This is a genomic window from Gordonia sp. NPDC003585, from assembly GCF_040610755.1.
GTDB lineage: Bacteria > Actinomycetota > Actinomycetes > Mycobacteriales > Mycobacteriaceae > Gordonia.
Map to the genome: position 1 here is coordinate 1 of NZ_JBEXMX010000020.1, position 57,671 is coordinate 57,671.

49 protein-coding genes, 1 tRNA gene and 2 pseudogenes (1 of these 52 running past the window's edge) are annotated in these 57,671 nt (G+C 66.3%); 29 read left to right on the forward strand and 23 right to left on the reverse strand.

Annotated elements, in window-relative coordinates:
• Positions 1-336 (reverse strand): annotated as a pseudogene (locus ABZW74_RS07460) (FUSC family protein); the annotation flags it as partial.
• 40 nt (positions 337-376) lie between these two features.
• On the opposite strand from ABZW74_RS07460, the gene ABZW74_RS07465 reads away from it, so the two are divergent.
• Complete coding sequence (locus ABZW74_RS07465) at positions 377-865, forward strand: MarR family transcriptional regulator (RefSeq protein ID WP_355275317.1); 489 nt, start codon at positions 377-379, stop codon at positions 863-865.
• A 1-nt stretch (position 866) separates the two neighbouring features.
• Here the strand turns inward: ABZW74_RS07465 and ABZW74_RS07470 are convergent, their stop codons facing one another.
• Positions 867-2,828, reverse strand: a complete 1,962-nt coding sequence (locus ABZW74_RS07470; protein ID WP_355275319.1) for a gamma-glutamyltransferase family protein — start codon at positions 2,826-2,828, stop codon at positions 867-869.
• A gap of 132 nt (positions 2,829-2,960) precedes the next feature.
• Here ABZW74_RS07470 and ABZW74_RS07475 point away from each other — a divergent pair, with 132 nt between their 5' ends.
• The gene (locus ABZW74_RS07475) at positions 2,961-3,401 is read left to right on the forward strand and encodes an SRPBCC family protein (protein ID WP_355275321.1); all 441 of its coding nucleotides are present in this window, start codon (positions 2,961-2,963) and stop codon (positions 3,399-3,401) included.
• 771 nt (positions 3,402-4,172) lie between these two features.
• Here ABZW74_RS07475 and ABZW74_RS07480 read toward each other — a convergent pair.
• The 3 genes from ABZW74_RS07480 to ABZW74_RS07490 form a co-directional block, all read right to left on the reverse strand.
• The gene (locus ABZW74_RS07480) at positions 4,173-5,798 is read right to left on the reverse strand and encodes an MFS transporter (RefSeq protein ID WP_355275323.1); all 1,626 of its coding nucleotides are present in this window, start codon (positions 5,796-5,798) and stop codon (positions 4,173-4,175) included.
• A gap of 67 nt (positions 5,799-5,865) precedes the next feature.
• Positions 5,866-7,521 (reverse strand): cellulase family glycosylhydrolase, encoded by a 1,656-nt coding sequence (locus tag ABZW74_RS07485; RefSeq protein WP_355275325.1) that lies wholly within the window; start codon positions 7,519-7,521, stop codon positions 5,866-5,868.
• Between the two features lie 185 nt (positions 7,522-7,706).
• Positions 7,707-8,402 carry a TetR/AcrR family transcriptional regulator gene (locus ABZW74_RS07490; protein ID WP_240857628.1) on the reverse strand — a complete coding sequence of 232 codons (696 nt, stop codon included), beginning with the start codon at positions 8,400-8,402 and terminating at the stop codon, positions 7,707-7,709.
• A gap of 140 nt (positions 8,403-8,542) precedes the next feature.
• On the opposite strand from ABZW74_RS07490, the gene ABZW74_RS07495 reads away from it, so the two are divergent.
• Positions 8,543-9,766 carry an oxygenase MpaB family protein gene (locus ABZW74_RS07495; RefSeq protein ID WP_240857627.1) on the forward strand — a complete coding sequence of 408 codons (1,224 nt, stop codon included), beginning with the start codon at positions 8,543-8,545 and terminating at the stop codon, positions 9,764-9,766.
• Here ABZW74_RS07495 and ABZW74_RS07500 read toward each other — a convergent pair.
• From ABZW74_RS07500 to ABZW74_RS07510, 3 genes and pseudogenes are all read right to left on the reverse strand, one after another.
• Positions 9,763-11,022, reverse strand: a complete 1,260-nt coding sequence (locus tag ABZW74_RS07500) for an acyltransferase (protein WP_240857728.1) — start codon at positions 11,020-11,022, stop codon at positions 9,763-9,765. The two genes, ABZW74_RS07495 and ABZW74_RS07500, sit on opposite strands and share 4 nt — an antisense overlap.
• A 226-nt stretch (positions 11,023-11,248) precedes the next feature.
• Positions 11,249-11,503, reverse strand: a pseudogene (locus ABZW74_RS07505) (hypothetical protein); the annotation flags it as partial.
• Between the two features lie 87 nt (positions 11,504-11,590).
• On the reverse strand, positions 11,591-12,751 hold the full coding sequence (locus ABZW74_RS07510) for a hypothetical protein (protein ID WP_355275327.1): 1,161 nt from the start codon (positions 12,749-12,751) through the stop codon (positions 11,591-11,593).
• Positions 12,752-12,990: 239 nt separating this feature from the next.
• Here ABZW74_RS07510 and ABZW74_RS07515 point away from each other — a divergent pair.
• Positions 12,991-13,063 (forward strand) — tRNA-Arg (locus ABZW74_RS07515).
• Positions 13,064-13,119: 56 nt separating this feature from the next.
• Here ABZW74_RS07515 and ABZW74_RS07520 read toward each other — a convergent pair.
• Positions 13,120-13,572, reverse strand: coding sequence for a flavodoxin family protein (locus ABZW74_RS07520; RefSeq protein WP_355275329.1), 453 nt, complete (start codon positions 13,570-13,572; stop codon positions 13,120-13,122).
• A gap of 128 nt (positions 13,573-13,700) precedes the next feature.
• Here ABZW74_RS07520 and ABZW74_RS07525 point away from each other — a divergent pair, with 128 nt between their 5' ends.
• Positions 13,701-14,510, forward strand: a complete 810-nt coding sequence (locus ABZW74_RS07525) for an SDR family oxidoreductase (RefSeq protein WP_240857624.1) — start codon at positions 13,701-13,703, stop codon at positions 14,508-14,510.
• Between the two features lie 2 nt (positions 14,511-14,512).
• Positions 14,513-15,265 carry a precorrin-6A synthase (deacetylating) gene (gene cobF, locus ABZW74_RS07530; RefSeq protein WP_355275331.1) on the forward strand — a complete coding sequence of 251 codons (753 nt, stop codon included), beginning with the start codon at positions 14,513-14,515 and terminating at the stop codon, positions 15,263-15,265.
• 456 nt (positions 15,266-15,721) lie between these two features.
• Here cobF and ABZW74_RS07535 read toward each other — a convergent pair whose 3' ends face one another.
• The gene (locus tag ABZW74_RS07535; RefSeq protein ID WP_240857622.1) at positions 15,722-16,462 is read right to left on the reverse strand and encodes a 3'(2'),5'-bisphosphate nucleotidase CysQ; all 741 of its coding nucleotides are present in this window, start codon (positions 16,460-16,462) and stop codon (positions 15,722-15,724) included.
• 25 nt (positions 16,463-16,487) lie between these two features.
• Between ABZW74_RS07535 and ABZW74_RS07540 the strand changes: the two genes are divergently transcribed.
• Together ABZW74_RS07540 and ABZW74_RS07545 are read left to right on the forward strand one after the other, a co-directional pair.
• Positions 16,488-17,414: a DNA-formamidopyrimidine glycosylase family protein gene (locus ABZW74_RS07540; protein WP_240857621.1), complete on the forward strand. Its 927-nt coding sequence runs from the start codon at positions 16,488-16,490 to the stop codon at positions 17,412-17,414.
• 2 nt (positions 17,415-17,416) lie between these two features.
• Positions 17,417-18,088, forward strand: coding sequence for a response regulator transcription factor (locus tag ABZW74_RS07545; protein WP_240857620.1), 672 nt, complete (start codon positions 17,417-17,419; stop codon positions 18,086-18,088).
• On the opposite strand, the gene ABZW74_RS07550 is transcribed toward ABZW74_RS07545, so the two are convergent.
• Positions 18,067-19,530: an ATP-binding protein gene (locus ABZW74_RS07550; protein ID WP_240857619.1), complete on the reverse strand. Its 1,464-nt coding sequence runs from the start codon at positions 19,528-19,530 to the stop codon at positions 18,067-18,069. The genes ABZW74_RS07545 and ABZW74_RS07550 overlap by 22 nt on opposite strands.
• A 117-nt stretch (positions 19,531-19,647) precedes the next feature.
• On the opposite strand from ABZW74_RS07550, the gene ABZW74_RS07555 reads away from it, so the two are divergent.
• Genes ABZW74_RS07555 through ABZW74_RS07575 form a run of 5 tightly spaced genes read left to right on the forward strand, consistent with a single transcriptional unit; the run spans position 19,648 to position 24,885 of the window.
• Positions 19,648-21,369 (forward strand): thiamine pyrophosphate-binding protein, encoded by a 1,722-nt coding sequence (locus ABZW74_RS07555; protein ID WP_355275334.1) that lies wholly within the window; start codon positions 19,648-19,650, stop codon positions 21,367-21,369.
• A gap of 2 nt (positions 21,370-21,371) precedes the next feature.
• Complete coding sequence (locus ABZW74_RS07560) at positions 21,372-22,037, forward strand: SRPBCC family protein (protein ID WP_240857617.1); 666 nt, start codon at positions 21,372-21,374, stop codon at positions 22,035-22,037.
• Positions 22,034-23,059, forward strand: coding sequence for a 3-oxoacyl-[acyl-carrier-protein] synthase III C-terminal domain-containing protein (locus tag ABZW74_RS07565; protein ID WP_355275336.1), 1,026 nt, complete (start codon positions 22,034-22,036; stop codon positions 23,057-23,059). Before ABZW74_RS07560 ends, ABZW74_RS07565 begins: the two co-directional genes overlap by 4 nt.
• The gene (locus ABZW74_RS07570) at positions 23,056-24,105 is read left to right on the forward strand and encodes an aminotransferase class I/II-fold pyridoxal phosphate-dependent enzyme (RefSeq protein WP_355275338.1); all 1,050 of its coding nucleotides are present in this window, start codon (positions 23,056-23,058) and stop codon (positions 24,103-24,105) included. Before ABZW74_RS07565 ends, ABZW74_RS07570 begins: the two co-directional genes overlap by 4 nt.
• A 36-nt stretch (positions 24,106-24,141) precedes the next feature.
• Positions 24,142-24,885: an SDR family oxidoreductase gene (locus ABZW74_RS07575; RefSeq protein ID WP_355275340.1), complete on the forward strand. Its 744-nt coding sequence runs from the start codon at positions 24,142-24,144 to the stop codon at positions 24,883-24,885.
• Positions 24,886-25,199: 314 nt separating this feature from the next.
• Here ABZW74_RS07575 and ABZW74_RS07580 read toward each other — a convergent pair whose 3' ends face one another.
• Both ABZW74_RS07580 and ABZW74_RS07585 read right to left on the reverse strand, forming a co-directional pair.
• Positions 25,200-25,976 carry a class I SAM-dependent methyltransferase gene (locus ABZW74_RS07580; RefSeq protein WP_355275342.1) on the reverse strand — a complete coding sequence of 259 codons (777 nt, stop codon included), beginning with the start codon at positions 25,974-25,976 and terminating at the stop codon, positions 25,200-25,202.
• 206 nt (positions 25,977-26,182) lie between these two features.
• The gene (locus tag ABZW74_RS07585) at positions 26,183-26,725 is read right to left on the reverse strand and encodes a hypothetical protein (protein ID WP_355275344.1); all 543 of its coding nucleotides are present in this window, start codon (positions 26,723-26,725) and stop codon (positions 26,183-26,185) included.
• A gap of 139 nt (positions 26,726-26,864) precedes the next feature.
• Between ABZW74_RS07585 and ABZW74_RS07590 the strand changes: the two genes are divergently transcribed.
• Positions 26,865-27,404 carry a hypothetical protein gene (locus ABZW74_RS07590; protein ID WP_355275391.1) on the forward strand — a complete coding sequence of 180 codons (540 nt, stop codon included), beginning with the start codon at positions 26,865-26,867 and terminating at the stop codon, positions 27,402-27,404.
• A 19-nt stretch (positions 27,405-27,423) separates the two neighbouring features.
• Here ABZW74_RS07590 and ABZW74_RS07595 read toward each other — a convergent pair whose 3' ends face one another.
• From ABZW74_RS07595 to ABZW74_RS07605, 3 genes are all read right to left on the reverse strand, one after another.
• Positions 27,424-27,906, reverse strand: a complete 483-nt coding sequence (locus tag ABZW74_RS07595; protein ID WP_355275346.1) for a hypothetical protein — start codon at positions 27,904-27,906, stop codon at positions 27,424-27,426.
• 108 nt (positions 27,907-28,014) lie between these two features.
• Complete coding sequence (pgi, locus tag ABZW74_RS07600; protein ID WP_240856331.1) at positions 28,015-29,730, reverse strand: glucose-6-phosphate isomerase; 1,716 nt, start codon at positions 29,728-29,730, stop codon at positions 28,015-28,017.
• Between the two features lie 78 nt (positions 29,731-29,808).
• Positions 29,809-30,141 (reverse strand): chorismate mutase, encoded by a 333-nt coding sequence (locus ABZW74_RS07605; RefSeq protein WP_240856332.1) that lies wholly within the window; start codon positions 30,139-30,141, stop codon positions 29,809-29,811.
• A 76-nt stretch (positions 30,142-30,217) separates the two neighbouring features.
• On the opposite strand from ABZW74_RS07605, the gene ABZW74_RS07610 reads away from it, so the two are divergent.
• A complete protein-coding gene (locus ABZW74_RS07610; protein ID WP_355275349.1) occupies positions 30,218-32,062 on the forward strand; it encodes a hypothetical protein in 1,845 nt (614 codons plus the stop codon).
• A 21-nt stretch (positions 32,063-32,083) separates the two neighbouring features.
• Here the strand turns inward: ABZW74_RS07610 and ABZW74_RS07615 are convergent, their stop codons facing one another.
• Positions 32,084-33,454 carry a hypothetical protein gene (locus ABZW74_RS07615; protein ID WP_355275351.1) on the reverse strand — a complete coding sequence of 457 codons (1,371 nt, stop codon included), beginning with the start codon at positions 33,452-33,454 and terminating at the stop codon, positions 32,084-32,086.
• A gap of 408 nt (positions 33,455-33,862) precedes the next feature.
• Between ABZW74_RS07615 and ABZW74_RS07620 the strand changes: the two genes are divergently transcribed.
• Positions 33,863-36,406, forward strand: a complete 2,544-nt coding sequence (locus ABZW74_RS07620) for a UvrD-helicase domain-containing protein (RefSeq protein ID WP_355275353.1) — start codon at positions 33,863-33,865, stop codon at positions 36,404-36,406.
• A 212-nt stretch (positions 36,407-36,618) separates the two neighbouring features.
• Here the strand turns inward: ABZW74_RS07620 and ABZW74_RS07625 are convergent, their stop codons facing one another.
• Both ABZW74_RS07625 and ABZW74_RS07630 read right to left on the reverse strand, forming a co-directional pair.
• A complete protein-coding gene (locus ABZW74_RS07625; RefSeq protein WP_355275355.1) occupies positions 36,619-37,140 on the reverse strand; it encodes a hypothetical protein in 522 nt (173 codons plus the stop codon).
• Positions 37,141-37,184: 44 nt separating this feature from the next.
• Positions 37,185-38,291, reverse strand: coding sequence for a M23 family metallopeptidase (locus ABZW74_RS07630; protein ID WP_355275357.1), 1,107 nt, complete (start codon positions 38,289-38,291; stop codon positions 37,185-37,187).
• A 421-nt stretch (positions 38,292-38,712) separates the two neighbouring features.
• Here ABZW74_RS07630 and sucC point away from each other — a divergent pair, with 421 nt between their 5' ends.
• Positions 38,713-39,876: an ADP-forming succinate--CoA ligase subunit beta gene (gene sucC, locus ABZW74_RS07635; protein WP_240856338.1), complete on the forward strand. Its 1,164-nt coding sequence runs from the start codon at positions 38,713-38,715 to the stop codon at positions 39,874-39,876.
• A 13-nt stretch (positions 39,877-39,889) separates the two neighbouring features.
• A complete protein-coding gene (gene sucD, locus ABZW74_RS07640; protein ID WP_355275359.1) occupies positions 39,890-40,792 on the forward strand; it encodes a succinate--CoA ligase subunit alpha in 903 nt (300 codons plus the stop codon).
• 117 nt (positions 40,793-40,909) lie between these two features.
• Here sucD and ABZW74_RS07645 read toward each other — a convergent pair whose 3' ends face one another.
• Positions 40,910-42,127 carry a protein kinase gene (locus tag ABZW74_RS07645; RefSeq protein ID WP_355275361.1) on the reverse strand — a complete coding sequence of 406 codons (1,218 nt, stop codon included), beginning with the start codon at positions 42,125-42,127 and terminating at the stop codon, positions 40,910-40,912.
• Between the two features lie 172 nt (positions 42,128-42,299).
• Between ABZW74_RS07645 and ABZW74_RS07650 the strand changes: the two genes are divergently transcribed.
• The 4 genes from ABZW74_RS07650 to ABZW74_RS07665 are packed head-to-tail and all read left to right on the forward strand — an operon-like array spanning position 42,300 to position 44,085.
• Positions 42,300-42,947: a hypothetical protein gene (locus ABZW74_RS07650; protein WP_355275363.1), complete on the forward strand. Its 648-nt coding sequence runs from the start codon at positions 42,300-42,302 to the stop codon at positions 42,945-42,947.
• On the forward strand, positions 42,940-43,428 hold the full coding sequence (locus ABZW74_RS07655; RefSeq protein ID WP_355275365.1) for an RDD family protein: 489 nt from the start codon (positions 42,940-42,942) through the stop codon (positions 43,426-43,428). The genes ABZW74_RS07650 and ABZW74_RS07655 overlap by 8 nt, the downstream gene beginning before the upstream one ends.
• A gap of 31 nt (positions 43,429-43,459) precedes the next feature.
• Positions 43,460-43,708, forward strand: a complete 249-nt coding sequence (locus ABZW74_RS07660; protein WP_240856342.1) for a type II toxin-antitoxin system prevent-host-death family antitoxin — start codon at positions 43,460-43,462, stop codon at positions 43,706-43,708.
• Entirely contained in the window at positions 43,705-44,085 is a 381-nt protein-coding gene (locus tag ABZW74_RS07665) for a type II toxin-antitoxin system VapC family toxin (protein WP_355275367.1), read from the forward strand. The genes ABZW74_RS07660 and ABZW74_RS07665 overlap by 4 nt, the downstream gene beginning before the upstream one ends.
• A 3-nt stretch (positions 44,086-44,088) precedes the next feature.
• Here ABZW74_RS07665 and ABZW74_RS07670 read toward each other — a convergent pair whose 3' ends face one another.
• Positions 44,089-45,525 (reverse strand): serine/threonine-protein kinase, encoded by a 1,437-nt coding sequence (locus tag ABZW74_RS07670; protein WP_355275368.1) that lies wholly within the window; start codon positions 45,523-45,525, stop codon positions 44,089-44,091.
• A 139-nt stretch (positions 45,526-45,664) separates the two neighbouring features.
• Positions 45,665-46,126, reverse strand: coding sequence for an SRPBCC family protein (locus ABZW74_RS07675; RefSeq protein WP_355275370.1), 462 nt, complete (start codon positions 46,124-46,126; stop codon positions 45,665-45,667).
• A gap of 17 nt (positions 46,127-46,143) precedes the next feature.
• On the opposite strand from ABZW74_RS07675, the gene ABZW74_RS07680 reads away from it, so the two are divergent.
• The 5 genes from ABZW74_RS07680 (at position 46,144) to ABZW74_RS07700 (ending at position 49,614) form a co-directional block, all read left to right on the forward strand.
• Positions 46,144-46,566, forward strand: a complete 423-nt coding sequence (locus ABZW74_RS07680; protein WP_240856346.1) for an NUDIX domain-containing protein — start codon at positions 46,144-46,146, stop codon at positions 46,564-46,566.
• 154 nt (positions 46,567-46,720) lie between these two features.
• A complete protein-coding gene (locus ABZW74_RS07685; protein ID WP_355275373.1) occupies positions 46,721-47,341 on the forward strand; it encodes a nitroreductase family protein in 621 nt (206 codons plus the stop codon).
• A gap of 9 nt (positions 47,342-47,350) precedes the next feature.
• A complete protein-coding gene (locus ABZW74_RS07690; protein WP_355275375.1) occupies positions 47,351-47,986 on the forward strand; it encodes a TetR/AcrR family transcriptional regulator in 636 nt (211 codons plus the stop codon).
• A gap of 91 nt (positions 47,987-48,077) precedes the next feature.
• Positions 48,078-48,806 (forward strand): DUF5336 domain-containing protein, encoded by a 729-nt coding sequence (locus tag ABZW74_RS07695; protein ID WP_355275377.1) that lies wholly within the window; start codon positions 48,078-48,080, stop codon positions 48,804-48,806.
• Between the two features lie 7 nt (positions 48,807-48,813).
• Positions 48,814-49,614 carry an SAM-dependent methyltransferase gene (locus tag ABZW74_RS07700; protein ID WP_355275379.1) on the forward strand — a complete coding sequence of 267 codons (801 nt, stop codon included), beginning with the start codon at positions 48,814-48,816 and terminating at the stop codon, positions 49,612-49,614.
• A gap of 184 nt (positions 49,615-49,798) precedes the next feature.
• On the opposite strand, the gene ABZW74_RS07705 is transcribed toward ABZW74_RS07700, so the two are convergent.
• Complete coding sequence (locus ABZW74_RS07705; protein ID WP_355275380.1) at positions 49,799-53,332, reverse strand: indolepyruvate ferredoxin oxidoreductase family protein; 3,534 nt, start codon at positions 53,330-53,332, stop codon at positions 49,799-49,801.
• A gap of 737 nt (positions 53,333-54,069) precedes the next feature.
• On the opposite strand from ABZW74_RS07705, the gene ABZW74_RS07710 reads away from it, so the two are divergent.
• Together ABZW74_RS07710 and ABZW74_RS07715 are read left to right on the forward strand one after the other, a co-directional pair.
• Positions 54,070-55,647 carry a carboxyl transferase domain-containing protein gene (locus tag ABZW74_RS07710; protein WP_240856352.1) on the forward strand — a complete coding sequence of 526 codons (1,578 nt, stop codon included), beginning with the start codon at positions 54,070-54,072 and terminating at the stop codon, positions 55,645-55,647.
• Between the two features lie 4 nt (positions 55,648-55,651).
• A protein-coding gene (locus ABZW74_RS07715; RefSeq protein ID WP_240856353.1) for an acetyl/propionyl/methylcrotonyl-CoA carboxylase subunit alpha crosses the window boundary here: on the forward strand, positions 55,652-57,671 show its 5' portion. Its footprint extends 32 nt past the window's final position; only the first 2,020 of its 2,052 coding nucleotides appear in the window; its start codon is at positions 55,652-55,654; the stop codon falls past the right edge of the window.

Genomic DNA, 57,671 nt, shown 5'->3' on the forward strand with positions numbered 1-57,671 from the left:
CTCGGTCACCAGCGCACCGCCGCTGAGCCCGACCACCCCGCCGATCACCGTCGCGGCGGTCATGCCCACGCCGAGCGCAAGGAGTCGCACCGATCGCACCCGATACGGATCCGGTCGGCAGAATGCCGAGACCAGCGCGCCAAGGGCGGCGAATCCGGCGATGTCGTGGAGTCCGAGGACGCCGCCGACCACGAGGACCGCGCCGACCGCGACGCCGACGCGGGCCGGGACCGCCCACGACGCCTTGCTCAGGTCCAGCGAGAACGCGTCACGCCACGTTCGTGGCCGGATGGGGTGAGCAAGTGCGTCGACACGGGTACGGATGGTCGTCGGCATGCGGTTACTTTATCACTATTTTACTAGTAAAATAAATGGCATGGCCCCCTCCGACCTCGTCGACCGCATCCAGCAGGAATGGGCGCGCGCCTATCCCGACCTCGACGTCGCACCCATCGGCGTCCTCGGCCGCGTGCAACGCCTCGCCGCAGTCACCACGCATCGGTTCGACCGCAACCTCGACCGCCACGGCATCACGCGCTCCGAGTACGACGTGCTGGGGGCGCTCGCCCGTGCCGATGGTCCGATCCGGGCGAGCGAGGTGGTGTCCACGACCATGCTCAGCGGTGCGTCGATCACCAAGCTGACCGACGGTCTCGCGAAGCGTGAGCTGCTGGTCCGGCGCCGATCGGAACGCGACGGTCGGGTGGTACTGCTGGAACTCACCGACGCCGGCCGTGCACTCGTCGACGTCGAGTTGCCGCGGCGGCTCGACGACGACGAGCAGGTTCTCGCGGCACTGACGCCCGCCGAGCGGGAAACACTCGCCGGCCTGCTGCGTCGGGTGTTGAGTTCGTTGGGGGAGTGAACTACTGCAGCGTGCCGTCGTCGCCCATCACGGCACCCTCGCGACGGGGGTCGGCACCACCGATCCAGCCGCTCTCGTGGCGGCGGAGCGCGCTCAGTCCGCTGGATTGGTCGGCGACCGAGACCTGTTCGCCGCGCTCCCGAAGTCCTTGCACGAGTGGATCGTTCGCGCCGTCGTCGGCGGTGTCCACCAGCGGATGCTCACCACCCACATTCGACACGGGCGTATTGGCCGATCCGAAGTCGATCATCGACACCGCCTGCTGCGGGTCGAGTCCCCAGTCGAGCATCGCGACCAGGGTCTTGATCACGAACTGGATGATCACCGACCCGCCGGGCGAGCCGAGAGCGGCCAGCAGGGTCGCCGGTGCGCCGTTGGTGCCGGGTGTCAGGACCAGAGTCGGCGCCATCGACGAGCGTGGGCGTTTGCCGGGTGAGACGCGGTTGGCCACCAGGTTGCCGTCGTCGTCGCGGGGGTCGGCGGAGAAATCCGTCAGCTGATTGTTCAGCACGAAGCCGTCGACCATGTGGAAGCTGCCGAAGGCCGACTCGACGGTCGTGGTCATACTCGCGACGTTGCCGTACCGGTCGGCGACGGTGATGTGACTGGTGCCGTGCTCCGGCCCGGGATACGTGCCCACCGGCACCGGTCCGAGATTCCCGGCGGGCGCCTCGCCCAGCGAGCGGTCGGGGGAGATCAGCGTGGCTCGCTTCTTGAGATATGCGGGGTCGAGGATGGTCGCCACGCCCCGGCCGGGCAGAGGAACGAAATCCGGATCGGCGACGTATTTGTTGCGATCGGCGTAGGCCAGACGCTCTGCTTCGTTGATGAGGTGCACGGCTGCCGGATCGGGTCGTCCGCCATCGCGGTCGAGGTCGGTCGGCTTCATCGACGGCAGGTCGAAGTTCGACAGGATGCCCAGAGCCGAGGCGACCGCGATGCCGCCCGACGACGGACCGGGCATCCCGACGACCTGATGTCCGCGGTAGTCCATGGTGATCGGGGTGCGTTGGATCGCACGGTAATTCGTGAGATCCTGCGCGGTCATGAGGCTCGGCGTCATGCCGTTCGCCGTGCTCGTCGCCTTTGCCACGATCGCGGCCGCGATCGGTCCGGCATACAGCGCGCCGGCGCCGTCGGTGGCGAGCGCGCCGAGGGTCTTGGCGTACGCGGGGTTCGTCAGCCGGGTGCCCGTCACCTTCGGCGAGCCATCGGGATTCAAGAAATAGGCGCGGGCATCGGGGTCGGCGGACAGATCGCCTGCCGCGGCGGCGATGGCGGCGGCGAGGCGGGGACTGATGTCGAAACCGTTGTCGGCGAGCATGATCGCCGGGTCGAAGAGCGAACGCCAGTCCTGTTGCCCGTACGCGCCGTGCAGCATCTCGAGCATCCGCATCGCGCCGGGAATGCCGATGGATCGGCCCGACGCCCGCGCGCTCGGTTTCGGTTCGGTCCGATCGGTTGCGCTGACGTAACGCAAATAGTCCTCGGTGGCCGCGGCCGGCGCCGTTTCGCGGCCGTCGTACGCGTGCACCGTTCCGCTCTTCGCGTCGTAGTACAGCGCGAACGCGCCGCCCCCGATACCCGACGACTGAGGTTCCACGAGACCCAGGACGAGCTGTGCGACGACGAGCGCGCCGGCGGCCGTCCCGCCGTCGCGGAGCACTTCGCAGGCGGCCTTGGTGGCGAGCGGATTGGCGGTCGCCGCGGCAAAGGTGCGGGTGGTCACCGGTCGCATCCCGGTCCGGTAGCCGGTGGCCACCTCGGGATTGGTCGAGATGTCGGTGGACGCGTTCGAGGTCTGCGACGCCGCAATGTGCTCGCCGTTGGGGATCTCCGTGCAGGTCACCGGCGCTGCCATGTCCGAGTCGTCGCCACAGGCGCTCAGCGCCATGGCCGCGAGGACGATGGCGCCGGCGACGGCGACCAGTCGGAGTCGAAGACGGCCGCGGGGGCGTCTCATAGGGGTCAGAGTAGACGGACCGCTTCTGGGGCGGGGCGGTTTGCGATCGTGTAGCGCCGGTCACTTAGGGTCGAACATCGGGGCCGGTGGAGGGCCGGTCCACATCGTCGTTCGTCCGGAGGGAGCCCCGCTGTGGGAGTGGTACGGCACGAAGCATTGATCGACGGTCCGCGCGACCAGATCTTCACCTACGTCAATGGGTACGAGAACGTCCCCGAGTACATGTTCGGCGTGCAGCGGTTCGAGCCCACGTCGGACATCACCTCGGGCCTCGGTTCGGTGTTCGACGTGACCATCGACGTGGGCCCCAAGAAGCTGAAGTCGACCGTCGAATGCACGGAGTGGGTGGAGAACGAGCTCATCGTTCTCGAGGCGATCGAGGGATTCAAGGCCGACACGACATGGAAGTTCGCCGACAAGGACGGCGGCACACAGGTTTTGGTCGAATTCGGTTACACGCTGCCGGGTGGACTGGCCGGCCGTGCGTTGGGCGCCATCATCGGACCGTTTGCATCGCAGGGTGTGCGATACACCGACTCCAAGATCAAAGCCCATCTCGCTCAGGTAGATTGATCCGGAGGTCGGGGCCGGTGGCCAGGATCGGGCCCCTGACGGTGGTCGTCCGGGTATGTCCCGGAAGCGGACGCTCTCGGGGCCCGATCTCAGTCACCGATTGTCGGCCATCGCGTTCTACCGAACGCGATGCCAGGAAGACGCGCCCACAAAAAGCAGGGGAGGAAACTTCTTCCCCGGCCCTTGGTGTCTTCCTCCAGAAAATTCTCGCGGACGACTACGAACCCCGGGGAAGAACTTCTTCCCCTAGATTTTTCGGGCACGACGGTATCGTGTTTCTGCAGCTCAGGAGGCCGAAGGCAGTACTCTTCGAGTCAGCGTCCCTCCGTCGGCGTTGCCGACGATCTTGGACGTGGGAAGAACGTGGCCGCCCACGCGGCCCGGAGGCTCCGCGCGGCCGGCACCCGCGACAACAGGAGCCGAATTGGAGAACGCGAGTGCTGCAGCACTCGCGTTCTCCAACTCAACTCGAGTTCTCGCAGGACGACGCGAGAGGTGGCCATACCGAAGCCGCGCCCGACCTGGGCGGTGATGTGCCATGGGTGGCCTCAGGCCACACCCTGTGCCGAATCGGGTCAACCGTGTGCTGCAGCACACAGATTCTCCAACAGGACACAGAGTGTCCGGAGCGACTCGGCGATCGTGGAGGCGGGAAGAGGCTCGTCGTCGAGGGCCGGTGTCACGGCGGACACCCCGCGATCGCGATGGGATGGCCGCCGCGAAGCCTCCGCACACCCCCAGTTCAGGAGGACGAAAGCAGTACTCTTCGAGTCAGGTGGATCGAGCCTCGTTGGCTGCCCCGGTCGGGGCGGCGACCCGATCGGGGAGTCGCCTCGACAGGAACAGTGACAGGACGGTGAGCACGAAGACAATGAACAACGCCTGCTTGAGTGCATCGATCTGACTGTCGGCGTACACCCTGCCGACCTCGGCCGAGGCTTCCTGGGACCCGCCAGACTGATCGACCAGTGCGATCGCCTCCGACTCGGAGATGATCGGCACCCCGGCGTCGTTGACCGTGGCGATGATCTGCTGTTTCTGTGACGGGCTGAGGGATTGGGCGTCCTCGATCGACGTGGTGAAACCCGAGCCGAGCAGCAGGATGAACACCGACCCGACCACTGCCGTTCCGAACGACGATCCGAGATTCTGGAAGGTGCCCTGCAGGCCGCCGACCTCCGAGGTGTCGGACTCCTTCACCGCAGACATGTTGGCATTCCCCAACTGCGAGGCGAGCAGACCGAATCCGGCGCCGACCACGAACATGCCGATCGCGAAAAGCCATCCGCGCAAGGCGGGTTCGATCGCGCCGATGGTGAACAGGATGCCCGCCGCCATCACCACCTGGCCAAGTCGCGCGATGAAGCGGGTGGAGCGATGGGCGGTCAACCACGATCCGATCGCGGAGAACACCACCAGACCCGCGGACAGCGGCAGGATCTTGAGCCCGGTTTGCATGGCGTCCTTGCCGAGCATCGTCTGCAGGTAGACCGGTACGACGAAGAACAGTGCCGCGATCGCGAAGTACTGCACCAGGAATCCCGACAGCCCGCCGCGGAGCGCGCCGATGCGCAGCAGGTCGACATTCAGCAGCGGCTGACGGCCCGAATCCGCGAGGGCCCGTTGCCGGATGACGAACAGCCAGAGCACCACGACGCCGAACAGGATCAGGTAGGCGACCGGCGAAACCCCCAGGGGCGCAATGGTTCGGTCGCCGATCTCGGGTGGGTTGAGCGGCTTGAGCCAGCCCCACGTCTTGGACTGCAGCACACCGAAGACGACCAGGGCCATACCGCCCGCCGACAGCAGAACCGACAGCGGATCGATGCGGGTCTCCCGGTTGCGTTCGTCGTCCTTGATCCGACCGGACACGAGCAGCACGCCGATCATCACGACGGTCTCGGCGGCGAACACGTAGCGCCACGAGAGGTAGGTGGTGACCAGGCCACCGATCAACGGCCCGACGGCGGCGGCGAGTCCGGTCACGGCGCCGAGGATCGAGAACGCGGTGACCCGGGCCTTGCCGGTGTAGTTGACAGCGGCCAGGGCGGCGATGGCCGGGATGACCAGCACGGCACCGAGACCTTCCACCAGCGACCAGCCGAACAGAAGCACGGGCAGGTTGGGGCTGAGCGCCGTGAGCAACGAGCCGATGCCGTAGATCACCGAACCGATCTTGAACGCCCGGGCCCGGCCCAGCAGGTCACCGAACTTGCCGCCGGTCAGCATGAAGGCCGCCATCGTCAGCGTGTAGAACGTGATCGCGGCCTGCATGCCGGTGATCGTCGTGTCCAGGTCCTTGGCGACGGTGGAGATGGACACGTTCATCACGGTGCTGTCGAGCACCATGACGAACTGCGAGACCGCGAGGATGACGATCACGAACCATTTGCGCATGGCTGGAAAGCATATGCGCAAGTGGGTCACACCACCGTCATGCGGGTGGGATGACCCGAACCGCGGGTCACTCGGTCGCCGTCGAACTGCCCTCGCCGTCAGAGTCGTGATCGGTGGTGCTGTCGGTTGTGTCGTTCTCGGTTGTGGTGTCGGTTGTGGTGTCACCGTGGTCAGCGGTGGCGTCGGACGTTTCATCCGCGGGCGGATCGTCGTCGCTTCCGTCTGGCTCGTTCGGGGTCGATTCCGGTGATGGGTACTGACTGTTGATGGTCGTGTTGTTGGTGTTGCTGCCGTTCGTCTTGCTGCCGTCCGGCTCGTTGCGTGCGGTCGACTTGCTGTCGGTGGGCTCTGGTGCTGTTGTCGTGTTCTTCTCCGGGGTGCTGACGACGGGGTCGTTCACGACCGGGTTGTTCACTACCGACGCTTCCTGCTCCGACGCGATCGAGAATGACTGCACAGCGGCGGTATCGGGGACGGCCGCGGTGGCCTTGGCCGCCGTCGATGCGGGCGACACACCCAGCAGCCCGAGAACCGAGTTGACGATGTCGGTGACCAGACCGGTGAAAGCGTCGAAACCCGTCTTGAGGATGCCGAGTGGGACGCGGAGGACGCCCGCCACGAACTGCACCGCGATCACCGACAGCACGGTGAGCACCGACGGTTGCGGGATCGGGCCCGTGAAGGGATTGTCGAGCTTTCCGTCGGCGAGGTCGGCGATCATCGCGGTGACGACGGCAACCGCGGGCTTGGCCGTCCAGTCGGTGCGGAACAGGCCGAAGTTGTCCTCCGCGTCCCAGCTTCCGGTGTTCGAATCCCGGGCGCTGTAGATGAATATCGGACCTGCGCCGTCCATCGTCTGCCACCTGGTGATCAGGTCGGCGATGTAGGCAGCCTGCTGGGCCTCCGACAGCTGACCCGTCGGCAGGCCGTATTCGGTGGCCCAGATTTTGAGGTCGCCGTCGCCGTTGGCGACCATCAGCGCGTAGATGGCCGTCATCTGGTTGATGGGCGAGTCGGTGACGTCGCCGCCCTCCGAGAAGGCGGTCCAGTAGTGATACGGGTGATAGGAGAGGGCGTCGAAGCTGTCCTTCGCGCCCGCGGCATACATGCGCTGCACAAACGTGACGGGACTCAGGGTGCCGAGACCGGTGGGCACCGCCCCGAGTACGCCGGCGATCACCACCGCGTCCGGGTCGGCCGCCTTGATGGCGGGGTAAGCCGCCTTGAGCATCGCCGTGTAGGCCTCGGGGTCGACCGGGTTGTAGAAGGCGAAACCGTTGGGCTCGTTCCAGATCTCATACGCGGAGACCCCGCCCTGGTACCGGGTGGCGAGGGTGCCGGCGAAGGTCGCGTAGACATCCGGGTCGACGTGGCCGTTGATCGGGAACCCCGCCCACGACGGTGTTCCCGACACCACCATGACGATGTTCATGTCGCGCTCCTGCGCGGCGTCGACAATCGTGTCGAGCTTCTCCCAGTCGTAGGAGTCGGGCCCGTCGGGTTGGATGTAGATCCACGGTGCGCCGATCCGAATGTCCTTGACACCCATCGCTTGCAGCTCGTCGAGGGTGCGTGCGATCTCGGCATCACTCAGGAGATACAGGTTGGAATCGGCGACCCCGAGCGTCGTCGGCGACTGATCGATGGATGCGACGAGGACGACGGGAATCGAGTAGGGCGCCGTGGTCACCGTCGTGTACTCGACGCGGTCGGCGAAGGTCATACTGCCGGCGGCCACCATGGCGGCGATCGCGCACGCGGCAATCGCGACTCTGGCCAGTCTGTGGTTCGACGGGGGACCTGTCTGTGAACGGTGAAGCGGGTCAAGCATTCTCGACTCGGCCATGACGCATCCCGACGTTGGGCCCCCGAACCAGAACAACGGTTATCCGCCGCTCGATCGCGATGTTATCCCGACGACGGTTGGCGCAGCATCGGTACGAGGAATTGTCGTGCGAGCGAGACCAATTGCGCGTCGTCGTCGATCGCGACGATGCGGCTTGGCACGGTGAGGAACGACGCCGAGATCCGGACCATCATCTCGGCGACCAGATCGACGTCGAGGTCGGCGGCCACGTTGCCTGCGCTCTGTTCACGTCTCAGCTGACCGGCGACGAACTGCCCGACCGTGGCGAGGAGTTGCCCGTTGTCGCCGATCATCGATTCGATGAGCAACGCGGGTTCGGCGTCGGACAGGCCGCCGATCAGGGGGTTGTGCGAGATCGCTCGCAACGACGCGACGAAACCGAGTACGACGCGGTCCTCGACCGTCGACGCGTTGTGGATGTTGGTGCGGAACTGGTCGAAGTATCGACGGAACTCGCGAAGCACCACATGTTCGACGAGGGCGTCCTTGGTCTCGAACTTCCGGTAGAGCGTGACGCGGGTGACTCCGGCTCGTTGAGCGACCTTCTCCATCGGTGTGCGCTGAATCCCGGTGCGGCAGAACAGGTCGAATGCCGCGTCGAGGAGACGCTCGGAGGTGGGGTCGGGCGCTTCGTCGGCGGCGGTGTCGAGTGCGCGGAGATATGCGCGCTCGAGCAGGGATTGTTCCGGGCGCGATCGGGAGGGCGTCGACTCGGGTTCGATCGGCGCTGCGCGCACGGGGCCTCCTGGATGAACGATCGTTCGACCTGATTCTACTGTTTCGAGTTCTGACAATCTGCTGTGTCCTGGCTCACTCGGTGATAGAAATGTTACAAGGTGACAATCACTGTCACATTGCCACATGAAGGACGGGGAAAATGGACAATCTCAGCAGAAGGCAGGTCTTACGGACCGGAGGTGCCGTCGGAGCGCTGGGGGCCGTGGCAGTCGCCGCGCAGGGGACACCCTGGACGTGGTCGCCGGCCGGCTCGGTGCCCGGCCGCGGCAACGGCGCCGACCCGCGAACGGTGTGGGACGACGAGGCCGATCCCGTGGTCGCGAACCTGCTCGACCGCGGCCAGGTTCCCAAGGTCAATCAGCTGCTCCGCAGTTGGACCAAGAACGGCCAGCCGCTTCCGGCCGGACTTCCGCGTGAACTGCGTGACTTCATGGAGCACGCCCGGCAACTGCCGTCGTGGGCCGACCGGAGTCAGCTCGAGACAGCAGTCCGGTTCAACCAGAAACGCGGCACCTACCTGGGCGTTCTCTATGGTTTCGCCAGCGGCATGATGAGCACGATGATCCCGCGCGAAGCCAAGGCCGTGTACTACTCGCGTGGCGGCGCCGACATGAAGGACCGCATCACCAAGACCGCGAAACTCGGCTACGACATCGGGTCCCTCAACGCCTATCGGCCCGACGGTGAGATGGTTGTGACCTGCGTCAAGACCCGTCTGGCCCATGCCGCGGTCCGTCACATGCTCCCGCAGTCGGCGTGGTGGAGGAATGTCGCGACGGAGAAGGTGCCGATCAGTCAGGCCGACATCATGGTCACCTGGCACAGTCTGCCGACGACCGTGATGCGCAATCTGGAGAAGTGGCGCGTCCCGATTGCGAAGGACGAGTCGAGGGGATTCCTGCACTCCTGGCAGATCACTGCCCACATGCTGGGCGTTCAGGATCAGTACATCCCGGCGTCATGGGATCAGGCCGATGCGCAGGCGAGCCAGGTGCTGGACCCGATCCTGCACTGGACGCCCGAGGGGCAGAAGCTCGCCGACATCCTGCTGGACCTTGGCATGAACCTCGACCTGACCCTGCTGTCGCGTGGTGTGCTCGGTGCGCTCACCCGATTCATGCTGGGAGACAAGTTCGCCGACTCGCTGCACATCCCGCGGGAACCGGTCTGGACGCCGCTGCTCGAAACCGCGTGGGGTCCTTACGTGCTGGTCCGCGAGGGCATCTTGAACGTCGGCATGCCCAAGGAGGCGTACTGGATGATCGACGAGTTCCTGCGTCAGTTCGTGCTGTTCTACATGTCCGAACTGCGGATGCCGATCAACATCGAGATCCCGGTTCTGAACAACCCGCACTACCGCTAAGCCGGGACGCTCTCGTCGGCGACGGTCGGTTCCTCATCCCGGCCGTCGCGACGGGTCGCTCGGATGCGCGCCGTGATGCGGCGGAGCCAGTCCAACGACAGCGGGACACGCGGCCGCGCGACCAGCCACTTGCTGAACGGCAGACGCAGGATGAGCTCGACGGACGCCAACGACAGCACCAGCACCGTGCTCACCAGGATGATCGCGCGGCTGGCCAGCGAATTCGGGAAGCCGTCGGCGAACAGGAAGTCGAAGAATCCGATCCGGGCCAAGATGTCCAGGATCAGTGGGTGGATGACGAAGACGCCGAAGGCACGCAGGGTCGCCCACGTCACGAAGGCCGCGGAGAGAAGACCTCGGCCGGCCGAGATGCGGTCGTTCCACATCAGCGCGATCAGCCACAACAGCGCGAACCCGCCGAGATACCAGGGGAGCGACGCAAGATTCCACGGGGTGCTGGCCTGGGCCGGGAAGACGCCAGGCGTCGTCGACATCAAGTACATCGCGACGCTGAACGACAAGCACAATCCGGCCGCGACCATCACGCCGACCGCGTGCTCGCGCATCCAAGCGTCGACCTCGGTGCGATGATGAGCGGCCAGCATGCCGATCGCGATGAACAGCGCGTACATCGGCAGCAGTTTCCAGCCGTGGTCGTAGACGAAGGTCCATGCCGGCCCGCCCGGACGCGGCAGGTACTGGTAGACGACGAAGTACGTTGCCTGGATGGCTGCCGCGACTCCGAGAATCCACCACGGATGCGATCCCACCTTGCGGTGCATCCATGCGAGTGCGGGGAAGAAGAGGTAGATCTGCATCGAGATGAGCAGGAAGTACAGCTGGTACTTGCCCTCGCCGATCAGACTGTGCTGCGCCAGCGACGTGAAGAACTCGCCCGCGGGCGGGAACGGGTTGTCGCGGATGATGATGTGGTCGGTGACGCTGTAGAGGACCGTCCAGATCAGGTAGGGCGCGACGACCAGCCCGAAGCGTTTGCGCCAGAAGGTCAGTGGCGACATCGTCTTGCCGCGCATGCTGAGCACCAGCACGTAGAGCGTCACGGCGACGAACCCGTATCGGGTGAGGTGCAGCAGGGTGCCGACCAGACCCGCATTGCGGATGACGTCGGTGGTGGCGATCGCGTTGACACTGTGCGTCACGACCACGAGGGTGAACAGCACCGCACGCACGAAGTCGGCGGTCAGAGCTCTGGGCTGACGCGGCGCTCCGGGCGCGGCGGTGGGCGACGTTTCGATCGATCGGCTTTCTCGGATTCCCTGCCGCTGCGAGTCACTGGCCTTTCGCAACAGAGCATCCTCCTGAAAATTGTCACCTAACTGCAACGCAGAAGTTTACGGAGCGTTCCTGGCAATAACCTCAACGAGAGCGCAATCGGTGACATGCATCACAAGGCCGGAGGCGATATTCCCGGACGCGATTGGATCGGCGAATCGCTGCCGTGAATGTTGTGCAGGTCGCCGGTCATCGTGGCGGTTTCCGAAAACCCAGACTTCGAAACCCCAGAGTGGTGTATCCGGGTGACCGTTTGGCCAACGACGCGGCGAGAACTCCGGTCTCCACATCGTGTTAGTCGTGCACCTCGGCCGTCTGCTTGCCGGGATACGCGCGCAGCACGCGGCCCGCATATTGCACCAGGCGGCCCTTGAACGCGATGGGTGCGGCAAGGAACAACGTGTCGAGCGCAGGGCAGTCGAATCCCTCGCCGACAAACGGCCGGTGGCGACGACCAAAAAGTGGTGTGGCCTCGACGACGGCGTCGACCAGGCGGCGGCGCGCCGAGACCTGCTTGATGGCAGTTTCTGGTCAGATGCCCGCCAGATCCAGTCGCTCGATGAGGGTGACCTTGCGGGAGTGCGCCTTTCGCAGGGCACTGCACTGCTCGGTGAACCTCGCCTGGCTATCACCGCGCTCGGCGACGGTGCGCAGGTCGGTGAGCAGCGCGACAGCCGCGTCGTAGTGGTCCGGCTTGCGCGCGGAAATCAGCGAATCGACCTGTGACCACGCGACATCCTGGGACGACGCCAGCTGTTCGATCTTTCGCTCGTAGGCGGCGGCACGTTCCTGCTCGCGTCGTGCGTCGTTCTCCGCGCGACGTAGGGCCGCCTGCGTGTCCAGGTCGGTGCGGAGTTGAGCCGCGTCGGTGATGAGGGCTGCTGCTGTTGGGGATGCTGTAGCGGGTTGTCCGGTTGTTGTGGCGTCGACGAAGCGCCGCGATAGTTCCACCTGCACCCGCATCGGGTCGCCGGATGCGACGCGAAGGAGCAGGTCGTCCTTCTCGCCGCTCGGGAGCGAGGAGATCCACGCGGCGAGAGCCTCGGTGTCGGAGCGGGTTTCGAGCTCCGGCGAGGATTCGGCGGCGATGGCCAGCAGGTCGTCATCGACACCGAGGAATTCGGCGAGTGCATCCTGCGCCGGGGTGAGGTCGGCCAGACCCGGCGGAATGGGCGGCGCCGGGTCCTCGTGGTCGACGTCGTCGATGTGCTGGAGATCAGGCGTGCCCAGTGTTCCGAGCCACGCCAGGTAGAGGGGTCGCAAATCGCCGGCGGCCAGTTCGGCACGGACACCGATCATGGTCGACAGCAACACATCTGCGTTGTAGAGATCGCCGTAATCGTCCTCGCCGTCGCCTTCGTGAAAGAAGTCGAGCACCGTCGAGTCGTCGGTAGACCACGCGGTGGCCGGTTCCCCGGTGCAGTAGGTCGTCGCGACATCGATGTCGAGGACTTCGCGGGGGAGACGGAGCATCAGGCGGCGGGAGCCCCAATTGCTGAGGTACAGATGCGCGTCGTAGAAGTGCTCCATCAATTGATCAGGCGAGCCCCGGAAGTCACCCCACTCGTACTCGTTGACGAAACCCGTTGCGCTGATGCGTGCCCGGGTCGACAGCGAGCGCATCTGAGCCTGCTCGGCAGATGTGAGCGGCCGGTCGATGGCCATGAATTCGTAGTACTGATACTCACTCATGTTTCCCCGTTTTCCATATCCGGTGTGACATGACGCGACGGTAGCGGTCACCTCCGACAAGATGAGCTCGAGCGGTCGGCGCGTAAGCGGCGCTGACCGCCGATCCCACCGACCGGCGCGTGACGTAGACTCTGGACCGTCCGATTCGCTGCTGAGGTGGCCGATCGGGCCGCGACTGCCGTGAACGCGGGCCGGAAACTCGCAGACCTGCGATTTCCTCCACGAGGTCACCCAGTCCCGCTCTCGTAGCTCAGGGGATAGAGCACGGCTCTCCTAAAGCCGGTGTCGCAGGTTCGAATCCTGCCGGGAGCACTCGACGTGGCCGCCCGTCGGGTGGAGTCCCGGACATCGGTCAGCGAGGCCTACGGTTACAGTCCCGCAGCGAAACTGCGTGCACGCTCGAAGTCGGCCGCCGAGGGATGTTCTCTGCTGACGCCTCCTACCAGCTTGAACGGTCCCCAGGTGTCGACGCCTCGGCACACGAAGGTCCCCACGACGCGGAAGCCGCGGCGCTCGAGTTGTCGTGCCAGCCTCTTCGTATACCGCGCGAACGGCGGTTCCGGCAGCCCGCTGGACGCGAAGATGAATGCCGCGCGGCCGGCCATGTGGGGAAGCGTGGCTATGCAGTCCAGCAGCCGCTCGTCGAACCCCAAAGAGTAGATGCCTGAACCGAATCCGATGAGATCGGCATCGGCCAGGAGGTCCGCGGTGGCCTGCGCAGGTGACACGACGCGCGCGTCGAGTCCGGCACTCAGCGTGTCGGCAATGCGGCGGGTATTGCCGTGCGGGGATCGCGAGGACGTCACGATGATGGTCGTCATTGCACCTCAATCTGTCATGGTCGATTGCCACTGTCAGACATAGGACACCGGCGCGGGATCGGATGTGACATCGCTGCTGCAAACCGGGTCCTGCCGGCAGTCGGCGATCACTTGTTACCGTAAGTTCCGTGACTCAGCAGACAGTGCTCGTGACCGGCGCGACCAGCGGTATCGGAGCCGAGGTGGCGCGACAGTTCGTCGAGAAAGGCCTCACGGTCTTCGGCACCACCCGCAATCCGGACACGGTCGCCGAGCCCATCCCGGGTGTCACCTATGTGCGGCTCGACAACGCCGACTACAGCACCGCTCAGACCTGCGTCGACGAGGTCGGGGACATCGACATCCTGATCAACAACGCCGGCGAGTCGCAGGCGGGTGCGCTCGAGGACACCCCGATGTCGGCCGTCGAAGATCTGTTCCGGGTCAACGTCTTCGGGCCGGTCGCGCTGACCAAGGCGGTTCTGCCGGGGATGCGGGAGCGTCGTCGTGGCACCGTGGTGATGGTCGGGTCGATGCTGTCGAGTTTCCCGGTTGCCTTCCGCTCCAACTACGCGGCCACCAAGTCGGCACTCAAAGCGTTCGCATTTGCATCGCGACGTGAGTTGGCGCCGTACGGGATTCGGATGATCAGCGTCGAACCGGGCACCATCGCCACCGGCATCGGCGACCGCCGGAGCATCTACATCGGCGACGATTCACCATTCAAGGCCGAGTACGAAACCCTCGCTGCCGCCACCCGGCACAACGAAGACGAGGGCATCGACGCCGCGTCGATGGCCGCACAGATCGTCGACGCCGCGCTCGCCGACCATCCGAAACCGTTCTACGCGAGAGGAAATCAGGCCGGCGTCGTGTTCTTGCTCCGCCGCCTGCTGCCGCGACAGTTCATCCTCGACATGACCGCGCGCAAGCACGGACTGCCCAAAGTCAAGGTCTGAACGTGCGAATCACGTTGCGGGTCATCGGGATAGGGCCCGGCGGTCCGCGGCAGATCACCCTGCAGGCGATCGACGCGATGGCCGACGTCGACGTATTCGTCATGCTCGACAAGGGCTCTGCCAAAGGTGGCCTGCTTCAAGTCCGACGCGACATCCTCGATCAACACGCCCCCGGCCGGACGGTGCTCGAACTCGCCGATCCACCGCGAGACCGGCATCCCGCCGATTACGACGCCGAGGTACGGCGCTGGCACGAGGCCCGAGCGGCGCTCATCGAAACGGCGTTGCGAGCCGAACTCACCGACGGCGGCGTGGCAGCCTTCCTGGTCTGGGGCGACCCCGCCCTCTACGACAGCACGCTGCGCATCGTCGACGACCTGTCCCGGCGCCCGGGACTCGACCTCGACGTCGAGGTGATCCCCGGCGTGACGAGCGCCAGCGCACTCACTGCCGCACACGGCATCCTCGCCAACCGCGTCGGCGAACCCATCCACATCACCACCGGTCGCCGTCTCGCCGACACCCCACCGGGTGCCGACACCAACCAGATCGTCATGGTCGACGGCGACTTGTCGTTCCGCCAGACCGCCGACCCCGACGACCACATCTGGTGGGGCGCCTACCTCGGCACCGACGACGAGATCCTCATCAGCGGCAAGGTCGGGGAGGTGTCCGACGAGATCGTCGCGGTCCGCGCGCAGGCCCGCGAACGTATCGGCTGGATCATGGACATCTACTTGCTGCGAAAGCCCTGATCCGAAGAGCGCTGCGTTCGGCCTCCTGAACTGCGGAAACCTGTACCTGGGAACCCAGTCAAATGCACAGTGCACGTGGTAGGGCTGGGGCGTACAGACATCCGACGGGGTTGGCGGCGTGTTCCTGTGGTCTCACCGGAACGCCCCGCGCTTCCACGATCGCCGACGACGTCGGCGGGTGAGGCCTTAGATCCTTGATCGAGCCAGGGCCCTTGACGCCATGACCGAGATCGGGCCCCTCAGCACCGAGCTCCGGGACATCCCGGAGGACTACCCTCACAGGCCCGATCTCAGTCATCGGCCAGATCATCGACGACCACGGGGTGCGGAAAGTGCTTGTCTCACCGCGGGCTTCGAGGCTCGTCGCCAGGGCTCCTCGCACCTCAGCCATCGGGAGGGGCGTCGAGGCTCGCACCTCAGCCATCGGGACTCACCCGACGAATCGGGACCGCACCTCTACCAGATCTGGCCCAACGCGACCAGCATGTCGTCGGCGATCTCGGTCCGGCAGATGACGAAGTCGGGCATGTACGGGTGCGGGTTGTTGTAGACGATCTGCGACCCGTCGAGCCGACTGCAGTGCAGCCCCGCGGCCAGCGCGACCCCGACCGGTGCGGCGTTGTCCCACTCGTACTGACCGCCGGCGTGGACGTAGGCGTCGGCGTCGCCGCGCACCACGGCCATCGCCTTGGCGCCGGCGGATCCGATCGGCACCATCTGCAGGTGCAGACGGCTCGAGACCCAACTGGTCTCGTACGAGCCACCCCAACGGGACGTGGCGAGCCGACGGGTGAGCGGCCCCGACGTGGTCTCGACGGTGTCGGTGCGAAACACCTCGCCGGTGGCGGGCAGCGACACCGCGGCCGCGGTCACCACGCCACCCTCGGTGAGTGCGACGTGCACGGCCCAGTCGGCCGTTCCGCTCGCGAATTCCCTTGTGCCGTCGAGTGGATCGATGATCCATACCCGGTCGGCCGTGGCTCGGTCGCCGACGTCGTCGGCCTCCTCGGACAGCACCGCGTCGTGCGGCCGGTGTCGGGCCAGGATGGTCGCGATCCACGCCTGCGCCATCCGGTCTCCCACGTCGCCGAGCAGCCGACCACCCATCAGGTCGCCGTGTCGGACACCGAGGAGGATCTGCCCGGCGCCCTCCGCGATCCGCGCGGCCAGGTCGGCGTCGGAAAGACGGGAGTTCATCCCCCAACTAGAGCACACTGGGCTTATGCCAGAGCTTCCCGAGGTGGCCGCGATCGCCGACTACGTCGACGGCCGCGCAGCCGGCCTGCCGATACGTCGCGTCGATGTCGCGTCGCTCTCGGTACTCAAGACCGCCGACCCGCCCTACACCGCACTCGTGGGCCGCATCGTCGAATCGGTGAGCAGGGTGGGGAAGTACCTGGTGATCCGCACCATCCCCGGGCAAGAGAACGACCCCGAGCCGACGATCCTGCTGGTCATCCACCTCTCGCGGGCCGGCTGGTTGCGGTGGAGTGAGGATCTGTCACCCAAACCGCTGAGGCCCGGCGGCAAGTCGCCGATCGCGCTGCGGGTCCACGCGGGGATGCCTTCCGGCGCCGGGAGCGGAGCGAGCGGGCCGAGTGCAGGTGGCGAGGGTTTCGACGTGACCGAGGCCGGGACTCAGAAGCGCCTGGCGGTCTGGATCGTTCGCGACCTCGCCGACATCGACCGGGTGGCCACCCTCGGACCCGACGTCCTCTCGCTCACCGTCGACGACCTCGCCGCGATCCTCGCCGGGACATCGGGGCGGATCAAGAACGTGCTCACCGACCAGCGCACGATCGCCGGTGTCGGCAACGCGTACTCCGACGAGATCCTGCACACCGCCAAGTTGTCGCCGTTCGCGTCGGCGAAGTCGTTGTCGCCGGCGCAGGTCGCGACCCTGCACGACGCGATCCGACAGGTGCTCACCGACGCCACGAGCCGCCTCGAAGGGCAGGAGGTGGCGCGCCTGAAGTCGGAGAAGCGGACCGGTCTGCGCGTGCATGCCCGCACCGGACTGCCCTGCCCGGTGTGCGGTGACACCATCCGCGAGGTGTCCTTCGCCGACCGCTCGTTCCAGTACTGCCCCACCTGTCAGACCGGCGGCAAGGTCCTCGCCGACCGACGGATGTCGCGACTGTTGAAGTAGCCATGCACGCACTTGTGGTCGACGACGATCTCGGGGTGGCCGAGACCGTGCGACGAGCCCTGGCCAGCGACGGATGGGCGGTGACCACCGCGCACGACGGGGTCGACGGTCTGTGGCGCGCCACCGAGGGGCGCTTCGACGTGATCGTGCTCGACATCATGCTGCCCGGCCACAACGGGTACGTGGTGCTCCGCGAACTGAGGGCACGCGGGATCTGGACGCCGGTGCTCATGCTGACCGCCAAAGACGGCGAGTACGACCAGGCCGAGGCGCTCGACGTCGGTGCCGACGATTATCTGGTGAAACCGTTCTCGGTGGTCGTGCTCAAGGCCCACCTGCGAGCGCTGCTGCGCCGCGGCGTGCGGGAACGGCCGGCGCAGCTCGTCGCAGGCGAACTCGTCGTCGACCCTGCCGAGCACAGCGTCCGACGCGGGGACCGTCAGATCGATGTGACCCCACGCGAATTCGCGGTCCTCGAGTTCCTCATCCGCAACGTCGACACGGTCGTCTCCAAAAGCGAGATCCTGCAGGCGGTCTGGGACGAGAACTTCGATGGTGACGCCAACATCGTCGAGGTGTACATCGGCTACTTGCGCAAACGGATCGACGCGCCGTTCGGTGTGCGGTCCATCGAAACCGTTCGCGGGGCAGGCTATCGGCTGCGTGCCGTCTGATCCTCGGGTACCTCGTGGTCGGCGTGCGCGGCGGTACTCGCCACCGGCAACGAAATCACCATGGTGGCACCGTGTTCCAGGTCCGGATGCGGATCTTCGACACTGACCTGGCCGCCGTGGGCCCGCACGATCTCCCGCGTGATGGACAACCCGAGTCCCGAGCCCGCGGTGTTGCGCCGGTCGGCGCCGACGCGGGTGAACCTGTCGAACACCAGATTTCGGGATTCCGATGAGATGCCGGGCCCGTCGTCGGACACCGCGATCCGGGCGCGTCCGGCCGCGCTGTCCAGCGACATGTCCAAGCGGACGGTCGACGACGCGTACCGCGCGGCGTTGTCGGTGAGGTTGCGCAAGGCGCGCGCCAGTTTGTCCGGATCGCCGGACACCCGGATCGCGACCACGCTGGTCTCCACCGCGACCATGCCGAGGGAGCGCAGACGTCGTGCTTCGGCGACGACGATATCGTCGAGATCCACATCGGTGGTCCGCAGTGGCAGGCCGTTCTCGTCGGCGCGGGCGAGCAGGAGCAGGTCGTCGACCATGTGCTGGACCCGGCGTGCCTCCGGCAGCAGGATCGTGCGAACCGTGTCGGTGTCGACCGGCGTGGCGGTGCAATCGGCCAGATCGAGCAGCCCGACGATGGTGGTCAACGGGCTGCGCAACTCATGCGAGGCGTCCCCGACGAACCGCAGGTGGGCGTCGTGGCTGCGTTCGAGGCGCTCGAGCATCGCATTCATGGTGGTGGCCAGTCGGGTCACCTCGTCGTCGGTCGCCGGGACCGGCACCCGGCGGGACAGGTCCGACGTGGTGATCGAGTTGACCTCGGAGGTGATCCGGCCGACCGGACGCAGTGCCCGCCCGACGAAGTAATAGATCGCGAATCCGGCGATCAGCACCAGGAACGGCATCTCCACAGCGAGCAGGATCGCGGTGTTGGTCAGGCTCTGCCGGTACGGTTCGGCAGACACTGCGGCGATCACGCGGTACTCCTCGGTGCCGTGCCGCACGGTCGCGACCGTCCCGCAGAACACGTCGTCGCTGTCCGGGAGCAAGCGGCCCTCGACCTGGGTGGATTCTCCGGGAGCCGGGTGGGTGGAGGTGAGCGGTGCGTCGGGAGCCGACGGCGACGACGCGACCACTCGCCCCTGCGCGTCGACGATTTGAATGACATCGGCGCCGGTGCCCTCGACCAGCTCGTCGGGTGGTACACCGGCCACGCCGTGGTCGGCGATGAGGTTGGCGATCTCATAGGTGTGATAGCTCGTCGTGTCGTACATGGCCCGGTTGTCGGCGCGGCCGAGCATGAACAGCATCACGGCTGCACCGATCGCGAGAGCGATTGCGACAAGCAGGGTTCCGACGATGGTGGAGCGCAGACGCACGCCCTGGTTGCGCTTGAACAGGACTCGCCCGATGGCGCGTCTACCGCGACATGGTTCCATCGTCGACTCCTCGTCGTCACCCGCGTTCCAGGGTAGGTCCGCCGCCCGTCCAGGGGAACCGTCGCCGAGGCCGTCGGTTTCAGCGGGCCTTCAGGTTCGTTGTCGCATGGTTGGCTCATGACCGCGAGTGACCCGGAGATCGGGGAGGTCGCGTCGGCGTCGGGGGCGACGCGCACCGTAGCCGATTGCCTCATCGATTACGTTCGTACACTGGGAGTTTCGACGGTGTTCGGCGTGCACGGCGCCAACATCGAGCATGTCTTCGACGCCGCCACGCGGTCGGTCGGTGTCACTCCGGTGGTCGCCAAACACGAGTTCGCGGCCGGCGCCATGGCCGACGGGTCCGCGCGGTGTTCCGGTGGATACGGCGTGGTGGTCACCACCTCCGGAGGCGGCGCGATGAACGTCGTCCCCGCGCTCGCGGAGGCCTACGACAGCCGCGTGCCGATCCTCGCGATCATCGGGACACCGCCAACCCCGCTTGTCGGAGCAGGCGGCTTTCAGGACATGTGCACACCGCCGGACACCATCGATCTCGTGGCCGTGATGTCGGGCGTGGTCGGGGCGTGCGCCGTGGTGTCCGACCCGTCGAGGCTCGACGACGCGTTGAGAAGGGCTTGTGCCGCGCTCGCCGACGGTTATCCGGCGGCGCTGCTCGTCCCGCGTGACGTGCAGGCCGCGCCGGCCGCGGTGGTGCTCGACGGCCCGGTGCCGGTGGCGGCCGACGCTGCGCTGCACGATCGCATCGGTGCGCTGGCCCGGCGGCTGGCAACGCAGATCCGCGACGGCCAGACGGTGTGCGTGTGGGCGGGGGAGGAGGCGTCCTACCTGCAGATCGCCGACGAGATCGATTCGATTGCCGCATCTCTGGGCTCCCCGATCGTGGTGTCGCCGGGTGGCCGCGATGCGATTACCGACCCGGATCGGTGTGCGGGCGTCACCGGTGTGATGGGTCATCCGTCGGCTCACCGGGCGCTCGCCGAGGCCGACCTCATCCTGGCGATCGGGACCCGGATGTCGGTGACCGACCGGGCGGGCCTCGACCCCGTGCTGGCGTCGCGGTCGCTGATCCACCTCGGTCGGCATCGTCCGCGGTGCCCGGTCGTCTCGGCCAACCCGTCCGCCGAGATCATCGAGTGCGTGGATCTTCGGGAGACGATCGGTTGGCTGGCAAAGGATTTGCGTGGCCACACCACGCCCGCTTCGATCGCCGTGACCATCGAGAATCTGGCCTGCCCCACGCCGGAGTCGCCGAAGGGGCTGCCGACTCGAGCGGTCATCGAAACCATCGGGGCGGCACTGGGATCGGATTCCTCTGTATTCGCCGACGCCGGCAACACCGGAGCCGCCGCGGTGCATCATCTGCCATTCGGGGGCGGACGCTTCGTCGTCGCGCTCGGTATGGGCGGTATGGGGTATGCGATCGCGGCCGGCGTGGGCCAGGCGATCGCGAGCACGCACACGCGGCAGCCCGGCCGTACGGTCGTGATCGCCGGCGACGGTGCATTCCTGATGCACGGCATGGAGATTCACACCGCCGTCGAATACGACGCACCGCTGACCCTGGTGTTGCTCAACAACGACGCGCACGGCATGTGTGTCACCCGGGAGCAGCAGTTCTTTCCGACCACTCCGAGTGTGAACCGGTTCCGCCACACGGACTTCGGAGCGGGCCTGGCCGCGCTGTTCCCGGGTCTCGACGTTCGGGCGCCGGCCGACATCCCATCGCTCGCCGAGGCGTGCCGCGAACTGATGGCTGCCCCGGGTCCCAACTGCATCGTCGTCGACATCGATGCCGACGAAGTTCCCCCGTTCGCCCCCTTCCTGACGAGAGGTTGACCATGACCATTGCGCTGCCCGCACTTTCGGATATCGGTGACTCCGCGGCATCGTTGCCGGGACTCACCCGTATCGAGACACACCCCCGCCCGGTTGCCACGCCGATCATCGTGGACATGCTGCGCTCGGTATATCCGCACGACAAGATCTTCGGCGACTTCTGCACCGTCCAGGGCTATGTCGATGCACCGCCGCGCGAACTGTACGAGTGGCTCGCCGACACCCGTTCCCTGGAGGAGTGGACCTACAGCCTGCGAGGTTTCACCGAAACCGAGGAACCCGGGCTGTGGCTCGCCTACGACCGGCTCGGTGAACACACCGAGATCTACACGCGCACCGTGGCGGACCCGCACGCGATGACCGTCGACTACCACTGTGCGTGGGATCAGGGCAGGCATCTGTGGATGGTCTATCTGATGCGGGTGGTCGACGCGCAGGTGGTGCTCGACAAGCCCGGATCGGTGGTGCTGTGGACCAACTGCCGTCATCCGTTCTACGACGAGAATCCCTACCCGGAGACCGCTCCGCCGAAACGACCGGTCTGGGTGGGCGACTTCTGGGACATGTTCTCCGCCGGCCATCAACTAGAACTCGACAATCTGAAGGCGATCGCCGAATTCCGCCACCACAACAACCTGCCGCTGACTCCGGATTGGATGAGCCGATGATCACCGACCCCACCGTCACTCTCCTCGACGTCGCCGGCTACCTGCCCGAAAAACGAATTCCGGCTGCCTATTTCGAGCAGTTCGCCGAGGACGACCAGCTGGCAGGGAACGCGATGTTCCGGGTTCCGGCCTACCGGCACCACGCGGCCGAAGGGGAGACCTCGGCAGACATGATGATGGCGGCGGCCCACACGCTCACGGCGCGGCACGGCGACGATTGGTTCGACGATGTCGATGTGGTGCTCACCCACAGTCAATTGCCCGAGGTGCCGGTGCGTGGCTGCGGCGGCGAACTGGCGCACCGGTTGGGGCTGCGGCCGCGCACGGTGCTCGACGTGCACAACGGCGGATGTGCGGCCTTCGTGCACATGATCGAGATCGCCGACGCGCTGCTGCGTGCGGGCGGTGGTGGCAAAGCCATTGTCGCGCTTGCGCAGAACAGCGCGTCGCAGGTGTTCACCCAGGAGCAGGTGCGCGGCAAGGCGCAGGCACCGATCCCCGGCGACGGCGCGGCGATGGCGGTGGTCGCGTCGAATGTGGCTGGGGGAAGTCCGGTCCTGGGTGTGCGCTGCCATTCCTTCGGTCAGTACTCGGGTGACATGACCGCGGTGGCCGAACCCGATCGCAAGTACTGGGAAGCCGGCCCCGGCCAGATTCACATCGGCTTCACCGACGCCAAGATCACCAAGGTGCTGGCTCGCGGAAATCGAATGGTTCCCGAGGTCGCGATCGAGGTGGCCGACGAGATCGGTGTCGCCCCCGCAGATCTGGACTGGCTCATCACCAATCAGCCGAACCGCATCTTCTTGCGGAATTGGCGTGAGGCACTGGAACTTCCGGAGTCCAAGCATCCCGACACCTTCGACGAGTGCGGAAACCTGTTCGGCGTCGGAATTCCGGTGACCCTCGACGCCGCGGTGTCCGACGGGCGGATCGGTGTCGGCGATGTCGTGATGACGGCCGCGTTCGCGCACGCCGGCGATTTCGCGGGAGCCGCGGCCTTCCGGTGGGGTGGACGATGACGCTGGCCGTCGTACCCCCGATACCTGCCGAGGTCGGCGGCGGTCCATATCGGTTGCACCTCAACGAATCCCCCTACGGACCGCTGCCTGCGGTGGCACGGGTGCTGGCCGGCACGATCGCGGAGGTGAACCGCTATCCGGAATTCCTGCCGGACCGTCTGCGTGAGGTGATCGCCGGGTACCTCGGGATCGAACACGGACGGGTGACCGTCGGAGCGGGTGCGACCGGATTGGCATACACCATCCTGCAGGAATCGTGGTGGCGCGCGCGGCGACGTGGAGTGGCCGAACCCGCTGTGGTGACCCCGATCCCGACCTTTGACGGCTATCCGATCCTGGCTCGGATGGTCGGGATGGGTGTGGTTCCGGTGGAACTCGATGACCATGGCGGGATGGATCTGGCCGCGCTCTCGTCGGCCATCGATCACGACACTGCCGTCGTCGTGCTGTGCTCGCCGCACAATCCGACCGGTGCAGTGGTCCCCGAGGCCGACCTCGTCGAGTTTCTGCGCAGCGTGCCGCCGAACGTGACGGTCCTGTTCGATGAGGCCTACCTGGAGTTCTGCGACGACCCGCCGGACATGGTGGCGTTGACCCGGCGGTTCGAATCGCTGGTGTGCGTGCGGACCTTCTCGAAGGCGCACGGGCTGGCGGCCCTGCGAGTGGGATACGCGTTCGCTGCCGCTGAGTTCGCCGCCGCACTGCGCGCCCGCGAGGTCCCGTTTGCGGTGAATCCGGCTGCTGCAGTGGCAGTTCCCGTTGCTTTGGCCGCCCAGGCCGATCTCGAACAACGGGTCCGTGCCATGCGAGTCGAACGTCGGCGCCTGTCCGACAAGCTGGCATCGATCGGCGCGCCCCCGCTGCCGGGTCAGGGAAACTTTGTCTTCCTCCCCGGAGATGACGGTCTCCAGTTGGGCCGACTCCTGAGTGCGGTCGGCGTGCTGGGCAAACCGTGTGGTCGATTCGGCTATCGACTGACGGTCGGTGATCGTGCCGCCACCGACTACCTGATCGGCGCGCTACGTCTCACCGCACAAACCGCCTGACACTGCGGTCCTGACCGGCCAGTAGGCTTGGCGGTCATGGGGACGAGACAGAGAATCTTGATCACCGGCGCAAGTTCCGGGCTTGGGGAGGGCATGGCGCGCCGCTTCGCCGGGGAGGGCCGGTCGCTGGCGCTCGCGGCTCGGCGTCTGGACCGACTCGAGACGCTTGCCGACGAACTCCGGCCGTCGGCCGCACAGGTGGCGGTGGCACAGCTCGACGTCACCGACACCGATGCGGTTCCGGTGGTGTTCGGGAAACTGCGTGACGAACTCGGCGGACTCGACCGTGTGATCGTCAACGCCGGACTCGGCAAAGGCGCACCGCTGGGTACCGGAAAGGCGCAGGCCAACATCGAGACGCTCCAGACCAACCTGGTCGGTGCGCTCGTCCAGATCGAAGCCGCCCTCGAGATCTTCCGCGAGCAGAACTCCGGTCACTTGGTCCTGATCAGCTCGATGAGCGCCATCCGCGGGCTTCCGAAGGCGCAGGCCGCGTACTCGGCGTCGAAGGCGGGTCTGTCGGCGCTCGGCCAGGGACTGCAGGCCGAGTTCGCCAACTCGCCGATCGAGGTATCGGTACTGCTGCCCGGCTACATCGAAACCGACATCAACCGTGGCGTGAAGACCGCATTGATGGCCGACACCGCCGACGGGGTCGACGCAATGGTCAACGCCATCGAGGCGGAGAAGGGCTGGGCGCCGGTACCGGCGTGGCCGTGGGCGCCGATCGCGTTCGCGCTGAAATACCTACCCGGACCGATTGCGCGTCGGCTCGTCTGACGGGCGCTTCCCGCCTGCACGACCGCCGACGATTTCTGGGTCGCTGACTCGAAGAGTTAGGTGACCAACGCTCTGAACTGCGGAAATAGGGTTGCACCCGGCCCGCAAAATCTAGGGGAGGAGCTTCTTCCCCGGGGTTCTTGGGGCGCATCGGGGTCGCCGCATGAGATTCCGGCGACATTCAGCGAGGACTCGAGTCGAGTTGGAGAACGCGAGTGCTGCAGCACTCGCGTTCTCCAACTCAGCACCGGCTGTCGCCAGTGTCGGCCTCGCTTCGGTGACAGTCCACTCTTCCCACCTCCACGATCGAGACCTCACGCAGCGGGTGGGACAGTTCCGCACCCGAACCAGGCACGGGCTTCGAGCGTGAACGGTCCGTCGGGCAGCCTCGAACGGCAGGCCTCGCGGATCTGCCCGCGGCTGTCGTCGTCCAGTCCGGCCAGATGGGAACCGGCCGGCCCGACCGCGTAGGTGAACGGCATCCAGAAGTCGTCGAAGTCGGTGTACTCGACGCTCGCGTGCAGTTCACCGTCGACGACGTAGTCGAGCCCGATCGTGGCGAGCCGATGCGCGATGTCGCCTCGGCGCACTCCCGCACGCAGACGCTCACCGACGACGTCGGGGTCGAGGTCGCGGGCGGCTGCCCAGAACGTCTCGAGCATGATCATGCCGCCCTCGGTGAGGTCCCACATACAGGCGGCGACTGGTCCTCCCGGCCGGGTGACTCGGGCCATCTCGGCCAGTCCCGCGTCCGGGTCGGTCATGAATCCGACGACGAGGCAGGAGAGTGCCGCGTCGAAGCTGTCGTCCTCCCACGGCAGCGCTTCGGCCACACCCACCCGCACGTCGGCGCCCGGATTCCTGGCACGGCACGCCTCGGCGAATTGAGGTGCCGGGTCGATCGCGGCAACCTGGCGCGGATCGCCGACACGCTCGGCCACGGTGGACGTGAGACCGCCTGGCCCGCAACCGACGTCCAGTACACACAAACCCGCCCGCACGCCGGCCGCGTCGACGAGTGCGGGCGCAAGTGTGCGGGTGTAGCGCCCCATGAAACTGTCGTAACTCTCGGCTGGAGACGTGAACTCCATGGATCAACTCTGACCCCGTCGAGACCGGATCGTCAACCGTGCGGTGGTCTCGACACCACGCCTGGTTTCGAGACGCATCGGACTCGCTATCGCTCGCACGGTGCTCCTCAACCCAGCGGCCTGGCGGCTCGGAGTCGGCTCCGCCGGATCGAGCCGGTACCGAGCGGAGCGAGGCACCGTGTCGAGATCGACCAGCGGTGGGCAGCTCAGCTCGTCGGCGCGGGTGAACCGCTCGGCGCCACGGCGGCGGGGTTGCGCCACACCACCGGCGAGGTCTTGTAGTCGAAGGCGTCTGCGCCGGAGGTGTCGGCCCAGTAGATGACCTGCTGCAGTTTCTGCCCCGGGTCGGCGAGGGCGAGCAGGCACGTCGCATACGACTCGCCGCGCCGCATTCGTTCCGGCTTCGCGGTCGCAGTGCACGACGGCAGACCCGTGGGTGGTGGGACGGTGAGCGCTGCCGCCCGGCCGTCGGGGCTCCCGGCGATCCCGACCACGCCCGGTGCGGCTGACGGCCGATTCGCCAGCGAGGTCACCGTCACGTAGATGAAGTAGGGGACGCCGCCGTTTGTGGCGGTTTCGGGCACACCCTCGGCGGGTGTTATCCCGGTGACCGTGAACAGTGCGAGGGCGCCCGACGTGGCGAAGGCGTCGGCCGGAAGCGTGGCCGTGGCACCGAAATCGAGGCCGGTGCCGGGCGCCGTGCGCGCGGGTACGCCGCGGGACACGGTCACCGATGCCGAGATGGGCACCGACGTAGGTTTGTCGCCGGCTGGGGTGTCGGAGGTTGTCGATGAGCAGGCCCCGACCGCCAACAGCATCGCCACGCTTGCCGCGATCCCGACGCGCCGCACCATCCGATCAATCCTCACGCTGCGTAAGGTTACCGAGGTGACGACCAAGCAGGGGCAAGTCGTGGCGTCGGGCGCGTTCCAGTTGTTCGGCCAGCGCAAGCGTGAACAGGTCAGTGAACTGCTGACGGACGTGTTCGGGCGTGACGATGTGGAGGCGTTGGGCGCGGATTGGCGCGGCATCGTGTACTTCACCGTCGCCGACGACGAGGAGATCTCCGACGACTCGGTGCTCGGATTCGATGCGTCGAGCGGCGATTCGGGAGAACTCGCGACGGTCGAGGAGGTGCTGGCCGCGGTCCGTTCCGGGGAGATCGCCGAGGCCGTCGACGTCGCGAGCTTCGATGCATGGCGTGACGCCACCGGCACTCACACCATCGACATGGGTGCGTGCGTGCCGCCGACGCTGTACGAGTTCCTCGGTGGTGATCCGGCCGAAAGGTCCACCGAGACAGAGGATCTCGTGACGTTCATCGCGGTCGCAGCCGCGCTGATGGGGCGGCTGGAGCAGCTTGGTGTCCAACCCGGCGACGAGATTCCCGACGAGGTGTTCGACGACGAGCGCTGGCGCGACGGCTGAGGCGATCAGTCTGACGCGATCAATCTGCGGTCACCTGGATGGGTGCGATCGCCAGGTGCGGGAGGTCGGGCTGCAGGCGCAGTTCCACCCTGCCGGACCCGGTGGTGACGGTGGTGCCGATGCCGTGAGTGGTGACTGACGGAATGCCGGTGCCGGCGACCCAGCCGCGGAGGGTGCCGCGAGTGCCGCGGGTGAGGTTGCGCCAGTCGACCCGGACATCCACCCGGCACGGCGCACTGGTGCCGGAGATGCCGAGGAAACCGCCCGTTACCTGCACGTATACCTGTCCCGGGCGGTACGGCCCGGGTGCGGCGAGCATCCTGATGGTGCCGGCACAGAGTCCGTCGGCCAGTGTGTAGAGAGGCGCCGACGACGCGGTGCGGTTCTGTGGTTCGGCGTTCGCCGTGGTCGCGGCGAGGCCCATTCCCGTTGTGGCGGTGATGATTCCGACGGCGATGGCGAGTGGGCGTCGGATTCGGCGGAGAAGGTGGCGGCTACGCATGGCGGACTCCCGGTGTCTGCGGTGGCGTCCGGGCCGCGATCTCGACGCCGGGATGTGACATAGATCATATCGGCGACGATGGACGTGCCGTTACCGTGCGCCCTGCGATCACGCCTCCCGGCCGCGATGCTGTCGGTACCACCGGACCAGTTCGTCGGTCGACGAGTCGTCCGCGGCGGGGGGCGCGGCGTCGGTGGTGATGACGCCCAGCAACTCCTTGGCCTGCGTCTTGCCCAACTCGACACCCCACTGATCGAACGGGTTGATTCCCCAGACGGTGCCCTCGACGAACACCTGGTGCTCGTAGAGGGCGATCAGCTGGCCGACCACCGCGGGGGTGAGCTTGGGGGCCAGGATCGACGTGGTCGGCCGGTTACCGGGCATCACCTTGTGCGCCACCACATTCGGGGCCACACCTTCGGCGGCGATCTCATCGGCGGTCTTGCCGAAGGCGAGCACCTTGGTCTGGGCGAAATAGTTGCTCATCAGCAGGTCGTGCATCGAGCCCGCGCCGTCGGGGGTCACCGGCAGGTCGTCGGTGGGTTCGGCGAAGCCGATGAAGTCCGACGGGATCATCCGCGTGCCCTGGTGCAGCAGTTGGTAGAAGGCGTGCTGGCCGTTGGTGCCGGGTTCGCCCCAGAACACCTCGCCGGTGTCGGTGGTGACGTGATGCCCTTGGGCGGTCACCGACTTGCCGTTCGACTCCATCGTGAGCTGTTGCAGATACGCGGCGAATCGGGCCATGTCGTTGGAGTAGGGGAGCACCGCGCGTGTCTGCGAGTCCCAGAAGTTCGAATACCAGAGTCCGATCAGGCCCAGGATCACCGGCGCGTTCTGTTCGAGGGGCTGCGTCCGGAAATGCTCGTCGACGACGTGGAATCCGTCGAGGAACTCGGCGAAGCGGTCCTTGCCGATGGCCGCCATCACCGACAGCCCGATCGCCGAGTCGACCGAGTAGCGTCCGCCGACCCAGTCCCAGAAGCCGAACATGTTGGCGGTGTCGATGCCGAACTTCGACACCTCGGTCGCGTTGGTGCTCACTGCGACAAAGTGTTTCGCGACCGCGTCGGCTCCGGCGCCCAGCTCTTCCAATAGCCAGCTGCGGGCCGCCGAGGCGTTGGTCAGGGTCTCCAGCGTGGTGAAGGTCTTGGAGGCGATGATGAACAGCGTGGTCTCGGCGTCGAGGTCGGCGAGGGTGCCGACGAGGTCGGCGGGGTCGACGTTCGACACGAAATGGCAGCGAATGCCGGCGTCGGCGTAGTGGCGCAGCGCCTGGTACACCATCACCGGGCCCAGGTCGGAACCGCCGATACCGATGTTGACCACGTCGGTGATCGCCTTGCCGGTGTGGCCCTTCCACTCGCCGCTGCGCAGCTTGTCGGTGAAGACGCCCATCGCGTCGAGGACCTCGTGGACGTCGGCGACCACATCCTGACCGTCGACCGTGAGCGACGCGTCGGCCGGCAGTCGCAACGCGGTGTGCAGGACGGCGCGGTCCTCAGAAGTGTTGATGTGGGCGCCGGCGAACATGTCGTCGCGGCGGTCCTCGAGCCCGACCTCGCGTGCGAGGCTGAACAGCAGTTCCAGCGTCTCCCGGAGCACACGGTGCTTGGAGTAGTCGATGTGCAGATCTCCGACGTCGACCGTCAGCTCACGGCCCCGATCGGGGTCGACGGCGAACACCTCTCGCAAATGCATCGCGTACACGTGCGGCTGATGAGCCGCGAGCGCCTGCCACGACTGGGTGGCGGTGATGTCACCATGGTCGCTTCCGGTGAACTCTCCGCTGCCTGTGAAACCGCCGCTCGACACGTCGCTGCTCATGGCTACCTACCCTATGTGTTCGGGGCGGGGGCCGCGATGCTCATCGACAGGTGTTCACGACTAGGGCACGCCCTAGGTTCACCGGCCCAGCGGTCCGCGGCCGAGTCGCAGCAGCAACATCGCCAGCGTATGGCCCTCTTGCCCAAGGTCTTTGAATCGCTCGAGTACCTTGACCTCGCGGCTGTAGACGAGTCGTGGGCCGCCCGACGCCATACGTGCTGCGCCGATCTTCTTCGACACCGCGGAGCGCCGCTTGACCGCGGCCAGGATGACGGCGTCGAGCCGGTCGATCTCGAGGCGCAGCGAGTCGATGTCGTCGGGCAGGTCGGACACCTCGGACGACAGCTCATACCGCTCGAGATCGATGGTCTGGTCGAACGGTACGGGCTGGGTGCTGCTGTCGTCGGTCACCCGCCCGATTTTGCCACGCCGGTACTCGGCACCACCGAGTGCGGCAGGTCGGAACGGACACGAGACGATAGGTGCCATGATGACCAATCGAACGGTGTCGTCGATCGCGGCGGCCCTGATCATCGCGGCATTGGTCGTTCGCGGCGCTCTGGTGGCGACGGGGAGCTTCTACTGGGACGACCTGATCCTCATCGGGCGTGCCTCGACGATGCCGATTCTGTCCTGGGACTACCTGGGTCACAGCCACGACGGCCACTTCATGCCGGCGGCCTTCCTGGTGGCAGGCCTGTCCACGGTGATTGCCCCGGTCAACTGGGTGGTACCGGCCATCACGCTCATCGTCGGGCAGGCGATCGCATCGGTGGCGGTGTGGCGCATGATCCGGATCATCGCGCCCCGCGCTGGTGCGGCGGGTCTGGCTGCCCTGACGTTCTACCTGTTCACGCCGATGACCGTGCCTGCCTTCACCTGGTGGGCGGCCGGGCTGAACACCTTGCCGATGCAGGCGGCGATGGCGTGGATCGTGGGCGACGCCGTCCTGGCCTGCCGGTCCGACGCCGACGCCGCGCAGCGCCGCCGCATCGTCGTCCGATCGTCGATCGTCTTCGTGGTCGCCCTCGCGTTCTTCGAGAAGTCGTTGTTCGTCCTGCCGGTCGCCCTGGTCGCGGCGACCCTGGCGATCGCGTTCGAGGATCATCCGATCAGTCCGCTGGCCACCGCGGTGTCCCGGGCGCGCGGTCTGTGGGGAGCGCTCGCCGCGATCTTCGGAGTGTGGCTGATCGTCTTCTTCTCGGTGTCGGATGCGACGGCGGGCGTGCATTCGGCCGCACAGACCGCCCGGCTGGTGTGGCGGTCGGTGAACCGTGCGATCGTGCCCTCGCTGGTCGGTGGCCCGTGGGAATGGGACCGGTGGAATCCCAGCCCGCCCATGGGTTTCGCGTCGTGGTGGATGATCTTGGCCGGGTGGCTGGTGATCGCCGCGGTGGCTATTTGGGCGTTGCTCCGCAAGCGCGGAGCTGCGCCGATCCTGATCCTGGCCGCTGCCTACGCGGTGCTCGCTCAGGTGCCGGTGATGTGGAATCGGTCGAGCGGCAACACCGCCCTGGAATTGGCGCAGACGATGCGCTATCTGCCCGACACCGCGCTGGTCTTCGCCGCGGCTCTCGCGCTGCTGATCGCGGCTCCGGCCCGCGTCAGGGCAGTGCCGGCCGACGACGAGAATCCCCGGGGTGGTCGGCACGCGAAACCCGCCGAACCGGCCGCCCCGGCGACCGGGCTCGTGGCAGTGGTCGTCCTCATCGGGCTGGCGGTGGCGTCGGCAAGCGTGTCATTGGCCGGGTTCGGGAACTCGTGGCGCGACAACCCGACCGGCGACTACCTCGACACCGCCAAACGCAGCCTGGCCGCGGGCACCGATCATCCGATGTTCGATCAGGCGCTGCCACTGGAGATCCTGCTGCCGGTGGCCTATCCGAACAACCAGATCAGCCACACCTTCGGACGGCTTCGGCAGCGACCCGATTTCGGTTCGAGCACCGACCGACTACAGGTCCTCGACACCTCGGGGCAACTCGTTGCCGGCGCGGTGACACCGCGTCGTGCCATCGCCGAGGGTCGGGGGAGTTGTGCCAGACCGGAGTTGTCGGCACCTGCCCGGCTGGCACTCGACGGCCCGCTCATCCGGTGGCGCTGGACGATCGCGCTGAGCTACTGCGCCAACCGTGCGGGCGAGGTCGAGTTCTGGCTCGACGAGGGGTCGCGGGTCAAGGCAACCGTGCAGCCAGGCCTGCACGTCATCTACGTGCAGCTCGACGGCCAGGGCTCGGCGGTCAACGTCGCGCCGCTGACCGCCGGGCTGGCGCTGCACACCGGGGCGGGTCGGGTCGGGGAGGTCGTCGAGGCGCGTTTCCTCGGCGAGTGACCCCGCCGCGTCAGGCGCCGATCAGCGGTTCGGATCGATGTAGGAGACCTCGATCTTGTCGCTCTGACCGGCTTCGCGGACCAGCGCCTCGAGGGCCACGGCGGTGCTGGGCTCCGCGACAAACCACAGGACCCGTGTGCCGTTGGCGGCCGCGACCTGCTTGGTGATCTGGTCCTTGATGGTGGTGGTGCCGGCCCAGGACGGGTCGAGTTGTCCGTTGACGACGTGGGTGGCGTAACCGGGCGCGAACATGACCAGCAGGTCGCCCAGCGGGCCGAGACCGTCGAAGAGGTAGTCGCCGCGCTGGATCACGTAGTAGCTGGGCAGACCGGTACGGGGTGACCCGTATGCGGCGGCCTCGGGCTGCTTGGAGCCGGTACGGACAAACGTGACCTGCTGCTTGGTGCGTTCCTGATTCTTGTTGATCTGGTCGTTCAACGCGTCGACCGTATTCGTGCGGAACGGCAGGTACTGCCAGGTGGGGACGCCGCGAACCGTGGTGCCCTCGCCGACGATGTTGCGGGCCACGCACGTCGCCCGGCCGGTTGCGCCGAAGTCCGCGCGGATCACCGTCGTGCACGGTGCGGCGGCCGGGCGGCCGTTGAGCGTGAAGTTGACGGTCAGGCCGTAGTTGACGTAGCCGGTGCCGGTCGCAGTCGGTGAGACGGTTCCGCTACCTGTGTAGGTGAACGGGCATGCGGCGCGTGTGCAGTTCCCGCCGGGCACAAAGGCGACTGCGCGGCTGTCCACGGTGTAGCCGGGAGCCGGCACGTTGACGAGATCGTTGACCAGCGCACGCTGGTTGGCGAACAACTTCGCCGCATCGTCGGCCGACTGCGTCGCCACGTCGAGGTCGTAGGTGGTGGTGAGTTTGTCCGACCCCTCGTCCGTGACCTCGGTGCCCTTGACATGGGTGACCACCTTGGAGCTCGGATCGAAGGTGACCTCCCACTGGCCGATCTTCACGACGTTGTCGCCGACGAAGGTGACCGGCGGGTCTGACACCGGCCAGAAGCGTGCGTCGGGCAGACCGGGATTCGGCGATGCCACCTCGATGGGGCCGAGCTTGGGTGCCTGATCGGCAGGCACGGTGCCGATGGTGCCGGCGAGGATGTCGGGCGCGAGGGTGTTTCCGACCGGCAACACGCTGGTGCGCGACGAGTCGACCCACTTGCCGGCGAGTGGCCCGAGATCCTTGCGTTCCTTCTCGTTGGAGCTCAGCACGGCGGTCCAGAAACCGGCCGGTGCGTTGACGAAGCGGCTGTTGCCGACCTGCCGGTATTCGCCTTGGTTGCCGTTCACCGAGATGGTGCCCTCGGCACTGTTGGAGATGGTCACCACCATGTTGGTGAAGTCGTACTTGATGCTCTGCCCGCCGTACTCCTGCGTCACACTGCCGGTGTATTTCGCGGCGGGACTCGAGGCCAGTTTGAAACAGCACCTCGTCGAGGCTCTTCTGCGCGCGGAATGCGGCCGTCGGTTCGGCTGTCCCGGCATGACTGAACGGGATGAAGGACACCACCACCGCGATCACCGCGGCTATCGCCCCCACCGCCAGGATGACCGCCCCAGCTGCCTTCGACATGGTTGTTCCTCCTGTTGGTCCCGCGTCCCAGCGCCGAAACCACATGGCGCCGCCAGAGTCTGTCGATCCGGGCATATCGTAGCCGTCGGAGCCGACGAGACGTAGCTTGTTCGGTCGGTCGTCCGAATGCCATGTCGTCATGCCATGTCGCCGTGGCGTGCGGCGTGCGAGTGTGTCCAGGAGATGTCGGTGCCTGCGGGTAACCTCGAATACCGATGACTGGCACTTCCTCTCTCCCGTCCGCCGACACCCGCGAGGCGCGTGCGGCAGCCCCGTCCGATCCTGCGATCGACCGTCTGCTCGACGGGTTGAATCCGCAGCAACGTGCGGCCGTACTGCACACCGGGGCGCCGCTGCTGATCGTTGCGGGCGCCGGTTCCGGCAAGACGGCGGTGCTCACCCGGCGGATCGCTTACCTACTGGCCGCGCGGGATGTCTCGCCCGGCCAGGTCCTCGCCATCACCTTCACCAACAAGGCCGCGGCGGAGATGCGGGAGCGGGTCATCGACCTGGTGGGCCCGCGGGCGACCTACATGTGGGTGTCGACGTTCCACTCGACGTGCGTGCGCATCCTGCGTGCCCAGTCCGGGCTGCTCGAGGGGATGAACTCCAACTTCTCGATCTACGACGCGGACGACTCCAAACGCCTGCTGGGCATGATCATCCGCGACCTCGAACTGGACCCCAAGAAGTTCAGCCCGCGCGGCGTGGCGGTGGTGATCTCCAACCACAAGAACGAACTCGTGGGCCCGGAGCGGGCGATCGAAGCTGCGGCCGACGACGAGCCGTCGGCGCTCAAGATCGCCGAGATCTATCGCGAGTATCAACGTCGCCTGCGCGCGGCCAACGCCTTCGACTTCGACGACCTGATCGGCGAAACCGTGGCGCTGCTGCATGCGCACCCCGAGGTCGCCGAGTACTACCGCCGCCGCTTCCGGCACGTGCTGGTCGACGAGTACCAGGACACCAACCACGCGCAGTACGTCCTGATCCGTGAGCTGGTGGGGGAGCACGTCACTTCTGGCGCCGGGAGCGCAGCGAGCGGGCCACATGGACACGGCGGGGTTCAGCCGTCGGAACTGTGTGTCGTCGGCGACGCCGATCAGTCGATCTACGCCTTCCGCGGCGCGACGATCCGCAACATCGAAGAGTTCGAGCGGGACTTCCCGAACGCGGAAACCATTCTGCTGGAACAGAACTACCGTTCCACCCAGACGATCTTGTCAGCCGCGAATGCGGTCATCGCGCGCAATGAGCATCGTCGGGACAAGCGGTTGTGGACCGACTCGGGCGACGGTGAACTGATCGTCGGCTACGTCGCGGATTCCGATCGCGACGAGTCGGTGTTCATCGCGAAGGAGATCGAGAACCTCACCGACTATTCGATCGGCGGGTCGTCGAGCCACAAGTACTCCGACATCGCGGTGTTCTACCGCACCAACACCGGCTCACGAGCGGTGGAAGAGGTCTTTGTCCGGCACGGGATCCCGTACAAGGTGGTCGGCGGCACCAAATTCTATGAGCGCAAAGAAGTTCGGGACGTGGTCGCCTACCTGCGGGTGGTCGCCAACCCGGACGACACGGTGAGTCTGCGTCGCATCCTGAACACGCCACGACGCGGAATCGGCGATCGTGCCGAGGCGTGCGTCGCGGTGCATTCGGAGAACACCGGCCGCAGTTTCTACGAGTCGCTGATCGACGCGGCCGACGGCAAGGTCGCGCTGCTCAATTCCCGTGCGGTGAAACAGATCGGCGGTTTCGTCGACCTCATCGAGGGTCTGCGTACCGACTTCCTCACCGGGTTCGGTTCGGCCGGTGACGCCGACGAGGACGTCGCCTTCATCGACGCCACCGAGGAGGGCGCCGACATCGGCGAACTCGTCGACGCGATCGTCGAACGCACCGGCTATCGCGCCGAACTCGAGGCGTCCAACGACCCGCAGGACGGCGCGCGTCTGGACAACCTCAACGAATTGATTTCGGTGGCACAGGAGTTCAGCCAGGACGCGGCCAAGTTGGCGGCCGGCGAGATCGACGAGGACGACGATCCGCTGGAGTCCGGCCGGGACACCGAGGGGGAGCCCGAGCCGGGGTCGCTCGCGGCGTTCCTGGAACGGGTCTCGCTGGTGGCCGACGCCGACCAGGTGCCCGACGAGGGCGAGGGTGTGGTCACGATGATGACGCTGCACACCGCCAAGGGCCTGGAATTTCCGGTGGTCTTCGTAACCGGTTGGGAGGACGGCCATTTCCCGCACATGCGCGCGATGGGTGACCCGGCCGAACTGAGTGAGGAACGACGCCTGGCCTACGTCGGCATCACCCGCGCCAAGGAGCGGCTGTACCTGACCCGCGCGATCACCCGGGCGTCCTGGGGGCAGCCGGTGTCGAATCCGGAATCCCGCTTTCTGCAGGAGATTCCGCAGCACCTACTGGACTGGCGGAAAACCGAACGGCGTCGGTCGTCGAGTGGTTTCGGCGGGTCGTCGTCGGGTGTCTTCGGCCGCGATGGTGCGTTCTCGTCGGGTGGGATGTCGGGCGGTCGTGGGCGGTCGTCGTATTCTGCCGATCCGGCTCGCGGGCGCAACAAATACGTGAATTACGAAGTGGGCGACCGCCACAACCATCCCAAGTACGGCATGGGCAAGGTGGTCGACAAGATCGGCAGCGGCGCCACCGAACGCGTCGTCATCGACTACGGCGGCAGCACCGGACGCGTGACCCTGTTGACCGCGGGCGGGATTCCCGGCGACAAGTTGTAGTCCCTGAGGTGGCCGCTCCCGCCGGCTAGGTGCGAGCCTGGAAGCCCCTGGTCATGACACCGCCCCGCGACCGCTCCCTGAGGTGCGAGGAGCGCCAGCGACGAGCCTCGAAGGGCTGGTGAGACGACAATGTCAGCGCACCAGGGGCTTCGAGGCTCGTCGCCAGGGCTCCTCACACCTCAGCCATCGGCTGGGTACGGCCGGCGGCTAGCTCACCCGCCACGAACGCCACCGGGCGGATGCACCCACGCCACACTGACCTCGCCGCCCTCGGGAATTGCCCGCCATCGAGCGTCGAAATCGTCGAAGCGATCGAAGATCCGTTGCAGGAGTTCGGGTTTCACGTCGGCGTCGTCCTTGCGGCCGGGCCACGCGGGGTCGGGTGTCGCGAATCCGCGTTCGACCTCCCACAGCGCGGAGGTCAGAGACGCAAGGTATTCCGAGCGCTCCATGTCCTCGACCTGACCGGCAGTCGGCCGACGCGGACGGCGGGCCGCTTTGCGTCGTTCGGCGGGGTCGGCGGGCCAGAACAAGCCGTCGAGGCCGTTGGCGTCGTAGAGTCTGCCGAACACTCCGCCAGACAGGGAATCCTCGATCTCCACGCGCATGTGGGCCGCATCGTGCGGAATGCGTGAACGACCACCCGGACCCCGGCGCGGTGCCAGCACGGGCGGTTTGTCCCGCGTTATGCGAACGTCGTACCCGCCGGCACGTTTGACGAATGACACCTCCACACGGCGATTATCGACGCCGGGGAGGCCGTGAGGCCAGTGGTTTTCTAGCCGCTGTAGGCAGGCAGACGCACGCCGTGCGCGGCGAGCCACGGTACGGGGTCGATCTTGGTGACGCCCTGCTTCCACACTTCGAGGTGGAGGTGGGGTCCGGTGGAGAAGCCTTCGTTGCCGACGAGGGCGATCACGTCGCCGGCGGTCACATGCTGGCCCTTACGGACGAGGACGCCCGACGAGGACATGTGGCCGTACATGGTGACGGTGCCGTCGGCGGCCTTGATCTGGACCCAGTTGCCGTAGCCGCTGGCGGGCTCGGCGGCGATCACGACACCGTCGGTGACCGCGTGGATCGGGGTGCCCAGCGGGCAGGCCAGGTCGATGCCGCCGTGCATGGAACCCCACCGCATCGCGTAGAGCGAGGTGAAGTGGCAGCTGCCGGAGGCGAAGTTGACGGGCTGCGCGAACATCGGGCGTCGGGCGAGTGCTTCGCGACGGGCCTCGTCGGCTGCTGCTGCGGCGCCGACGGCGAGTTGCTGCCCGAACCCGTCGGTGTCGGGGCTGGCGGTCGACGCGGCGACACCGGGCCCCAGATCGCTCGTGGCGCTCGTATCGGAGACGTTGGCGGCCGGACTGACCGAGGTGCCGTTCGGCTCGTCAGCGTTGCTCACCTGGGTGACCGCGGCGTCGGTGGCGCCGGCGGCGATGGCGAAGAGGGCGGCGCGGCCACCACGCAGGGCGGTCGGCGGTGCGGCGACGCGATGCTTGCCGCCACGCTTGGTGCGCGATCCCTGCGGGTTGCTGCGGAACGGCTTGTCGTCGGTCTCGACGGCGAGGCGACCGGGGTCGTCGGAGAGGATGTCGGGGCGGGCGCCCTCGAAGTCGAGCGGCTCGTCGTATTCGTACGCGTCGAACTCGTGCTCGGGGATCAGGATGTCCTGAGTGACCTCGGAGCGGCTCGGACGGTAGTAGGGCTCCCAGGTGGCGGGGGTCCACGAGTGGTCGGTGGTGGAGTCGATGGCGGTGTCGTACTCGTCGATGGGGATGATCGTCGTCATCTCCTCGGCGGCGAAATCGTCGAGCCCCGGATACGTCGTCGTGCTTCGTGACCGGGTGCGGGCCGATCCGCGGGAATACGCTTCCGCCAAATCGTCCACCTCATCTCTTCGCTGCAGCGGATTTCGGAATAACGTTCCGTAACCCTTTTGTGACCATGTCTGGGAGCTGACGGTAACGAAATGATTGCGGCAAGTCCAACGCTGCGCGCAAGGTTCCTGCAATTATGTGAGTTGAGTCACAGAACCATTGCGATGGATCTACTCTACTGAATTACCACTTCGTTACTATGAATGACGCTCCCTGTCGTTGTCCGACGTCAGCGATCTATTGGAGCATCCCGTCGAAACGTGTTCATCGCCGGCCCCGGAATGCCGACCGAGCGAGTGATCTGTCGCACAAGCGCAGGGTGCGGTCACGATGGCCATATGCGGCAGGTTTAAAGTCCGATATGGCCCGCGTTACACACCCCCGCGGTGTTACATCCCTCTGCGCGGGCAAACCTACGAGATGGTGAGCTGAATGGATCTCTTCGAATACCAGGCGAAGGAACTGTTCGCCAAGCATGGGGTTCCCACCACACCCGGGCGGGTGACCGACACTGTCGCCGATGCACGGGCGATCGCCGAAGAAATCGGCAAGCCTGTGATGATCAAGGCTCAGGTCAAGGTTGGTGGACGTGGAAAAGCGGGCGGCGTGAAGTTCGCCGCAACCCCTGATGACGCACAGTCGCACGCCGAGAACATCTTGGGCCTTGACATCAAGGGCCATGTCGTCAAGAAGTTGCTGGTCGCCGAGGCCAGCGACATCGCGGAGGAGTACTACATCTCCTTCCTGCTCGACCGCGCCAACCGCACCTACCTGGCCATGTGCTCGGTCGAGGGTGGCGTGGAGATCGAGGTGACGGCCGAGGAGAACCCGGACGCCCTCGCGCGCGTGCCGGTCGACGCCGTCACCGGTGTGGACCTCGAATTGGCCCGCGAGATCGCCGAGAAGGGCAAGCTGCCCGCCGAGGTGCTCGACGCTGCCGCCGTGACCATCCAGAAGCTCTGGGAGGTCTTCGTCGCCGAAGACGCCACCCTGGTGGAGGTCAACCCGCTGGTGCGCACTCCCGACGATCAGATCCTCGCCCTCGACGGCAAGGTGACCCTCGACGAGAACGCCGACTTCCGCCATCCCGATCACGAGGCATTCCACGACAAGGACGCCACCGATCCGCTGGAGCTGAAGGCCAAGGAGAACGACCTCAACTACGTCAAGCTCGACGGTGAGGTCGGCATCATCGGCAACGGCGCCGGACTGGTCATGTCCACGCTCGACGTCGTCGCCTACGCGGGCGAGGCCCACGGCGGCGTGAAGCCGGCCAACTTCCTCGACATCGGCGGCGGTGCGTCCGCCGAGGTGATGGCCGCCGGTCTCGACGTCATCCTGGGCGACGAGCAGGTCAAGAGCGTGTTCGTGAACGTCTTCGGTGGCATCACCGCATGTGACGCAGTCGCCAACGGTATCGTCGGTGCACTGGGCAAGCTGGGCGACGAGGCCAACAAGCCGCTCGTGGTGCGCCTGGACGGCAACAAGGTTGACGAGGGACGCAAGATCCTGGCCGATGCGAATCACCCGCTGGTGACGCTCGCCGAGACGATGGACTCCGGCGCCGACAAAGCCGCCGAACTGGCGAGCAAGTGAGGGATCAGAACCAATGTCGATTTTCCTGAACAAAGACAGCAAGATCATCGTGCAGGGCATCACCGGCGGTGAGGGCACCAAGCACACCGCACTGATGCTCAAGGCGGGCTCCAACATCGTGGGCGGCGTCAACGCACGCAAGGCCGGCACCACCGTGGCCCACACCGCCAAGGACGGCTCCGACGTCGAGCTACCCGTCTTCGGCAGCGTCTCGGAGGCAATCAAGGAGACCGGCGCAGACGTGTCGATCGCCTTCGTGCCGCCGAAGTTCGCCAAGGACGCCATCATCGAGGCCATCGACGCCGAGATCCCGCTGCTCGTCGTCATCACCGAGGGCATCCCGGTGCAGGACAGCGCCTATGCGTGGGCCTACAACGTGGACAAGGGCACCAAGACCCGCATCATCGGGCCCAACTGTCCCGGCATCATCACCCCGGAGGAGTCGCTCGTCGGCATCACCCCGGCCAACATCACCGGCAGGGGCCCGATCGGGCTGGTGTCCAAGTCGGGCACCCTGACCTACCAGATGATGTACGAGCTGCGTGATCTCGGCTTCTCCACCGCCATCGGCATCGGCGGCGACCCGGTCATCGGCACCACCCACATCGACGCCATCGAGGCCTTCGAGAAGGACCCCGAGACCAAGGTCATCGTGATGATCGGCGAGATCGGCGGCGACGCCGAGGAGCGCGCGGCCGACTACATCAAGGCCAACGTGTCCAAGCCGGTCGTCGGCTACGTCGCGGGATTCACTGCGCCGGAAGGCAAGACGATGGGTCACGCGGGCGCGATCGTGTCCGGCAGCTCGGGTACCGCGCAAGCCAAGAAGGAAGCCCTCGAGGCAGCGGGCGTCAAGGTCGGCAAGACGCCGAGCGAGACCGCCAAGCTGGCTCGCGAGCTGTACGAAGCTCTCTGAGCTCACACACGGAACTCCCATCTACACACGAGATCCCGTGTGTAGATGGGAGTTTTCTGTGTGCGATGGTGCCGCCCTACGCGCTGACGGAGGAGCCCGTGGCGTCGTCGGCAAGGGTTATGCCATCGGTTGCGGCCGCCAGTCGAACGTCACGTGCGTGTCATTCAGCATTACCCTGGCCAGAGCGCCCGGTTCGGAATGGGACGCGCCCCAATCGCCGATCACCGCGAGGTCCATCCCGGCGACGAACTCGCGCCGGGCATCGTCGGGAATCGCCAAGATCTGCCCGGCGAGTGGGGAACGAATCGTCCGGGCACCCGGCGAGGTGAAAGGTGATTCGGGGCGTTTGACGCTGATCGACACCAGTGCCTGTCCAGGCCTGACCTGATGGCCGACACGAACATGCCAATTGATTGCGGTGATGACTGGGTCGACTTCCGGACCCGGGTAGCCATATCCGTATTCGATTGGTTGCAAACGGATTTGGGGAGCTATCACGCGGAATGCGGTAGGTGGGTGAACGTCGGCGGTGCCGGTCATGCTCTGCACAAATGAACGGCAGTCCGGAAAGCGCGCCTCGGGGTCCTTGTGTAGCGCGCGCGTCAGCGCTGCGTCGAGCTCGGCGCGATCTTGGTCGTCGCCGAGCTCGCTGATCGATGGTGTGGGCGCCGCCATGACCGCGTTCAGGGTCGCCAAAGCAGAGTCGCGCAGGAATGGGCTCCGGCCCGTCAGGAGCTCGAATACCAGGCAGGCCAATGAGAATTGGTCGGAGGCCGGTTCGATGGCATCGTTCAGCGCTTCGGGTGCCGAATACGCCAGAAAGCGTGGCGTGCTGTGCCCAGCGGCATCGTCGCCGGAACCGACGCGGTTGTCGGACTCGAATCGTCGCAGCTTCGCTCGGCGGCGTGCGCGGTGGACGCCGAGGAGCACGGTCTCCGGTCGCACCGCACCATGAATTACCGAGTATTCGTGGGCGTGGTCGAGGGCCGAGGCGACATCGGTGGCGATTTGAGTCACCTCCGATAGTGATCGCGGTCCCATCAAGTCAAGAAATGAGCCCGCTGACTCGTCGGCTTCCCAACGAGTTGTCACCCAGACGTGTTCGCCGCCCGAGCCGTGGTCGAGAATGCCTGTGATGTTGGGGTGGTCGAATCGCGATACGGCTCGGATTCGCTGGACGATTCGTTCACGGTCGGACTCACTGTCGCACCGCCACGCTCGGATCATCTCGGGCCGATCCAGAGTCGGATGTATGCATCGAGCGACGAGTTGGGTGTCCGTCTCCGAGACAATCTCGACTATCCGACGGCCGGCGAGAAGTGCCCCGGAATCCATGCGCACGCAGCCTCCGATAGTTGTTCGTGAGGCGACTATAGGTCACACGAAAGCGCTTCGTGGCGAGCGCGGGTCTGCGGGGTACCGCCGTCGGTCCGACATGGACGTGGTCGACGGATCACAAGTTCGACATGTCCACCGCCGGGCGTTCACCGCGTGCGATGCTTACCCGGTGAGCAGCGACGCGCCCCGTGAGGCGAAGATCGCCACCGGTGCCGTGGCAGTCGGGATCAAGGGTGTCGTGGCGTCTGCCGAGGCGGCACGATCGGTGGGCCGTCAGCTATTGCGTCTTCCCGTGATCGGACCGGTGGGGCGTCGGGGGGTGGACCGCCTGGCCGCCGAGGGCGACCGTGTCATCACCGATGTGGTCCCGGTCCTCGTCGACCGCGTCCTGAAGCTCGTGGTCGCGGTGATCACGGTTGTCGTCGCCGAACTTGATCTGACGAAGCTCGTCCAAGAGCATGCGGATCTGAACGCGATCGCCGGTGACCTCGACATCAACGCCATCCTCGACCGCGTCGACCTCAATGCGGTGATCGCCGAGCGGGTCGACCTCGATCGGGCCATCAAACTGGTCGACCTCGACGCCGTCGCGGGCGGACTCGACATCGATGCCATCCTCGCCCGCGTCGACCTGATCGGGCTGGCCGAGGAGATCATCGAGGGCGTCGACCTGCCCGACATCATCCGTGACGCCAGCACCTCGGTCACGGCCGACGTGATGACCGATGTGCGCAGTACCTCCGAGCGGGCCGACGACGCGGTGGCCAACGCGATCGGACGTCTGCTCCGACGCAAGGTGGAGGCTCCCGATGAGTGACACCGCCAACGACGAGACGCCGGTCGTCCCGCGACACCCGGTAGTCCACGGTGTCGTGCACGACCGCGACAAGAACGCCGGCATCGTGAGCCGAGGGATCGCGGCGGGATTCGATCTCGGTGTGGTCGGCGCGATCCTGGGGAGCGGGTACCTCGGCCTGATGCTGATTCGGTTCATCCTCAGTGTGCAGAGCTTCACGTTTGCCCAACCGAACCTTTTCTTCACTGCGAGTGGCTTCCTGGCCGTGTCGGTCCTGTACCTCGCCACATGCTGGGCCGTGTCGGGCCGCACCCTCGGTTCGGTCGTGATGGGCCTCCGCGTGGTCAATCACAAGGGGGTACGCATGCGTCCGATCGGCGCGCTGCTGCGCGCCCTGATCTGTACCTTCTTCGCGATCGGGTTGCTATGGGTGGCAGTCGATTCCCGACGCAGGTCGGTCGCCGACCTCATCCTCCGCACCCGGGTCATCTATTCGCGCTGAGCCGTGGTAGCACAAGTGCTACCATGGCGGAATGAACACCGTTGGACTGCGAGAATTGCGCCAAGATGCCTCGGAGTTAGTTCGGCGCGTTGAGGCCGGCGAGGAGATCACCATCACGGTCTCCGGTCGTGCGAGCGCGAAATTGGTTGCCGCAGCACCACGTACCTGGCGACAGTGGGCCGACGTCGAGTCACTGTTCGCCGGCCCGGCCGATCCCGACTGGGGAGTGGATCGCGAGGCAGTAGACCACGAGATCGCAGACCCCTGGGAACGGAATTGAGGGGCATCCTCGACACCAGCGTCGTGCTCGCCACCGACCTCGAACCCATCGCCGGCGAGTTGGCGTTGAGTGCGATCACGCTGGCGGAGATGCACTTTGGTGTTCTGGTGGCCAAGACGTCCGAAGTGCGTGCAGAGCGACTGCGCCGCCTGGTGCTGATCGAGAAGGCGTTCGACGCATTGCCGGTCGATGAGGCGGTGTCCGCGAGCTACGGGCGGATCGCGTCGGCGGTCGTCGAACTCGGGTGGCAGCCACGCGCGCGATCGATGGATCTTCTGATCGCGGCCACCGCGCATGCGCACGACGCGCGTCTCTACACGCGCAACCCGTCCGACTTTGCCGGGCTCGACGATCTCGTGGAGGTTGTGTCGGTCTAGGTTTCAGCAGATCTGCCGGTTCAGCGTGGCGCCGTCGTAGGTGACGATGATCCGAATGCACGTGCGGGCCGGCGCGTATACCGCCGGTGTGAAGAACTGTTGCGGCGCAGCCGAATAGGTGGGTGAGGATTTCCATCCGGAGGCCTGCGACCAGATGCGGGCGCTGCCGTCCATGCCGCCCGGAGTGGCGACCTCGAGCCAGTTGTATCCCGACGGAGACAGGTACAGGATCACCACGGCATTGCCCATCGACGTCCGCCAGACGGGTCGCCCGCCCGCCGGGAGGGGCGCCGATGTCGGCGTGGTGGTCAGGGGTGGTGGCGGCGGTTGTGACACTGTGGTCGATTGCGTCGGGATGAGCGACGGCGTGGTGAGCGACGCGGCCGCCGCCTCATCACCCGACGTGTCGTCGGACGAACCGGTCGCGAGGAACCAACCACCGAGGCCGAGTAGAGCGACCACGAGAAGCGCGATCAGGCCGATCAGGATGTAGATCGACGTATTCGACCTTCTTCGTGGGGGCGGCGTCGGCATCGGCGCGATCGGCGCACGGACCGTGTGTGCCACTGGGGCGGGAACGAATTCGGTGGTGGCGATTCTGGTCGGGGCTTCCGCTGCCGGTGACCGGGTCAACGCGCGCCGGGCGTCGGCCACCAGCGCAGCCGCATCGGGATACCTTTCCCGCGGATCCTTCGCCATGCCTCGCCGGATCACCGCATCCAGTGGTGAGTTCAGTGGTGCCGGGAGCCGCTGAAGGTGGGCGGAGATGATCTGCTCCGGGTTCGTCGACGTCGCGAAAGGTGCCTGACCAGAAAGGCATTCGTACAGGACGCCGGTCAATGCGTAGATATCGGCGGCGGGCCCGGCGGCGTCGTCGGTGAACCGTTCCGGAGCCATGTAGCGAAACGACCCGATCACATACCCGGCCTGCGTGAAACGAGTGTCTGCCTCGGCCATGGCCAGGCCGAAATCGACGAGGTACGCGAAGTCATGTCGATCGACGATGATGTTGTCCGGCTTGACGTCCCGGTGGGTCAGGCCGGCCTGATGCGCCGCATCGAGGGCGCCGCCTATCTGCTCGACGATGTGCACGGCGCGATGGGGTTCGAGTGGGCCGTCGTCGGCGATCACCTGTCCCAGATCGCGGCCCGTCACGAGTCGCATGTCGATGAAGAGTTGCCCGTCGATCGAACCCCAATCGTGGATGGGGATGACGTGCGGATCATTCAGTGACGCAGCGACTTGGGACTCGCGGATGAACCGGTCGCGAGCGGCCGGGTCGTCGCTGACGGAGCGATTGAGCAGTTTGATCGCGACGGTGCGACGTCGACGGGTATCTGTTGCGCGGTATACCTCGCCCATCCCGCCTCGACCGAGCAGCTCCTCGAGTTGGTACTGCCCCAGCATCGTGCCTGCACGGTCGGCGACTGGCGAGGACATGGCGCGAGGATTCGATTCTGTTCAGCGGTAGACAAAGCGGGAATCTCGGACATTACCAGTCGCGAATGGCGACGGCGATTGGTCGATCGGACGACATTGCGGCGACTCTGCCGGCCGTGGGTCCCCGCAAGTCTCTGAGTCAGTTCTCGCTGACTGCCTTGAGTTTCGCGAGGCCCTTCTCGAAATCCTTGCCGAGGAGCTTGTCGAAGAACCCGAGCGGGGCCGCGACACGACTGAACAACGAATGCGGGCCGGTCATCGTCCAGGTGACGGCGGTGCGAGCACCGTCTTGGGTGAGTTTGAAAACGCTTGTGCTCGTGGACTTCATCGGCTTCTCGAACACCACCTTGATGTCGACACGGCCGGGCTCGTCGGCGCGCAGGATCTCCATCTCGCCCTTGCCGGCCTTGCGATTTCCCGACCACGCGTACCGTGCTCCGACCCCGCTGGCGGCACCCGAGTAGTCGCGCTGCAACTCGGGGTCGAGCCCCTCCCAGGGTGACCATTCGGTCCAGCGATGGAGATCCACGATGCGTTCATAGACGGCGTCGGCCGACGCGTCGATGGTGGTGGCGCGGCTGACGGTGTAGGTGTCGGACATGGGTCTACCGTAGGGGAGTGGACGAGGGGCGGCGAGTACCGGCAGCCGGCGCAGTGATCGTCGACGACGCGGGTCGCCTGCTGCTGGTGTTGCGCCGCAACGATCCTCAGGCCGGGCGCTGGAGTCTTCCCGGCGGGAAGGTCGAGCCCGGCGAGAGCATCGTCGCGGCCGTCGAGCGAGAGGTCCTCGAGGAGACCGGGCTCGTCGTCGACGTCGGCGATCGGGCGTGGCTGGTCGACATCCCGTACCGCCGGGGCGACGCCGCGGAGGCCATCGTGTTCGAGATCCACGATCATTTCGCGTCGGTACGGTCGGGCACGTTGCGGGCAGGCGACGACGCGGCCGACGTCGGGTGGTTCACGCCGGAAGAGCTGCGCACCGCGCGACTCACGCATGGGTTGCTGGGCTACCTCGAACGCGCCGGTGTCGTCGGGAAATGACCTCTGCCTTACGCGACTTTGTAGCAATTGATGGCGCCCAGCGCTTCCTATTGCTACAGATCCACACCACCATGTCGGCGGTTCGCTGACCTGAGCTCACACGGGTGCGGTCGGGTCGCAAGAGTAGGGTGCCGAGGGAGACCAAAGGAGTGCCATGACGGAACTGTTGCCCCTGGATCCCGACCAATTGCTGACCACCACACGGTCGGTCCGCAAGCGACTCGACCTGGAGCGGCCCGTTCCCCTCGAGCTCGTCGAGGAGGCGATCGAGGTGGCTTTGCAGGCGCCGACCGGGTCCAACAGCCAGACCTGGCATTGGATCGTGCTCACCGACGCGGACCTCAAGAAGCGGGTCGCCGAGCTGTACGCGAAGTCCTTCGCGACGTACTACGCCAACCAGGCGCCGCGTGATGAGACCGGTAAACGTGTCGCGTCGAGTGCCCAATACCTGGCCGACGTGATGGGTGACGTCCCGGTATTGGTGATCGGGGCGATCTACACGGGTGGTGAGCTGCCCACGGGCAACCAGGCCGGAGTCTGGGGTTCGCTGCTTCCCGGTGCGTGGAGCCTGCAGTTGGCGCTGCGTGCGCGGGGCCTGGGTTCGGCGTGGACCACGTTGCACATCGAGTACGAGAAGGAGATCGCCGAGTTGCTCGGGATTCCGTCGACGGTGCACCAGGGCGTGCTGCTGCCGGTGGCGTACACCAAGGGAACCGATTTCAAACCGGCACCGCGCAAACCTCTCGACAAGGTGCTGCACGTCAACGGTTGGTGAGTACGCCCGATGCCGAGCGCAGATGCCGAGTCGGCGCCACGTCAGACGCGTCGTGAACAGGCCAAGGCGGCCCGCCGCACCGAACTTCTCGAGGCGGCGGCCCGGCAGATGGCCGAACGCGGCTTCTCGTCGGTGCGTCTCGAGGACATCGGGCGTGCGGTCGGCGTCAGCGGCCCCGCCATGTACCGCCACTTCGCGTCGAAGACCGACTTGCTCGACGAGATGCTCGTCGACATCAGCGAACGCTTGCACGACGGCGGCGCCGAGGTGGCTGCGCGCGGCGCAGCGCCCGCCGACACCCTGCTCGACCTCATCGGTTTCCACATCGATGTCCTGGTAACCAAACCCGACCTGATCGTCGTGCAGGATCGCGACCTGTCGTCGCTCACGCCGGCCGCCAACCATCGGGTCCGGTCGTTGCAGCGGCGGTACGTCGAACAGTGGGTGGACGTGGTGCTGGCCGACGCCGCCGAGCGCGGCAGGACTCTCGACCGCGACGAGGCGCGCGTGCGTGTGCACGCGATGTTCGGCTTGCTCAACTCGTCGCCACGATTGCCCGACTTCCCGGAGCATCAGTTGCGTGCACTGCTGACCGCCATGGCGACCGCCGCACTACAGGTGAATGTGGCGAATCCGCTTGGATGAACTTGCCGCGCAGGGCTACGAGTTCGGCCTCGCATGCCTATAGTCTTGCGCCATCGCCGCACCAAGGCCGGCGTTCGACGAGGAGAACAGCGTGAATCCAGGTGATCCGAACCATCCGGCAGGGCAGCAACAAGGTGCAGGGCCGACGGGGCCGCCATCCGGAGCATTTCCTGGGAGCTCGGATCCCACATCGTTCGTCGGCACCAACGTGCCCGGGACGCCTCAGGGGCCGGCCAGTGGACAGATCCCGGCGCAGGGTGCGTGGGGCAACCCCTACGATCCCCAGCACAACCCCAACCAGCCGTACGGCCCCAACGCCCCATACGGCGCGTGGGGTCAACCGCCGATGGCGCCCGGTCCGCGTCCCGACATCTCACTCCTGCTCGCCCTGGCGTCGGTGGTGGCCGGCCTCGTCACCTACTTCATGGGGTTCGTGTCCTGGATCAGCGTGGCGAGCGGGGTGGAAGACGAGGCAGACAAATGGAGTGAAGACCTGGCCAACGGGGACCGGGGCGTACCCGGCTTCTTCTCCTATGAGATCGTGCTCAACCCGGGCAAGTTCCTGATCCTGCTCGGCGCGGTCGCGGTCGCCACGACTCTCGTCCTCGTGCCGAAGTACCGAAAAGCCTTGCCGTTCCTCGCCGTGATCGCGACGGCAGGCTGGCTGGCCCTGTTCGCAGCCGCGCTCGTGGTGCCGCCGGTCGTCGAGTTGGGCGCGGGTGCCATCGTCGCCCTGATCTTCGGCTTCTTACAGGTCGCGCTGCTGTTGGGTGCCGCGTTCCTCTTTGGACTGAAGAAGGACGACCCCAAGCCTGCCTGACCATCCCTTGACCGAATCAGCGCGCGGCCCATCGGATTCCGATCCGTTGGTCCGCGCGCTGCGTGCTGCAGGGAGTGTCTTCGCGGAGGACGAGGCGGAGTTGCTGCGCGACGACGCGGTGGATTCCGATCAGCTCGCCTCTTGGTGCGCACGACGCGTCGCCGGTGAACCCCTCGAGCAGATCCTCGGGTGGGTGGGCTTCGGCGATCTGCGCTTGTCTGTGGGTCCGGGAGTCTTTGTGCCACGACAGCGTTCGCTGTTGCTGGCGCACGCTGCACTTGCCGAGGTTCGCGAACGGACGAGGCCGACGATGCTCGAGCCGTATTGCGGGGTCGCCCCGATTGCGACGACGGTGCGGCGTCAAGCCGACGACGCGGTGGTGCATGCCACCGACGTGGACGCGGTTGCTTTGTCGTACGCGACGCGAAATCTGGAAGACCCGGCCGCGGTTCACTGTGGTACTGGACTCGCGGGTCTGCCCGAAGCGTTACGCGGCCGCATCGACGTGATCGCCGCTGTGCCGCCCTACGTGCCGGATTCGGCAATCGACACACTCCCACACGAGGCGCGCGACCACGAACCGCACGGCGCACTGCTCGCCGGACCCGATGGGCTGCAGCATGTTCGCGACCTCGTCCGCGAATCCGTCGAGTGGCTCACACCAACCGGCGTGGTGCTGATCGAGATCAACCACGCTCAGTTCGACGCCGTCGCCGATCATGCAGCGACAGTGGGCTACCGCGCCGCGGCGATCGTCGGCGACGACGGACAGACGGTGCTCGCGCGGCTGCACGCCAATACCTCCTGATCCTCATGCCGCGCCGCGCCGCGCTCCTCGCGCCGCGACCTTACCGCCGCCTGAGGTGCGACGAGCGCTAGCGAGGAGCCTCGAAGGCCTGGTGAGACATCGATGTCACCTCGCCAAGGGCTTCGAGGCTCGCAAGCTCGCACCTCAGCCGGCGGAGGGGGCTTTGTCGGTCTCCACTCGACCGTCAGATACCCAATTCACCTCGCATGCGCGACAACTCGCGATGATACTGCTCGACGTTGCGCATCTTGATGTTCTCGTAGCCGCGGACCATGTCGGGCAGGTCGGCGACAGCGACCAACCGCTCCGCGTCGATCCTGCCGGAGTCGATCGCAGCGAGCATCGACTCGACGAGCTCCCGGTACTCGACGATGAGTGCGCGCTCGGTCCGTCGGATCTCGGTGCGGCCGAACGGGTCCAGCGCGGTGCCTCGCAACCGCTTCATCCGGGCCAACCCCGACATCGGGCGCGTGCTCCACGCGCCCAGCGACATCTTCTCCTTCTTCCCGAGCGCACGCAGCGTCGGCGGATGCAGCCGAACCGCGACCTTGGCGTCGTCCCCGAACTGCTCGGCGACCTGTGACGCGAAGTCCGGGTCAGCGGTCAGGCGCGCCACCTCGTACTCGTCCTTGTAGGCCATCAACTTGTACAGGTTGCGGGCAATCGCATCGGTCAGGCCGGCGTCACCGGCCTCGGTGTGCACTCGCCGGACCACGTCGAGATATTCACGGGCATAACGCTCGTCGGCGTAGGCGGTGAGTTCGTCGTACCGGATCGCGACAGTCCGCGCGAGGTCGCCGGTGATGCCGACCGCATCGACGGCACGCCGTGCAGCGTCACCAGGCTCGGTACCAGCATCGTCGCGGCCGTGCAGCGCGTCGAGGACCGCGGTCACCGCATCGGGGTCGGCGACCACCTGGCGGCCACGTCGGAACGCCTGCGTGTTCGCCGACACCGCAACACCGTTGAGTTCGATCGCGCGTTCGATCGACTCGGCCGAGATCGACAGCGCCCCGGTCTGATACGCAGCCCCGACCATCAGCATGTTCGCGTACTGCTCGTCGCCGAACAGGGCGGTCGAGACGGCGCCGGAATCCAGGTAGACGGCCCGCGCGACCCGCGAGTCGATGGCCGAATGCACTTGTGCGGCTGCGGGAAAACCGACGGTCGTGTCGATGACCATGAGTCCCGTCGGGATCTGCGTCGTCGAGACCACCGCGACCGTCTTCTCGGCCGCGGCCACCTTCAGGTTGACCGGGTCGGTGCCGACCAGCGGGTCGCAAACCAGGTAGAGGTCGCAGTCGTCGGAGGCCACCTTCGCGGCCTGCTCGGCCGGATGTGACGACACCTTGACGTCGCTGACCACCGCACCGCCCTTTTGGGCGAGACCGGTCATGTCCACGGTTCTCGCCCACCGACCGTCGAGCACGGCCGCCGTCGCGAGCACCTGCGACACCGTCACCACACCGGTTCCGCCGATGCCGGTCACGCGCAACGAGAAGGTGTCCCGCATTGCACGCAACATCGGTGTCGGAACATCCGACGCCGGAATGTCCTGCGCCCGAACCGGTTGCCGCTTGGTTCCGGGAGTGACGGTGACAAACGACGGGCAGTCGCCTTTCAGGCACGAGAGATCGAGGTTGCACGAGCTCTGATCGATGCGTGTCTTGCGCCCGAACTCCGTCGACACCGGATGGACCGACAGGCAATTCGACTTCTCGCCGCAGTCGCCGCATCCCTCGCAGATTCGCTCGTTGATCATCACCCGCGTCTTCGGGGTTTCCATCGTGCCCCGCTTGCGCTTACGGCGCTTCTCCGCTGCGCAATGCTGATCGTGGATCAACACGGTGACGCCGGGAACAGCGGCCAATTCGGTTTGGACGTCCAGCATCTCGTCGCGGTGGCGTACCTCGACCGTCGACGGTAGCCGCAGTGAACGTGTCCGATGCGGATCGTCGGAGGTCACGACGACGCGTTTGACCCCCTCGTCGATCAGCAACGACGTGAGGCGTGGGAGGCTCATCGCGCCGACCGGGTCTTGACCGCCGGTCATCGCGACCGTTCCGTTGTAGAGGAGTTTGTAGGTCACGTTCTCGCCGGACGCAACCGCCGCTCGCAGCGCGAGCGAACCGGAATGCATGAAAGTTCCGTCGCCGACGTTCTGAACGAAATGGTCGGCGGTCACGAACGGTGCCATGCCCAGCCATTGCGCGCCCTCGCCGCCCATCTGCGTGACACCGGCGACATCGCCGACCTGCCGCGGATCCATCAGCAACACCATTGCGTGACAACCGATTCCGGCGCCCACCAAGGTGTCGGGCGACACCTTGGTGGAGCTGTTGTGCGGACACCCGGAGCAGAAGTACGGGGTCCGCACCGCCAGCGGCAGTTCGATGCGAGTACCGCGGGCCGCCTTACGGTCGAGCCATGCCTGCGCGGCGTCGACCCCGTGCCGCGCAAGGCGTCCGGCGAGACCGCGCGTGACGGAATCGACGTCGAGTTCACCGAAGCGGGAGAACAGTGTCGACCCATCCTCGTTGACCTTGCCGACGATGCGGGGTGCCCGAGGATGCCGGAAAAGGATGTCGCGCATCATCGTTTCGATGAAGTCGCGCTTCTCCTCGATGACGATCACCTCGTCGAGGTCGCCGCGGGCGGTGCCGAACATGAAACGATCGAGGATCTCGCGTTCGATCGGGTACACCATGCCGAGCTTGAGGATGCGGATGCCCAGGCGGCGGAGATCGTCGTCGGTGATACCCATGAGACGCAACGCTTCTCGAAGGTCGAGATAGGTCTTGCCGGCCGCGACGATGCCGATCCGATCGTCCGGGCTGGACACCACCATCCGGTTGATGCCGTTGAGACGCGCGTACTCCAGGGCCCGTGGCAGCCGGGTGGTGAGCTGATTCTGTTCGAGCTCCATCAGATTCGCGCCCAGGAGGCGCCCGCTGGGGACGTGCGGACTACGCCCGAGATTGCCGTACACCGGGGTGATGCGTGCCGGATCGACGTCTGCGGTGGCGGCGCCGTCGGCGACATGCGCCGAGATCTTCATCGACGTCCACAGGCCGCTCACCCGGCTCATCATCGCGGCGTGCACGCCGAGGTCGAGGATGTCCTGCGAGTCGGCGGGGTAGAGGATCGGCATGTACAGATCGGCCAGCGCCATCTCCGACGCGCAGGGGACCGTCGAACTCTTGGCGCCCGGATCGTCACCGACGAGGGCCACGGCGCCGCCGTCGGGATGGGTGCCGATGAGGTTGGCGTGCCGGAGTGCGTCGGTCGCCCGGTCGAGCCCGGGAGCCTTCCCGTACCAGTAACCGACGACGCCATCGCGGTTGTCCGCGAGCGATCCCACCTGCGCGGCCAACTGCGACCCCATCACCGACGTCGCTGCGAGCTCCTCGTTGAGCCCGGGACGATGGACGATGTCGTACGGATCGAGGTACTCACGACGACGCGCGATCTCGAGGTCGTAGCCCGCGAGCGGTGAGCCCTCGTAGCCGGAGATGAAGGATGCGGTTCGTAGGTCTTGGCGGCGGTCGACGCGGGCCCGGTCGCGGACCATGCGCACCAATGCCTGGATGCCGGTGAGGAAGATGGTGCCCGAATCGCGCGTATAGCGATCGTCGAGCGAGAAGCCGTCGTTGCCGTCTGCACGCTGCTCTACCTGGGCTGATACGAGTTTGCGCGCGCGGTCGTCTGCGAGGGTCATGGGGTTACCTGGCCTTCATTGTGTCGGTCGCCGTTGGCCGGGGTGTGGCGTCGGGCGACGTGGTTGTACGGAACCCAGGGGTGGCGGGTTCCCCACCAATGTACGAGACGGAAGTGACCCGCGTCACGCTTGGCCGAGTGTGCTGATCCGCAGAGTTCGGTGACTAGCGCTCTGACCTGCGCGTAAGCGTCCGCCACCCCCACCGCTCCCTGAGGTGTTCGAAGGGCAGGTGAACGGGCCACGTCAGCGAGCCACCGGGCCACTGAAAGTAGGGGAAGGTTCTTCCCCTGATTTCTGCCCCTGCTTGTTGAGTCGTCCGCGAGAAAATTCGCGGGGAGGACTCCAGGAGTAGGGGACGAGTTTCTTCCCCTATTTTTCGTGGATCATCGTCGCCTCGTCGCGCTCCACGGCCCTCTTCCCGCTGGGTACCGATATCCGACGGGCTGGCGTGGGCTCCGGCGGACTGACCGGCCGGCGCTGGGAGTCGGCTGTCTGAAGTGGTCGCCGTGACCTGTCCCCGAGGGCATAGTGCCCTCGGAGCGCACTGAGGAAGACTGATTCGGACGTCGTCGAAAGGGTTGTCTGATCAGTATGGATTTTGGTTCGGATTCCGGACGAAAAATCATACTGATCGCTGTCGGAGAGCCTCGTACTCGACTTTCGGCAGGTGGCTGACATCGACGGCCAAGTCGTGTACCGTCCTATTCAGTTAATGACCAGTAACTGAAAGGTCAATGATGACCACAACGGTCGAGGGGTTCCGAACCGCGCACGAGCAGAACCTCGACGTGCTGCGTCAACGGCTGACGACCGTCGCCGCCGGCGGAGGCGAGAAAGCGCGTGCCCGTCACGAATCGCGCGGAAAGCTGCTGCCTCGCGATCGCGTCGACGGCCTGCTCGACGTCGGGTCACCGTTCATCGAGGTCGGGCCGCTCGCCGCCTGGGGGATGTACGACGACAAGGCGCCCGCCGCGGGTGTGATCGCCGGCGTCGGACGCGTGGCCGGCCGGGAATGCATGATCGTCGCCAACGACGCGACGGTCTCCGGCGGCACCTACTACCCGGTCACCGTCAAGAAGCACCTGCGGGCGCAGGAGATCGCGGCGGCCAATCGGCTGCCGTGCATCTACCTCGTCGACTCCGGCGGCGCGATGCTGCTGCAGCAGGACGAGGTGTTCCCCGATCGCGAGCACTTCGGACGCATCTTCTACAACCAGGCGACCATGAGCGCCGCGGGCATCCCGCAGATCTCTGCGGTGCTCGGGTCGTCGACCGCGGGCGGCGCCTACGTCCCGGCGATGAGCGACGAAACGGTGATCGTCCGCAACCAGGGCACGATCTTCTTGGCCGGCCCACCCCTGGTGAAAGCGGCCACCGGCGAGGACGTGACCGCCGAAGAACTCGGTGGTGGTGCCATGCACTCGTCGGTCTCCGGTGTCACCGACCACCTCGTCGACAACGATCAGCAGGCCCTCGCCAAGGTCCGCGACATCGTGGCCACCCTCGGGCCGCGCGCCGCGCCGCAGTGGGACACGGTCGCGCCGCGCGAACCGCTGGCGCCTCAGACCAACCTCTACGACGTGGTGCCCACCGACCCGCGCACTCCGTACGACGTCCGCGAGGTCATCCGGATCATCAGCGACGCAGGTGAATTCAGCGAGTTCAAGGAGAACTACGGAACCACGCTGGTCACCGCTTTCGCTCATGTGCACGGCCATCCCGTCGGCTTTGTCGCCAACAATGGGGTGTTGTTCAGTGAATCCGCGCTCAAGGGAGCGCATTTCATCGAGTTGTGCGATCAGCGTCGGATTCCGCTGGTATTCCTGCAGAACATCACCGGTTTCATGGTCGGACGCGCCTACGAGGAGGGCGGCATCGCCAAGAACGGGGCCAAGATGGTCAACGCGGTTGCCTGCGCCCGGGTGCCCAAACTCACCGTCATGGTGGGCGGCTCCTTCGGAGCCGGCAACTATTCCATGTGTGGTCGCGCGTATTCGCCCCGCTTCCTGTGGATGTGGCCCAACGCCCGCATCTCGGTGATGGGCGGCCCGCAAGCCGCCGACACCCTGGCGACGGTGCGTCGCAATCAGATCGAGCGGTCGGGACAGGAGTGGGCCAGCCACGAGGAGGAGGCCTTCAAATCGCCCATCCGCGAACAGTTCGAGCGGCAGTCCGATGCCTACTATTCCACCGCCCGACTGTGGGACGATGGGATCATCGATCCCGCGGACACCCGAACCATGCTCGGATTGGCCTTGGAGACTTGCCGATACGCGCCCCTAGCAGATGCCAACTACGGCGTCTTCCGGATGTGATGACATGACCGACACGATCAGGCCCATTCGCAGTGTGCTCGTCGCCAACCGAGGCGAAATCGCATGCCGAGTCATCGACACCCTGCGGCGTTTGGGGATCCGAAGCATCGCGATCTACTCCGACGCCGACGCGAACGCACGTCACGTTCGCGAGGCCGATGTTGCCGTGCACATCGGACCCGCCGCCGCCACCCAGAGCTATCTCGACATCGCCAAGGTGGTCGACGCGGCGCGGCAGACCGGTGCCGACGCAGTGCACCCCGGATACGGATTCCTTTCGGAGAACCAGAAATTCGCGGCCGCGCTCGCCGAGGCGGGCATCGTCTTCATCGGCCCGCCTGCCCAGGCGATCGCGACGATGGGTGACAAGATCACCGCTCGCGCCGCCGTCACCGAGCGGAATGTGCCCGTGGTGCCCGGTATCTCGCGTCCCGGGCTCTCCGACGACGACTTGATCTCGGCGGCCCCCGACATCGGGTTCCCGGTGCTGATCAAGCCCAGCGCGGGCGGCGGTGGCAAGGGTATGCACCGTGTCGAGGACGCGGCCGGGTTGCCCGATGCGCTGACGCGCGCCCGTCGGGAGGCGTCGTCGGCCTTCGGTGACGACACCCTGTTCCTCGAACACTTCGTGGACACCCCACGCCACATCGAGGTGCAGGTGCTCGCCGATACCCACGGCAACGTCATCCACCTCGGCGAACGCGAATGCTCACTGCAACGCCGACATCAGAAGGTCATCGAGGAGGCGCCGTCGGCGCTGCTCGACGAGGCCACCCGCGCGCGAATCGGGGACGCGGCCTGCGACGCCGCCCGCAGCGTCGGCTACACCGGGGCCGGCACGGTCGAGTTCATCGTCTCGGCGCACCGCCCCGACCAGTTCTTCTTCATGGAGATGAACACCCGTCTGCAGGTCGAGCATCCGGTGACCGAGCTGGTGACCGGCGTCGACCTGGTGGAGCAGCAGATTCGGGTCGCGCGTGGCGAGGTGCTCGCCCTCACCCAGGACGACGTCGTGTTGCGCGGTCACGCCATCGAGGCTCGCGTGTATGCCGAGGATCCGGCGAACGGCTTTCTGCCCACGGGCGGACGCATCGACTTCCTCGTCGAGCCGGACAGCCTGCCGGGCAACGGAATCCGAGTGGACTCCGCGATGCTTCCGGGTCTGGTCGTGGGCAGTGACTACGATCCCATGCTGGCCAAGGTCATCGCGCATGGTGCCGACCGCGAAGAAGCACTCGAACGCCTCGACCACGCGCTCGCCCACACCCGGGTGCTGGGCGTGGTCACCAACATCGACTTCTGCCGCCACGTCTTGGCTCAGCAGGCCGTGATCGATGCCGACCTCGACACCGAACTCCTCGACCGACTCGTCGTGGACTACCGGGCTCCGGCACCCGTCCCGGAAGCACTCGCTCTGGCAGGCATGGCGCGTATCGGAGTTCGTGATCGCAGTGACGTGTGGGAGTCCGCCGTGGGTTGGCGGGTCGGCGGTAAGGCGCCGGTGACCATGCGATTGGTCAGTGGCGGAGAACATTTCACCGTTTCGATCCGGGTCGACGAGACCGGCCATCGCACGCTCACCGGAATGGCGACGGTGACCACAGAAGGCGAGACGCCGGCGCCGAGTAGTGCTGCAGAGTGGAGCGCTGCGGTCGGCTACCTGCCCGAGACCGGACGCTTGATCGTCGACGGGATCAGCCAGTCGTGGTCGTCGGCGCTCATCGGCGACACGTGGTGGGTGGCCGGCCCGCACGGCACGTGGCAACTCGAGGTGGCACGCCCCATCCTCGACGAGGCGGCCGACGACAACGCCGGCGAGATCGTCAGCCCCATGCCCGGAACGGTGGTGGCCGTTCCGGTTACCGACGGCGAGACCGTCAGCCAGGGCAGCCCGGTCGTCGTCGTGGAAGCGATGAAGATGGAGCACTCGCTCACCGCCGCGGTGGACGGTTCCGTGTCGTTGACGGTCAAAGTCGGCGACAAGGTGTCCGCCGGGCAGGTGCTCGCACAGATTCAGACAGAAG

Coding starts and splice junctions, on each gene's coding strand:
- ABZW74_RS07465 (WP_355275317.1), top strand. CDS start 377: ATGGCCCCCTCCGACCTCGTCGACCGCATCCAGCAGGAATGGGCGCGC.
- ABZW74_RS07470 (WP_355275319.1), bottom strand. CDS start 2,828: ATGAGACGCCCCCGCGGCCGTCTTCGACTCCGACTGGTCGCCGTCGCC.
- ABZW74_RS07480 (WP_355275323.1), bottom strand. CDS start 5,798: ATGCGCAAATGGTTCGTGATCGTCATCCTCGCGGTCTCGCAGTTCGTC.
- ABZW74_RS07485 (WP_355275325.1), bottom strand. CDS start 7,521: ATGACCTTCGCCGACCGCGTCGAGTACACGACGGTGACCACGGCGCCC.
- ABZW74_RS07495 (WP_240857627.1), top strand. CDS start 8,543: ATGGACAATCTCAGCAGAAGGCAGGTCTTACGGACCGGAGGTGCCGTC.
- ABZW74_RS07510 (WP_355275327.1), bottom strand. CDS start 12,751: ATGAGTGAGTATCAGTACTACGAATTCATGGCCATCGACCGGCCGCTC.
- ABZW74_RS07520 (WP_355275329.1), bottom strand. CDS start 13,572: ATGACGACCATCATCGTGACGTCCTCGCGATCCCCGCACGGCAATACC.
- ABZW74_RS07535 (WP_240857622.1), bottom strand. CDS start 16,462: ATGAACTCCCGTCTTTCCGACGCCGACCTGGCCGCGCGGATCGCGGAG.
- ABZW74_RS07540 (WP_240857621.1), top strand. CDS start 16,488: ATGCCAGAGCTTCCCGAGGTGGCCGCGATCGCCGACTACGTCGACGGC.
- ABZW74_RS07545 (WP_240857620.1), top strand. CDS start 17,417: ATGCACGCACTTGTGGTCGACGACGATCTCGGGGTGGCCGAGACCGTG.
- ABZW74_RS07550 (WP_240857619.1), bottom strand. CDS start 19,530: ATGGAACCATGTCGCGGTAGACGCGCCATCGGGCGAGTCCTGTTCAAG.
- ABZW74_RS07555 (WP_355275334.1), top strand. CDS start 19,648: ATGACCGCGAGTGACCCGGAGATCGGGGAGGTCGCGTCGGCGTCGGGG.
- ABZW74_RS07560 (WP_240857617.1), top strand. CDS start 21,372: ATGACCATTGCGCTGCCCGCACTTTCGGATATCGGTGACTCCGCGGCA.
- ABZW74_RS07565 (WP_355275336.1), top strand. CDS start 22,034: ATGATCACCGACCCCACCGTCACTCTCCTCGACGTCGCCGGCTACCTG.
- ABZW74_RS07570 (WP_355275338.1), top strand. CDS start 23,056: ATGACGCTGGCCGTCGTACCCCCGATACCTGCCGAGGTCGGCGGCGGT.
- ABZW74_RS07575 (WP_355275340.1), top strand. CDS start 24,142: ATGGGGACGAGACAGAGAATCTTGATCACCGGCGCAAGTTCCGGGCTT.
- ABZW74_RS07580 (WP_355275342.1), bottom strand. CDS start 25,976: ATGGAGTTCACGTCTCCAGCCGAGAGTTACGACAGTTTCATGGGGCGC.
- ABZW74_RS07595 (WP_355275346.1), bottom strand. CDS start 27,906: ATGCGTAGCCGCCACCTTCTCCGCCGAATCCGACGCCCACTCGCCATC.
- pgi (WP_240856331.1), bottom strand. CDS start 29,730: ATGAGCAGCGACGTGTCGAGCGGCGGTTTCACAGGCAGCGGAGAGTTC.
- ABZW74_RS07610 (WP_355275349.1), top strand. CDS start 30,218: ATGATGACCAATCGAACGGTGTCGTCGATCGCGGCGGCCCTGATCATC.
- ABZW74_RS07620 (WP_355275353.1), top strand. CDS start 33,863: ATGACTGGCACTTCCTCTCTCCCGTCCGCCGACACCCGCGAGGCGCGT.
- sucC (WP_240856338.1), top strand. CDS start 38,713: ATGGATCTCTTCGAATACCAGGCGAAGGAACTGTTCGCCAAGCATGGG.
- sucD (WP_355275359.1), top strand. CDS start 39,890: ATGTCGATTTTCCTGAACAAAGACAGCAAGATCATCGTGCAGGGCATC.
- ABZW74_RS07645 (WP_355275361.1), bottom strand. CDS start 42,127: ATGGATTCCGGGGCACTTCTCGCCGGCCGTCGGATAGTCGAGATTGTC.
- ABZW74_RS07655 (WP_355275365.1), top strand. CDS start 42,940: ATGAGTGACACCGCCAACGACGAGACGCCGGTCGTCCCGCGACACCCG.
- ABZW74_RS07660 (WP_240856342.1), top strand. CDS start 43,460: ATGAACACCGTTGGACTGCGAGAATTGCGCCAAGATGCCTCGGAGTTA.
- ABZW74_RS07670 (WP_355275368.1), bottom strand. CDS start 45,525: ATGTCCTCGCCAGTCGCCGACCGTGCAGGCACGATGCTGGGGCAGTAC.
- ABZW74_RS07675 (WP_355275370.1), bottom strand. CDS start 46,126: ATGTCCGACACCTACACCGTCAGCCGCGCCACCACCATCGACGCGTCG.
- ABZW74_RS07685 (WP_355275373.1), top strand. CDS start 46,721: ATGACGGAACTGTTGCCCCTGGATCCCGACCAATTGCTGACCACCACA.
- ABZW74_RS07690 (WP_355275375.1), top strand. CDS start 47,351: ATGCCGAGCGCAGATGCCGAGTCGGCGCCACGTCAGACGCGTCGTGAA.
- ABZW74_RS07705 (WP_355275380.1), bottom strand. CDS start 53,332: ATGACCCTCGCAGACGACCGCGCGCGCAAACTCGTATCAGCCCAGGTA.
- ABZW74_RS07710 (WP_240856352.1), top strand. CDS start 54,070: ATGACCACAACGGTCGAGGGGTTCCGAACCGCGCACGAGCAGAACCTC.